The organism is Streptomyces alboflavus, from assembly GCF_000716675.1.
Lineage (GTDB): Bacteria > Actinomycetota > Actinomycetes > Streptomycetales > Streptomycetaceae > Streptomyces > Streptomyces alboflavus.
This window is the reverse complement of sequence record NZ_JNXT01000003.1, coordinates 57,672-115,342: the sequence shown is the minus strand read 5'-3', so window position 1 is coordinate 115,342 and position 57,671 is coordinate 57,672. Positions and strand designations below refer to the sequence as shown.

The following is a 57,671-nucleotide window of genomic DNA, read 5'->3' as shown; positions in this document are numbered from 1 at the left end:
GGAGCGGTTCCGGCAGCTCGTCCGATGGCGGGAGCCCGATGTCGGGGGGCATTTCCCGTCGCTGGAGGTTCCCGATTTCTTCGTCAGGGACCTGCGAGAGGGCTTCGCGGCCGTGCTGGCCGCCCGTCGGTGAACGCGGCCGGGCCCCGGCGCTCGCCCGGCGGACAACATCCCCCGGGCGGCCCCCCGTTCGACACGGGCCTCCGCTCGGCGGCCTTCGCCGTCCAGCCATTCGGCGACGGCCCAGGGGGCGGGGTCGGCCTGCGGTTGTCTCTCCAGGAGGTCCACCGCGTCCGCGGCTTCCTGGAGGCGGCCGACGCGCACCGCGGCCTCGACGAGTTCGGGGTAGACACCCCAGATTCGAGGAGATTTCCGCGCTCTGCGATTCCATGCCGGACTCGGCTGCGGAGAGGGGGTGTGCCGCACCTGGGCCGGGGACTCCTGGACCAAGCGCTGCCTGGTGAGGGACGGCGGTCCGGACGAAGGTCGAGGCATGACAACTCCTGCCACGCATGCGACCGCGACCACCGGTTCCGGCCCCGGCTCCTGGCCCGGCGGCTCCCTCGCCGGACGGGTCGCCGTCATCACCGGCGCCACCAGCGGCATCGGAGCCGCCACCGCCCGCCGTCTCGCCCTCGGCGGCGCCCACGTCGCCCTCATGGGCCGCCGCGAGCACCGGCTCGACGCCCTCGCCGACGAACTGCGCACCGCCGGCCACGGCAAGGCCCTGCCGATCGCCGTGGACCTCACCGACCCCGAGGCCCTCACCCGTGCGGCGACCGCCGTCCGCGCCGAACTCGGCCCCGTGGACCTCGTCGTGGCCAACGCGGGCACGATGCTCGGCGCCCCCTTCGAGACCGCCGACACCGGCGAGTGGGACCGCATGCTCGACGTCAACGTGCGCGGGCTCATCCACACGGGGCGTGCCTTCATCGGTGATCTGACAGCCGCCGCGGAGAACGGCCCCGCCGACCTCGTGCACATCGGCTCGGTCGCCAGTCACATGCTCTACCCCAACTGGTCCGTGTACGGCGCGACCAAGGCGGCGGTCGCCCAGCTCACCCGCAACCTCAGGGCCGAACTCGGGCCGCGCGACGTACGCGTGCACAACATCGAGCCCGCCGTCACCGCCACCGAACTGGGCAGCGACATGAGCGACGACGACATGCGCGCCGCCCTCACGCAGATGCGCGACAGCCTGCGCCCCCTGTCGGCACAGGACATCGCCGAGGCGGTGGCCTTCACCGTCACGGCACCGGCCAACGTGAACATCGCCGACATGGCCGTCGTCTCCGTCCGCTACGGCTGACCCGGCGTCGTGTCTCGGTGGTGCCCCGGTGGAGCGGGGGCACCACCGGGGCGCGGGCTCAGAATCCGCCCGCCCTCTGGACAACGCCGGCACGCGGTGCTGAGATGCCGGAAACCCCCGTTTCCAACGTTGCAAGAGAGTCGGACGCGACCGCCGCCGCGAAGCCGTCCCCCACTCTCCCCCGTCCGCACAGCGCACCGCACGCCCCCACCAGCGAGCACGGACAACACCGGGACGGTAGCCATGACGCAGCTCGGGCGACGGCACTTCCTCCTGCGCTCCGGCGCGATCACCCTGGGCGCGGCCGGCGGGATGAGCGCCGCGCCCGGCGCCCTCGCGCAAGCGGCCCCCTCGCCACGCGCGGGCCTCTACGGCCCGAACGTCGCGCCCCTGGCGCCTACGGCCTTCCAGCGACTCCCCCTGGGCAGCGTCACCGCGCGCGGTTGGTTGCGCGGTCAGCTGGACCTGCTGCTCGGCGGCCTGTTCGGGAGGTACGCGGAGGTCTCGCACTTCCTCGTCTTCGACGAGTCCGGCTGGGTGCACCCGGACAAGGACGGGTGGGAGGAAGTGCCCTACTGGCTGCGGGGATACGTGGACCTCGCCGCCCTGACCGGGGACCGCGCCGCCCTCGCGGCGAGCCGCAGATGGATCGACGCGATCGTCGCGACCCAGGAGCCGGACGGATTCTTCGGGCCCCGAAGGCTGCGCACCCAGCACAAGGGCGGCCCGGACTTCTGGCCGTACCTGCCGCTCCTGCAAGCGCTGCGCTCGCACGAGGAGTTCACCGGGGACGAGCGGATCGTGCCGTTCATGTCGCGCTTCTTGCGGTTCATGAACGCCCAGGGGCCCGACGCGTACAACTCCGGCTGGGTGTCGAAACGTTGGGGCGACGGCCTCGACGTCGCCTTCTGGCTCTACCACCGCACGAGGGAACCCTTCCTCCTGGACCTCGCCGACAAGATGCACACCCATGGCGTCGACTGGTCGGCGGGCGTCGCCGACTGGCACAACGTCAATGTGGCGCAGGGCTTCCGCGAGCCCGCCCAGTACGCGCTGCGCTCCGGCAAGGACGCGCACACCCGGGCCGCGTACCGCAACTATGCCACCGCGATCGGGACGTACGGCCAGTTCCCCGGTGGCGGCTTCGCGGGCGACGAGAACGCCAGGCCCGGCTTCGGCGACCCGCGGCAGGGCTTCGAGACCTGCGGGATCGTCGAGTTCATGGCCAGCCATGAACTGCTCACGCGGATCACCGGCGACCCGGTGTGGGCCGATCTCTGCGAGGAGCTGGCCTTCAACCTGCTGCCCGCCGCGACGGACCCCTCCGGGTCGGGCGTCCACTACGTCACCAGTGCCAACAGCGTCGACCTCGACAACCGTCGCAAGACCCAGGGCCAGTTCCAGAACGGGTTCGCGATGCAGGCGTTCCAGCCCGGCGTCGACCAGTACCGCTGCTGTCCGCACAACTACGGCATGGGCTGGCCCTACTTCACCGAGGAGCTGTGGCTCGCCACCCCGGACCGGGGCCTCGCGGCGGCCATGTACGCGCCGTGCCGGGTGACCGCGAGAGTCGGCGACGGCACCTCCGTCACCGTCACCGAGGACACCGACTACCCCTTCAAGGAGACCGTCACCCTCACCCTGACCCTGGACAGGCCCACGCGCTTCCCGCTGCGCCTGCGCGTACCCGGCTGGTGCGCACGGCCCCACCTCGCCGTCAACGGCAAGCGGCTGCGGGCCCCGGCCGGACCCGCCTTCGCCGAGGTCGAGCGCACCTGGCGCAGCGGCGACCGCGTCACCCTGCGGCTGCCGCAGCGCACCACCGTGCGCACCTGGAAGAGCGGAGCGGTCAGCGTCGACCACGGGCCCCTCACCTACTCGCTGCGCGTCGGCGAGACCTACGAGCGGTACGCGGGTACGGACGACTTCCCGCACCTGGCGGTGCACGCCACCACCCCCTGGAACTACGCGCTCGCGCCCGACCCGGAGCAGGACCTCTCCTTCACCGCCGAGGCGGGGCCGCTGACCGGCGACCCCTTCACGCACGAGGGCACCCCGGTACGGATTCGGGGCCGCGCCCGGCGCCTGAAGGAATGGGTCGCCGACGACGAACACGTGGTGGCCCCGCTCCAGTCCGGCACGGCCCGCGCCGACACCCCGCGGGAGCAGGTGACGCTCGTCCCGATGGGCGCGGCACGCCTGCGCGTCACCGCGTTCCCCACCGCGGCGCCCGACGGCCGCCCCTGGACGCCCGAGCCCGCCTACCACCGGATCGGGAACCGGCACAGCGGCAAGGTCCTGGCCGTCGACGGCATGTCACTGGAGGACGGCGGGCGCGTGGTGCAGTTCGACAACTCCGGCACGGGCGACCACGCGTGGCAGCTCATCGACCGCGGCGCGGGCGGTCTCACCCTGCGCAACGGGCACAGCGGGAAGGTTCTCGGCGTCGAGGGCGCGTCGACCGCCAACAGCGCCCGGTGCGTGCAGGACACCGACGACGGCGCCGCGCATCTGCGCTGGGAGCGGGTCGACCAGGGTGACGGCTGGTTCCTGCTCCGCAACCGCCACAGCGGGAAGGTCCTCGGGGTGGACGGCATGTCGACGTCGAACAGCGCTCAGGTCGTGCAGTACGAGGACAACGGCACGGCGGACCATCTGTGGCGGCTGATCTGACACCGCCCCATGGAGCGTTCCGCGGACCGCCGAGCCGTTGACGCGTCGGCTCACCCCTCCACGTACTGACCGGCGAACTCCCCGCTCGGCGGTATGGGGGTGATGACGTCGACCAGCACCCCCGAGGGGTCGGCCACGATGAAGTGCCGCTGCCCGAAGTCCTCGCTGCGCAACTCCAGGGCGGGGGTGAGTCCTTCGCGGACGACGAGCCGTTCCCACTCCGCGTCGACGTCCTCGACCTCCAGGTTGAGCAGCAGGCCCTGGGCGGGGCGGCGGTAGGCCTCCGGGATGGTCGGGTGGGTGTGGTCGAGGAGGGCCAGCTCGTACGGGGAGTCGCCCGGGCGGCGCAGGCTCACGTACCAGTCGGCCTCGAAGGTGGTCTCGAAGCCGAGCAGCCGGGTGTAGAAGTCCCGGGACTCCGTCAGCCGGGCGGTGCAGATCACGGGATAGAAACCGGTCAGTTTCATGCTCGCCCCTCATTAACATACCGGTGGTATGTGAAAAGTTAGTCGCGTACCATTGGTATGTCAACCGTCGATCGAGTGGAGCGCGATGAACCAGCCGGGCGTCCGGGCGCAGCAGCGGGAGCAGACGAGGCGGGCGTTGCTGCGGGAGAGCAGACAGCTGTTCGCCGCCCAGGGCTACGGCGCGGTGGGTCTGGCGCAGATCGTCGAGGCCGCGGGGGTGACCAAGGGCGCGCTCTACCACCACTTCGACAGCAAGGCCGATCTCTTCGGCGCCGTCCTCGAGGAGGTGCAGCGGGAGGTGGGCCGACGTGTGGCCGCGGCGGCCGAGGCGCACGCCGACCGCTGGGATCAACTGACGGCGGGCTGCCGTGCGTTCCTCGCCGTGACCGCCGAGCCCGACATCCAGCGGATCATGCTCGTGGACGGTCCCGCCGTCCTGGGCTGGAGCGCCTGGCGCGCCCTGGACGAGGCATCGTCGGCCCAGCACCTGGGCGACGCCCTCGCCGCCCTCGTCGCCGAGGGAACGCTCCCCCCGCAGCCCGTGGAACCCCTCACCCACCTCCTGTCCGGCGCCATGAACGAGGCCGCCCTGTGGCTGGCCTCCCCCTCCGGCCCGGCGGACCCGGCCGAGACGTGGGCGGCGCTGGAACGGCTGCTGCGGGCTTTGCGGCACACCGGCTAGGGAACGCTTGGGGATGCCGCGGGACGGGGAGGTGGCGGTGGTCGGGACACGGCGGCTGCGGGTGGCCGGTGCGCTGACGGGGGTGGCCGTCTCGGCGGTGACGTGCGGACTCGCCGTGGTCGCCGCGGTGATCGTGCCCTCGTGGTGGCACCACCCGGTCGTGGTCGCCGTCGCGGTGCTCGTGGTCCTCGGCGCGGCGTTCGCGCTGATCGGGCTGTGCTTCATCCACCTCGATCCGTGGCACTTCGGCGTGGCCGCGATCGTGGAGGGCCTGCTGGCCGTGGGGTTGCTCGCGTTCCTCGACCAGGCCGTGCTCGACGTCTGGGGCGAGCGGCAGGAGACCGTGGTCACCGAGGCCGTTCAGCACGAGCGGAACTCGCCGACGGGGCAGGTCACCGGAACCTGGTGGGAGTGCTCGCTGGCACGCCTCGACGGCACGAGGCTCGAACGGCCCCTCAGCGAGTCGGACTTCCTGCCCCTGGGTGAGGCATGCCCCGCCCACGCCAAGGCGGGTGACCGGATCGTGGTGTACGCGGTCCCTGGTGGGTTCGCCGCGCCGCAGACCAACGCTCCCGTCGGGGGTGTTTGGCTGGTCGTCGCGCTCACCGCTGCCGCGACGGTGGCGGCGGGGACGCTCACGGCCGCCGGAGTGGCGCGCGCGGGCATGCCTACCCGTCGCGGCTCGCCCCGGCGGTGATCGCCTCGCCCGCGTGAATGATCGAGCCGAGCATGGTGTGCGCGGCTTGGAGCTGCTCGATGGAGCTGCCCAGACGCTCGCGTTCGCGCTTGAGGTCCTGGGCCATCTCCTCGCAGGTGGGCGCGAGGATGGCGCCTTCGTCGGCCATGCAGGGCAGTACCTCGCGGATCAGGTCGGTGTTCAGCCCGGCCTCGAGCAGGATCCGGATCCGGCGCACGGTGGCCACATCGGATTCCTCGAACTCGCGGTAGCCGCTGGCCCGTCGCTGCGGACGCAGCAGCCCCTGCTCCTCGTAGTACCGAAGTCCCCTGGTGCTGACGCCCGTACGCCTCGACAGTTCACCGATGAACATGTGACCCCCGGCACAGAAGATTGACTCTGACGTCAACGTCAATGTTTAGCGTAACCGCCATGACAACGCACACCAGCACCCAGCACTCTTCCGCCATCGCCCCGAAGTCCCTGGAGGGCAAGAAGGCCGTCGTCACCGGCGGCACCATCGGCATGGGCCGCGCCATCGTCCAGGCCCTGACCGACCGCGGCGCCGAAGTGCTCTACACCGGACGCAGCGACCGGCGACTCGCCGAGGCCCAGGCGGCGCTCGACACCCCGCTGGCCCACCCGGTGCGCTCCGACGCCACGGACGCCGGCGCCATCGCCGCCCTCGGGGAGCAGGTCGCGGACCGCTTCGGCAAGATCGACTACCTGTTCGTGAATCAGGGCATCGCCGAGTTCCAGACGCTCGAAGAGGTCACCGAGGAGTCGTGGGACCGCATCTTCGACGTGAACACCAAGGGCGCCTTCTTCACCGTGCAGCGGCTTGCGCCGTTGATGTCCGAGGGCGGTGCGATCGTGTTCACCACCGTCTCCAACGACCAGATCTTCCCCGGACTCAGCGCCTACTCCGGGGCGAAGGAGGCCGTCGCCGCCTTCTCCAAGGTGCTCGCCGCCGAACTGCTCCCCCGCAGGATCCGCGTCAACGCCCTCGCCCCCGGCTTCATCCTCACCCCCACCATGGGCGTCGCCGAGCTGACCGAGGAGCAGCGCGCCGAGTTCGTCGAGCAGGGCAACGCCTCCACGCCGATGGGCCGGGGAGGCACCGTGGAGGAAGTCGCCGCCGCCGCGCTGTACCTGGCCGTCGATGCCACCTTCACCACCGGCGTGGAACTGCCCGTGGACGGCGGTTTCGGCCAGGGCATCGGCGCCTGACCGGTCGGCGCACGGCACGGGTCAGGTCGCGGTCCGGGGCGCGGCGGCCTGGCCCTGGTGCCAGACGAAGACCTCCGTGCCCGGCTGCCGCACCGAGAACCGGCCCGACGGGGAAGCGTCCTGGAGCACACGGCGCAGGTCCGCCTCGAAGGCGGGGAGGTGCGGTCCGAACAGGTGCGGGGCCGAGAAAGACATCGAGAACACCTCGGCCACCAGGTCGTCGCAGTCGCGGGTCAGGGGCTCGCCACCCGGGACGACGTGGCGGTCCGGGCCCGTGAATCCGGCGCGGGTGAACACCGTCGCCTCGTCGCCGGGCGTGCCCTGCGGGAGGGTGCCCCGGCCCGCTCGTCTGACCGGGCCGAGGTACTTCCTGACCAGCTCGTCGATCGCGGCGCGCGGCGGCGCCGGGTGGGGCAGGTCCGCCGCGGCGGGAGGTGTCGTCCTCAGGTCCGAGATGTGCAGGAGTACGCCGCCGGGGCGGAGCATGTCCCGTACGGTCGCCGCGACCAGGTCCCGGTCCATCCAGTGGAACGACTGGGCGAAACTGACCGCCGTGAACGTGCCGAGCCCCGCGGGCAGTTCCTCCGCCCGGGCCCGCACCCAACGCGCCTTCCCGGCCACGCCCGCCCGCACCGCCTGCCGCCCGGCCTCGGCGATCATCCCGCCGTCCGGGTCCACGCCCACGACCTCACGGAACAGCCCCACCAGGGTCAGCGCGACCGTGCCCGGGCCGCATCCCACGTCTAGCAGGCGCCCCTGCCCGTCGAGCCGCAGGACATCGCTGAGCGCCTGCGCGAGCCCGGGCGCGTACGGCAGCCGCCCCCGCGCATAGTAGGCAGCCGTCCCCGAGAACAAGGTCTCGTCCCATTCCCAGCCGTCGACCACGCCCGTCCCATCCCTGTCTCCCTGGCGCCCGGCGGACCCTCATACCCACTCGGGCCGCCCGATGATTCCACGGCTCGGGGGATGCGGCACGGTATTTCCCCGCGCGTCGAGCGGGGTGCGGGCTCCGCCGCCTCAGGTGGCTCAGGTGGCCCAGTCACTCCTGAGATGTTGGGCACGGCAGGGCGCGGGGGGACTCAGGGAGCGTCCGGTCGAGCGTCGTGTCCGGTCAGGGCCGGCGGGTGGCCGTGATCAGGAGGTGTGCGGCCTGGGACGCCTGGGCTGCCGGGGTCGGGGTGCCGGTGATCGCTGCTGTCGCCATCGCGCCCTCCGCGAGGAGGAAGACCTGCTCGCCCAGGCTTTCGGGGAGGTCCGCGCGGGCCGCCAGGTCCGTCACGTACTCCTTGAACGCCGTTTTGTGCAGGCGGACTTGGCGGGCGACCGGGTCCGAGGTGGCGCCCAGCTCCCCGTACGCGTTGATCCAGGCGCAGCCGTTGAAGTCGGGGGCGGCGAACCACTCCCCCAGCCAGTCGAAGATCGCCAGGATGCGCCGCTCGGGGTCCTCGTGCCGCTCGACGTGCTCGGCGAGGTCGCGGCGCCAGCGCTCGTCGCGGCGCTCCAGATAGGCCTCGACAAGGCGTTCCTTCGCGGGGAAGAGCTGGTAGAGGCGCTTCAGGGACAGGCCGGACTCGGTGCGGATCCGGTCCATGCCGACGGACTGGATGCCCCGCTGGTAGAAGAGCCGCTCGGCCGCGTCAAGGGCACGTTCGGCAGCGGCGGCTGCGGCGTCTGCGTCTGCGGTGTCCATCGGGCCACGACCTCCCTCGGTTTGTCTCGGAGGCAACTCGACTACCCACGAGAACGATCGTTCTCTACGATAGCCGACCAGGCGGAGAACGAACGTTCTCCACCTCCTGGTCAGCATGGCCGCCAGGGTCAGCTTGAGCACATGAAGGAGTCGACATGACGTCACGCCCTCCGTTCCCCCCGTTCGACGAGGAGACGGCACAGTTGAAGGTCCAGGCCGCCGAGGACGCCTGGAACACCCGCGACCCCGAGCGCGTCGCACTCGCGTACACCGTGGACTCGGTCTGGCGGAACAGGGACCGCTTCCTCGTCGGCCGGGACGAGATCACCGCGTTCCTGCGCGACAAGTGGTCCCGCGAAGGCGAGTACGCGCTGCGCAAGGAGCTGTGGGACTTCCACGGGCCGCGGATCGCCGTGCGTTTCCAGTACGAGTGCCAGACCCTCGACGGCCAGTGGTGGCGCAGCTACGGCAACGAGCTGTGGGAGTTCACGGCGGAAGGGCTCATGGCACGCCGCGAGGCCAGCATCAACGACGTGCCGATCAGCGAGGCGGAGCGGCGCATCTTCGGCCCACGGACGGAGAGCGAGCGACGCCTGCCGCTCCCCGTCCGCTAGTTCACGGGCCACGCGGCCGAGGCGGGGCCGGTGCGCCCGGCCTGCCGGGTGGAGCCAAGGGGTCCGCGGCACCCCGCGGACCCCACGTACCCGGTGGGTCCACCGAAGGGGCGGACCCGCGGGAGGCTCCGGTGGCCGTCACAGCCTGCGACACGGCTCGACCGGGCCGCCGAATCCGTCCGCCCGGCCGCATCTGCCCGACCAGCCGGGCCTGCCCAGCCAGGCCTGCCTGACCCGCCGGACCTGCCGCGTCGTCAGTCCGCGGCGACCTCGGCCTCGATGGCGTGGAACGGCGGGGCCTGCGGCAGCGGTGTGACGGACGTGACCGCGAGTCCGGCGCGGCGGCACACCTCCTCGAACTCCGCGCGGGTGCGCTCCCTGCCGCCGACGTTCACCAGCATGTTCAGGTCGCTCAGGTAGATGCGCCCGGCGGTCTCCGGGTCGACGATCTCGGAGAGGACGGGCTCCACGATCAGGACGCGGCCGCCGGGCGGAAGGGCCGCGCGGCAGTGGCTCAGGATCGTCACCACCTGGTCGTCCGACCAGTCGTGGACGATGCTCTTCATCATGTGCAGGTCGGCGCCCTCGGGCACCGAGCGGAAGAAGTCCCCTGCCACCAGCGAACATCGGTCGGTGAGACCGTCCTTGCTCAGGGTCGCCGGGGCCTGCGCCAGGCCCTCCTCGGTGTCGTAGATGACGCCGGTGACGGCCGGGTGCTCCCGCAGCACGGCGCTGAGCAGCGTGCCGTCACCGCCGCCGATGTCCATGACCGTCTTGAACCGTCCGAAGTCGACGGCGCCCGGCAGTGCCGCGGCTGTCTGCCGGGTGCCCTGGCTCATCGCCGTGTTGAACTCGGCCGACAGGTCGGGGTGTTGCTTCAGATGACCGAAGAAGTCCGTCCCGAAGACCTTGTCGAAGGCGACCTCGCCGGTGCGGACGCTGTCGTCCAGCTGCTCCCAGCCCCGCAGCATCATCGGGTCGGTGAACATCCGGGCGATGGACGCGAGGGAGCCGGGGCGCGCGGGGTCGAGCAGGGCTCCTGCGGGCGTGACGGCGAAGGTGCCCGCGGCGCGTTCCTTCAGCAGGCCCATGCTGGCCAGGGCGCGCAGCAGCCTCGCCATGGACTGCGGGGCCGCGGCCACCTCGGCGGCCACGTCGTCCGCCGTCATCTCCTTGCCGCCGATCAGCTCGACCACGCGGAGCCGCAGGGCCGCGCGCATCGTCTGCGCCGCCACGCCGCCGAAGGCGTACTCGATGACCAAGCGCGCGTCGTCGGGCAGGGCCTGCCGGGCCTCGTCGTTCGTCACTGTGTCTTTCCTTTCGCCAGGTGGGTCGCTGCTGAGCCGGATGAGTCGGGTGCTTGGCCAGGGTGGGTCGGTTGCTTGGCCGGCTGGGTCGGCTGCTTCGCCAGGTGGGTCGGCTGTGTCCCGGGATGTGTGCCGGTGTCGACCCGGTGAGCGGCTCGCGCAGGAGCGTCACCGTCACCGTCGACATCGACATCGACATCGACGTCGACGTCGACGTCGGCGGAGGTGGCCAGCCGTACCAGCGCACCCGGGGTGCACCCGGTGAACTCGCGCACCTCGCGGTGGAGGTGGGACTGGTCGACGTATCCGCACGCCAGCGCGGCCTCGGCGACGTCCGCGCCCGCGCGCAGGCGGCGGGCCGCGCCGTGGAAGCGGACGAGCATCGCCGCGCGTTTGGGGGTGAGGCCGACCTGGGCGGTGAATCTGGCCCACAGCCGCTTGCGGCTCCACCCGCACGCGACCGCCAGGTCGCCGATCCGCACCCGGCCCTGCCGGGCGACGATGGCCGCCCAGCTCGCGGCCACCTCAGCGTCCGCCGTCGGCGCCCGCGCCGCCCGTTCGACGAGGAACCGGTCGACGAGGGCGAACCGCTCCGGCCAGTCCCCGGCGCCGGCGATCCGTTCGCCGAGCCGCCGCCCCGGCGCTCCCCACGGCGCCTCCAGGCCGGTCACGGCCCCCTGGAGGTCGGCGGGCGCGGTGTCCATGAGCGCGTAGGCGGCCAGGGGCGAGAGGCGCAGCTCGACGCAGGAGAACCGCCCGGAGCGGATGCGGGTCGGCCCGGGCACGGGACCGGCGACGAGGCCGGGCAGGGCCGCCCGGCCCGAGCCGCCCTCGATGTGCAGCAGGGCGTCGCCGAAGCCGAGGACGACGGTCACGAACGGCTGCGGGAGCACGCGCATGTCGAGGCGTCCGCCCGGGTGGGAGTGGTACCCGGCCACGTGCACCCCGCGCACCGCGGTTCCGCCGACGGGCAGGACGGTGTCCCAGCCGCCTTCGAGGTCACCGCCGCCTTCGGAGTCGTCGCCGTACATGCCCCCACCCTGGCCGGTTCGCGCCGGCTCGTCTTGGACGAATGTTCCCCGTCCTACGCCGGGACGCGCGGGCTCACCAGCATCCGGATGTCGTCGGCCGCCCAGAGCACGAACCGCTCGACCGGCGTCACCTCGTGGCCCGGCACGGGCCGGAACCGGAAGCGTTTGAGCAGGACGGCGAGGATCAGTTGGGCCTCGACCACGGCCAGGTTCGCGCCCTCGCAGCTGCGCGGGCCGATGCCGAAGGGAATGTGGGCGAGCCGCGGCCGCTTCGCGATCTCCTCGGGCGTGAACCGCCCGGGGTCGAACCGCTCCGGCTCGGGCCAGTGCCCGGGGTTCATGTGGACGGCCCAGAAGGGGTAGAAGACCGTCGCCCCGGCGGGGATCTCGTAGTCGCCGACGACGAGGGCGTCGGTGGTCTCGCGCGCGCCGTAGGGCCCTGGCGGATAGAGCCGCATCGACTCCTTGAGGACCATGTCCAGGTACGTGAGCCGGCGCAGGTCGGCGTAGTCGGGCGCGGCGCGGTCGCCGAGCACGTGGTCCAGTTCGTCGGTGACGCGCGCGGTCACGTCGGGGTGGCGTGCGAGCAGGTGCAGGGTCCAGGAGACGGCCACGCCCGTGGTGTGGTGGGCGGCGAGGAGGGTCACCATGACGGTGTCACGGATCCGCGCGGGCGGTTCGCCGGCCTCGAGGAGCGCCCCGATCAGATCGCTGCGGTCGGCGCGGCTGTCGGAGCGGTGCGCCGCGACCACCTGGTCGACCGTCGTGCGCAGCTGCGCCAGGGCCGCCTCGGCCCGCTCGGCGCGCTCCTCCTGGGTGCCGGGGACCGGGACTTCGTAGAGCCGTCCCAGGTACTCGGTGAGGACGTCCTCGAACGCGGTGATGACGCTGTCGGGGTCGGCGGCGCCGCTGCCCCCGAGGGCGTACGCGCAGATCATCCGCAGGGTCAGGGCGGTGAGGTCCTTCTGGAGTTCGACGGGCTCGCCGTCGGCCCGCGCGGCCCAGTCGTCGGCGAGGTCGGCCGTCAGCTCGGTGAAGGTCGCGAAGTGCCGTTCGTGGGAGGGGCGTCCGGCGAACACCGAGAGCAGGATCCGTCGCCACGGTGTGTGCTGGGCGGCCGGGAGTACCTGGAGGTTGTCGGCCTCGCAGAGCGGGGCGAGGAACTCGAACAGCCGGTCAGGGCGTTCGTTGAGGTGCGCGGTGGCTTCGAGGAGCACGGGGTCGGCGACGGACACGGCCGTCTCCGCGCCGGGCAGCTGGAACCGCACCACGGGGCCGTACTCGGCGTGCAGCCGCAGTTGGTACGCGTGCAGCCCGCCCGCCTCCGTGACGGCGCCCACGCCACCGTCCGGCCGGGGCTCGGGTCCCGGTATTTTCGTCATGCTCATGGCCGGATTTCCTCCTCCTGCAGCCGCCCCACCAGAAAACCTCCACCCCGTGGGCCAGTTCCACTCCATTCGAGCCAATCGAGCCACGGATTACGGCCCCTCCGCCCGCGCGGAGCGGTCGGCGGACTCGGCGTCGCGGGCCGCCCGAAAGCGGGTGATGAGCGCGGTCAGCTGCGGGTTGAAGCCCTCGGCTGCCTCCAGGGCGGCCTCCGGCAGGGGATCGTCGGGGGCGTAGCCGAGGGCGGGCTTTCCGTCGAGGTGTCCGCAGAGGGCGTCGAGATGGTCCAGGAGAGCCGCGTCCCTGGCCTGCTCCGGGGTGAGGGAACGCAGCCACGCGAAGTGTCCGGCCGGGGCGGCGGGGCGGGGCGGCAGGTCCCGGCGCAGGGCTTCGGCGCGTGCGGACAGGGTGTTCCACACCGGCAGTCGCAGGGCCGCGACCAGGTCGCCGGGTGCGGCGCGCGTGGTGGTGGTCATGCGTCCACGTTCGCAGGGGGTACTGACATCGGCGGGGAGGCGGGGCGGGGACTTTGAGGTTGCGGCGGGGGTTGAGGGCCCTGCGGGGCATTCCCCAGTCCCGCCCCTTCCCGAAACCGGGGCTCCGCCCCGGACCCCGTATCGGCGCTTCGCGCCTCGTCCTCAATCGCCGGACGGGCTAAAACGGTGCCGCAGCGGCGACATATCCAGCCCCTCATGGGGTCCCCCCTGCTCCTTAAGAGCTTGGGGGAGATTGAGGAGCGGGGTCTGGGGCGGAGCCCCAGTTCGGGAAGGGGCGGGACTGGGGCGCCCCCGGCGAGCAGCTCGCGGTGAGCACAGCCCGGTGGACGGCCCGGGCGAGCCGTGCGCCCCACAGCGACCTCGGCCCGGCGAAGGCGTGCGTCTCGTCCCCGGCACGCGGCACGCGCGCGGCCACGCACACCGCGTCCGTGGGTGTGCCCGAGCAGTCGTGGGAGGCGTCAAGGAGTGCCTGCACCTTGGCCTCCGTGGCGGTGGCGACGGCGTTCACGAGCGCCGCGTCGGTCAGGGCCACCGGCAGCGCCACGACGATGTTGATCGTGCCGGGCCGCGCCAGGACCAGGGACCCCTCGTCCGGGGCGGCCGCCCAGCCGCGCACCCTGATGCCCGCGGTCACGACGGCCTCGACACCGCCGTCGTCGGCGTGGGCGAAGGCGGACACGTCGGCGGCGGTCATCAGGCCGACGCCGGGCCCTTCGGCTCCCGCCGCGCGCGCGAGTTCCGCGAGGTGCCGCTCCGGGTCGGTGCGCCGATAGCCGTGCGAGACCTGCGCGTTGAGCACCCAGGAGCGCTCCCCGATGCCGCCGCCGAGGACGGCGCTGCTGACCATCCGCCAGCCCGGCCCGGCACGCCACAACAACGCCCGCAGCCGCTCCCCGTCTTCATCCCTCGTACGCGTCTCCGGAGCCAACAGGCCCCTCTCCGGAGAGGGCAGGCCGGATTGCGTCGCGGGACGTCGCGTCGCGGGACTCGGTATGGCGGAGGGCACGGGCGAGGACCTTTGCGGAGAGACTGAGCGGCAGGTGATCGTACGCCGTCAGCGCCCGCTGCCGCGCCCCGCCCGAAGTACCGCCCGATGTACCGCCCTCCCAGGAGTAGCGCCATGAACGCCTCGATCGTGCTGTTCACGTCCGACCTCCGGCTGCACGACCATCCCCCGCTGCGCGCCGCGCTCAACGAGGCGGACGAGGTGGTGCCGCTGTTCGTGCGGGACGACCGCGTCGACGCCGCGGGGTTCGCCGCGCCCAACCGCCTCGCCTTCCTGGCCGACAGCCTGACGGCACTGGACGAGGCCCTGCGCGAGCGCGGCGGGCACCTGGTCGTGCGGTCCGGGGACGTGGTGGAGCAGGTCGGAGCCGTGGTCGCGGAGACGGGCGCCGGGTCGGTGCACATGGCGGCGGGGGCCACAGGCTTCGCGCAGGCCAGGGAGCGGCGGCTGCGGGCCGCCCTCGCGGAGCGCGGCTGTGCCCTCACCGTCCACGACTGTGTGGTGACGGCCGTCGCGCCGGGCGCGGTGACTCCGGCGGGAGGCGACCACTTCGCCGTGTTCACGCCCTATTTCAGGCGCTGGTCGCAGCAGGGTGTGCGGGATGTCGTCGCCGCCCCGCGCACCGTCCGCGTCCCGTCCGGCCTCGCCTCCGAGCGGGTGCCGGCGCGCGCCGACGTACGGGAGGTGTCGCCGGGTGTGCCGCCCGGCGGTGAGGCCGTGGCGCGGGCCGGGCTCACGGCGTGGCTGCGTTCGGCGGTCGCGAGCTACGCGGACGGCCACGACGATCTGGCGGGCGACCTGACCTCACGGCTCTCCCCGCATCTGCACTTCGGCACGCTCTCGGCCGTGGAACTCGTCCACCGCGTGGGGAAGAAGGACGGGCCGGGTCCGGACGCGTTCGTACGCCAGTTGTGCTGGCGGGACTTCCACCACCAGGTGCTCCCGCCACTTCCTGCGCCACCTGGTCGACGGCGACATCGCCGCGAACCAGCTCAACTGGCAGTAGACGGCGGGCACCGGCAACGACACCCGCCCGAACCGCGTCCTCAACCCTGTGCTCCAGGGCAAGCGCCACGACCCGGACGGGACGTACGTACGCCGCTGGGTTCCCGAGCTTGCGGAGCTCGACGGCGCCGCGGTGCACGAGCCGTGGAAGCTCACCGGCCTGGACCGGGCCCGGTTCGACTACCCCGAGCCGGTCGTCGACCTCGCGGAGGGTCTTGCACGCTTCCGGCAGGAACGAGGCCTCGACTGAATCGAGCGCTCTACTTACTCCGGGGTGGTGTCCGGGTCCGGCCCGGGGACCGTGAATGATCGAGGTCATGCTCCTCGAGTCCCTGTCCGTCGCCGCCCTGATCGTCGTCCTGGTGTGCGCAGTGGTCCGTCCCTTCGGGCGGCCGGAGGCGGTGTTCGCCGTGCCCGCCGCCGCACTCGTCGTCGTCACGGGGGCGATCCCGCTGGACGACGTGCGCGACGAGGCGGCCCGGCTCGGGCCGGTGATCGGCTTCCTCGCCGCGGTCCTCGTGCTCGCCAAGCTGTGCGACGACGAGGGGCTGTTCCGGGCGTGCGGCACCTGGACGGCCCGCTGGGCCCGGCATCGGCCGCGGCGGCTGCTCGGCTCGGTGTTCGCCCTCGCGTCGGTCGTGACCGCCGCGCTCAGCCTGGACGCGACGGTGGTCCTGCTGACCCCGGTGGTGTTCGCCACGGCCACCCGCATGGGCACCTCCGCGAGGCCGCACGCCTACGCCTGCGCGCACCTGTCGAACACGGCGTCCCTGCTGCTCCCGGTGTCGAACCTGACGAACCTGCTCGCGTTCACCGCGACGGGCCTGTCGTTCACCCGCTTCGCGCTCCTGATGCTGCTTCCCTGGGTGGCCGCGATCGCCGTCGAGTACGTCGTGTTCCGCCGCTACTTCGCGGCCGACCTGGACGCGCCCACCGCCGACGACGGGGCCGACGAGCGCCCGGAGGTGCCGCTGTTCGCGCTGGTGACCGTCGCCGCGACGCTCGCCGGGTTCGCCGTGGCCTCCGCGGCCGACGTCGATCCGGCCTGGGCGGCGGCGGCCGGCGCCGCCGTGATGGCGGTGCGCGCGCTGGCCCGGCGGCACACCACGCCGACGGCGATCGTCCGCTCCGCGGGCCTGCCGTTCCTGGCGTTCGTCCTGGCCCTCGGGGTCGTCGTCCGTGCCGTCGTCGACAACGGCCTCGGCGACGCGCTCGGCCACGCCCTGCCCGACGGCACGTCCCTGCCCGCGCTCCTCGGCACCGCCGCGCTCGCCGCCGTCCTCGCGAACCTCATCAACAACCTGCCCGCCGTGCTCGCGCTCACCCCGATCGCCGCCGCCTCCGGCCCCGGCGCGGTCCTCGCCGTCCTCATCGGGGTCAACATCGGCCCCAACCTCACCTACGCGGGCTCCCTCGCCACGCTGCTCTGGCGCCGCATCACCCATCACCACGAGCACGACGTCCGGCTCAGGGAGTTCACCGTTCTCGGGCTTCTGACCGTCCCCGCCGCCCTCCTTGTGTCCACCCTCGCGCTGTGGGTGTCGCTTCGGGTGCTCGGCACCTGAGAGGCGCCCGTGCGCCCGGCACGCGCACCGGCCCCGCGAGGACCCGGCGCGTCCTCAGCGCGGGCAGGAGCGGCCGTCGCCCCGGGCCTCACTCGCCGCGGTGATGGCCGCGTCGAGGCGGTCCCTGGTCTCCAGCATGCCGGTGATCTGCTCGTCGATGCGGGCACGTTCGGCGCGCAGCAGTTCCAGGATCTGCGGGGCCACCTCTTCGGTCTCGATGCAGGGCAGCACCTTCACGACGGTTTTGCTCGCGAGCCCGGCCGCGTACAGCTGCTGGATCAGCTGGACGCGCTCGACAGCCGTGTCCGGATAGTGGCGTTGGCCGCTGGGGCTGCGGTTCGCGACCAGCAGGTCCTGCTCCTCGTAGTACCGCAGCGCCCGCACGCTCACGCCGGTCGCAGCCGCGAGTTCACCGATCCGCACAGAACCCCTCCTCCGCTCGCGCGCGCCCACCGGCCGCGCGCCGCCGTCCATTCTTCGTCCCGGCCCGTCGCCGTCAACACTTGCCTCTGACGTCAACGTCAGGTTTTAGCGTAGCCGACGCACCACCCCGCACTCGCCGGTACCACGCGAAGGGCACGACTGTGACCAGCCTGTTCGACAGCTTCACGATCGGGAGCCTGACGCTCCCCAACCGCCTTGTCATGGCCCCCATGACCCGCGCCCGCGCCACCGCCGACGGCATCCCCGGTGAGCTCACGGCGACGTACTACGCGCAGCGCGCCACCGCCGGGCTCCTCGTCACCGAGGGCGTGCAGCCCAGCCTCACGGGCCAGTCCAACCCCCACACCCCGGGCCTGCACACCGACGCGCAGGTCGCCGCCTGGCGGCCGGTGACCGACGCCGTCCACACCAACAGCGGCCGCGTCTTCGCCCAGCTCATGCACGCGGGGCGGGTCGGCCACCCCGACGTCACCGGGCACCACCCCGTCGCGCCCTCCGCCATCGCCCTCGACGCGACCCTGTACACCGGGCCCAAGGGCCGCCAGGCCGCCCCGGTGCCACGCGCCCTCACCACCGCCGAGGTCGGCGGCGAGATACGGGTCTTCGCGGACGCCGCGCGGCGCGCCGTCGACGCGGGCTTCGACGGCGTCGAACTCCACGGCGCCAACGGCTATCTCATCCAGCAGTTCCTGTCCGCCAACACCAACCGCCGCACCGACGCCTACGGCGGATCGGTCACCGGCCGCATCCGCTTCGCCGTCGAGGCGGCCGAGGCGGCGGCCGACGCGATCGGCGCCGACCGGGTGGGGCTGCGCCTGTCCCCCGGCGGCAGCGTCTGGGGCATCGCCGAGGACGACGTGCCCGAGCTGTACGCCGCCCTCATCGCGGCCCTGGCCCCCCTCGGCCTGGCCTATCTGCACGTCCTCACCGGCACCGACGAGGACACCCTCGTCGCGCTCCGCAAGGCGTGGCCGGGCGCCTACATCGTCAACCCCGGCGGCCAGATCGGCCCGCGGGAGGGCGACCGGGCCGCCGGCGAGCACTGGCTCGCCCAGGGCGCCGACCTCATCAGCTACGGCCGTGCCTTCCTCGCCAACCCCGACCTCGTGGAACGCTTCCGCGCGGACCTGCCGCTGCGCACCGCCGACCCCGACACCTGGTACCAGGGCGGCGCAACGGGCTACGCCACGTACACCAGCTACCAGCACTGAGGGCGGCGGGACGGGGGGGGCGTCCGGGCGCGGGCGGCCCCCGTCACTACGCTCACTGCCATGGGCCTCGACATCACCGTGCTGATCGCCGACTCGTCGTGGCTCGGGGAGGTGCCACCCCAGGAGCGGCTGCCGCGGTTGCGCGACGCCTGGTACGCCGACGAGACGGGGCTGTGGGACGTCGGCCCTGAGGCCGCGCGGGCGGTGGAGGGCGGCTGGGAGTGGCTGCGCGGGACCGGTGGTCCGCGCTTCGGGATCTACGACGACCGCTTCCCCGACGTGGTCGAGCACGAACTCGCCGAGGCCCGCGAAGGCCGGTTCCGCTGGGAGCCGTTGACTTTCCACCTCGCGGGCGTCCCCAGCTACCTGGTCGTCGCCGAACTCACCGTCAACCAGGTCCTGCGCGGCACGCTGCCCCGCCCCGCGTACCCGCGGGCGCTGCGCGCGGCCGCCCCGAGGCGGAGGCGCTGCTGCTCCCATGACTGATCACACACAGCATCGGGACGCGTTCCGGGCGTCGGCCTCACGGTTGGTCGCTGCGCGCTATCCGCACGCCCTGGGTGCCCTCCTCGGCGGTTCGGCCGCGCGGGGCCGCGCGACGGCGAGCAGCGACCTGGACGTGGCGGTGCTCCTGCCGGACCGGGAGCACAGCGGCCGGGAGGTGGTCCGGCACGAGGGCCGCGTCGCCGAGCTGTTCCTCAACACCGTCGCGGACCTGCCGGAGTTCTTCGCGTGGGACCGCGCCCGCCGCCGCGGCACCGTGCTCTTCCTCTACGACCGGGGCCTGCCCCTGGCCGACCCGCGCACTGGCCCGGCAGACGCCGGCGTCCGGGCTCACGCCGCTCAGCCCAAAGGAGCGGGAGTACGACCGGTACACACCGACCTGCTACGTGGACGACCTGGACTACATGGTCCACACGGGCGACGCGATCGGCGCCGACCCAGCCACGCCCCGCAGGCAGTTGTCCGTCGCCGACCACGTCCTGCACGAGGCCACGCATCTGCTGAGCGCCCTGCACGGCGCGCCGCGGTGGCGGAGCACGTGCTCGGCCTGCTCGGCGGCCCCTTGCGTGAGGGGTACGGGCACCGTTGGAAGCCCTGACCCGGAGTTCGGTCCGCCTCCGCCCCCGCCCGGAGCGTCAGCGCTGACTCAGCATCGGCAACAGCACCGCCGCCGACCAGCTGAAGTTGGGCGAGTTCAGGGGTGCGCCGGTCAGGGGGTCGTAGTTCTCCATGACGGGGCCGCGGGCCGAGAGGCCCTGGGCCGCGGTCAGGAGGCGGTCGGTGAGGGTGCGGGCCGGTGCCGTGTGGCCGTAGCGTCGCAGGCCCGCCTGGGCGAAGTAGGCCTGGTCGAGCCAGACGGGGCCGCGCCAGTAGCGCTGCGGGGCGAAGTAGGGGGAGCTGCGGGCGACGGTCGGGAAGGGGACGGGGGTGGCGAACTCGCGCGGGTCGGTGAGGCGGTCGCGGACGGCGGCGGCCTGGGCGCGTGAGGCCGTGCCGGTCCACAGCGGGACGGCGCCCTCGATGCCACGGCCGCGCGCGGTGAGCCGCTGGCCGCCGTCGAGGGCGATGTCGTGGAACCAGCCGTCCCCGGGGTCGTACATCCGCGTCCGCACCGCCCGGTGCGTGGCCGCTGCCCGGTCGCGCCAGCGCCGCTCCCCCGCGCGGTCCCCGGTCGCGCGGGCGATGTCGGCGAGGTGGTCCTGGTCGGCGGCGAGATAGGCGTTGAGGTCGACGGACTCCTGGGTGAGGGAGTAGCCGGTGACGGCGCCGGAGGCGTCGCGGTTGGTGACGACGGAGGTGCCGAGGGCGGCGTCGAAGCGCGGCGCGTTGTCCATGCCGCTCTCCCAGGCCGCGGCGAGCCTGCGCTGCTCGGCGCTGTCGTTGGCCGGGTCGACGGTCGCGCCGTACTCGGCGAGCCCGTCGCGGTCGTGGTCGCGGTTGCGGTACCACCAGGCCTGGTACGCGGCCAGCTTCGGGTACATCTCGCGCAGGAAGGCACGGTCGCCGCCGTGTCGGTAGACCTCCCACACGGCCCAGGCGGCCAGCGGGGGTTTGCTGTTGCGCTCGTTCCAGTTGCCGCCGCCGTCGGTCTGGTCGTTGTAGAAGACGGCGTCGGGGATCATGCCGGCGTCCTGCGGCCGGGTCGCCGATGTGGGCCGGATCTGGTGGTCGAACATGGCGCGGATCTGGGACTGGGCGAGCCGAGGGTCGAAGCGCGCGGTGCCGACGGCCTGTTTCCAGGTGTCCCAGGCCCAGATGCCGCCGGTGAACCACTTGTAGGAGATGGAGGGGCTGATGGCGTCGTGCCGGATCCGCCCGGCGGCGGAGCGCCAGTTGGTGACGAGGGTCTGAAGGGACTTCACGGCGAGGCGGCGCCGGTCGGCGGGGACGCCCCGGGTGACGTCGGTGACGTAGCGGCGCCAACGCGCGTCACCGGACCGCGCGTGGGCGGCGGGGTGGGCGAGGACGCGGCGTACCGCTGAGGCTTCGCGGGTCCGTTCGGCGGCGGTGAACGTGTAGCTCTCGGTCCAGTCGAGGCTGCGGGCCGCTCCGGGGGCGAGCGTGAGGGGCGCGGTGAGGTCGCTGCGGTAGGTGTCGCCCGTGACGGTGGTGCGGACGGGCGCGCGGTGGGTGACCTCGAAGCGCTCGGTGCCTGCGGTGAGGTAGTCCCACTTCTCGCGGACCCGGGCGAAGCCGACGGCGACACCGCGGGCGGTGGCGGCCAGGGCGGGCGCGTCGCGCTGCGGCGGCGCGTCGGGGCGCAGCAGGGTGCCGGTCCAGGCCGCGCCGAGGGTGCGCGGCGTCCGGCCGGTGTTGTGGATCCTGGCCCGGACGAGAGCGGTCCTGTCGGTGGCGAAGCGCAGGTCCAGGGTGAGGCGCAGGCCGTCGAGGCGGTAGGTCTGGCGCAGCGCCCCGGGCAGTGAGGTGAGGCGGGGTGCGCCGCCCGCGCCGAGATCGAGGGCTTTGCCCGCTTCGGTGAGCCGGATCCGGCTGAAGGACTTGCTCAGCCACCAGGGGTACTCCTGGGCGATGTGCAGCGGCCCGGTGAACCCTCCGTACGTGGCCGGGTCGTCGGCCTTCGGCAGGGCGTAGGCGTGCCAGGCGCCGCGGTCGGCGAAGACGTTGACCGGATTGAACTCGCCGGGCTGCGCGGCGGTCGGGACGCCTCGCAGGTCGAGGACGTTCGCGTACGAGGAGAGGGTGCCCGTGGCGCGGGGGTCCGGCGCCGGGGTGGCGTCCCGTGCGGGGTCCTGCCGTGCCGCGTGCGCCGGCGGCGGCCCGTGGTCCGGTCGCGCCGCGTCGGCGGCGGGGGCGAGGCCGAGGGCCAGAGTGGCGGCGAGGGCTGCGGCGGTCAGGGCGCGCGGGCGGGAACGCAACGTGCGGGTCTCCGAACTCTGGTGGGCAGGGGCGGGCGGACGGCCGGGGCGGGTGGGCCCGGCGTCGCCTCCGCGCGGCGACCGCACGGAGGCGACGGGACTGGCTTCATGCTGATCGGCTGTGCGCCGGTTCGGTGGTGCTCAGCCGTGCGGGGAAGGCGGCACAGCGGTCAGACGCCCGCGATGCTCTGGATCCAGGAGCGGTACGCCGTCACGTTCGTGTACGCGGTCGTGGTCTGGCGGTCGCTGGTGGACGCCACGCCCACCTGGAGGCCGTTGGCCATCATCGGACCGCCCGAGTCGCCGCCCGCGGTGATGCCGTTGCCGCGCCGGGCGCAGATCGCCTGGCCCTGGAAGTAGTCGCGGCAGCCGCCGGTCACGACGACGTTGGCGACCTTCAGGAGCTGCGACTGGCAGTTGATCTCCTGGCCGCACTGGGAGGTGGCGCCCCAGCCGTACACCTGCACGGTCTGGTTCACCTGCACGGAGCCCGGGCTGCCGAGGCGCGCGTAGGTGCCCGCCACGGAGCGGTCGAGCTTGACCAGGGAGAGGTCGGAGCCGGCGTGGTTGTGGACGCTGACGCCGTTGGCCGTGGTGCCGCCCGAGGTCTGGTCGAGGCTGCCGATGCGGAACGACAGGCCGCCGCCGCTGACACAGTGCTTCGCGGTGAGGATCCAGGTCGGGGCGATGATCGTGGCGCTGCAGGTCTGCCGGCCGTTGGAGAACAGGCGGGCCGCCCAGGGCGCGTTGCTGGCGTAGCCGCCGCCGATGATGGGCTGGGCGGAGGTGCCGGACGCCACGGTGGGCGCGCCCGCGGACGGGGCCGTCTGCGCCACGGCCGTGGGGGCGAGCCCCAGGACGGCGAGGGCGGCGGCCGCGAGCGCGGGGACGAGTCTGGATATTCGCACGTTCGTCTCCATTGTGTGGGGGATGAAGCGTCCTGTGATGAGGACGCGACCGCATAGGTATGCGGGTGGAGCGCACACGCGGAAGGCGGGTTTCCCCTGGCGCGTGCATGCCATGCTCGGCTGGGGTGAATGTGGCAGAGGAGTCACGGAGGCCGCAAGAGGTTGACCGCCGAAATTCCTTCGCCATAGCGGCCCCTAGGGCTACTTGGGATCTGTTTCGCAGTTCACTGTTGCGACTTGACCTTCCATCACCTGCCCGGACGGGCGCGGCGCGAAGGGAACCCGGAAGCCCGCGCGCGGGGCCGGGGGCCGACTGCGTGAGCTTGCGTCAGCCCGCATGCCCAAACGGGGCATCTTGGTCTGGACCATTCTGTACGCAGGTGCGGCGGCCCTGACAACCGCCTTTTGCGACAAGTCCCTTGGGGCTCGGCACTACAGGTCCCCGCCTTCAACAAGTCAAGGAACTCTGGTCACTTCCCTTGACGCGAGGTGCACCTGGATGTCCCGTCCAAGGTCGTCTCGTACCCCTGAGCACGTATCCGAGCAAGCGAAGGGGCTGGACGGATTCCCCGTCCAGCCCCCCCTCGTTCGATCCTGTCTAGCCGACGGCCACGGCGCCGCGCAGCGCCTCACGCACCGTCGCGATCACCTCCGCCGCGCGCGGGCTGAGGTAGAAGTGACCGCCGCGGAACACCTGGAGGTGGAACGCGCCGGTGGTGTGGGCGCGCCACTGCTCGGCCTCCGGGAGGGTCGTCTTCGGGTCGTCGTCGCCCGTCAGAACGGTGATCGGGCAGGCGACGGTCGTGTCCACGGGGCCGTACGTCTCGATGGCCCGGTAGTCGCTGCGGAGGGCGGGGAGCACCATCCGCAGCAGTTCCTCGTCGCCGAGGACCTGGGCGTCGGTGCCGCTCATGGCCTTCATCTCGGCCACGATCCCGTCGTCGTCCCGCTGGTGGACGTTCTCCTCGCGCACCGTCGACGGCGCGCGCCTGCCGGAGGCGAACAGGAGCGCGGGCTTGTGGCCGCGGGCCTCCAGCCTGCGCGCGACCTCGAACGCGAGGACCGCGCCCATGCTGTGCCCGAAGAACACCACCGGCCGGTCGAACAGCGGCTCCAGGACCGGGGCGATCCGGTCGGCGAGCACACCGATGTCGTCCACGTTCGGCTCGTGCCGCCGGTCCTGGCGGCCGGGGTACTGCAGGGCGCTCACGTCACAGCCGTCGGCGAGCGCGGCCGAGACGGGGAAGTAGAAGCTCGCCGATCCGCCCGCGTGCGGGAAGCACACGAGGCGCACCGGTGCGTCCGCTGCGGGGTGGAACCGGCGGAGCCAGAGGTCGCTGCCGTCGGCAACTGTCATGTTCTTCGTCCATTCTGCTGTCGTTGTCGTACGGGAGAGGTGTTCTCGCCCCGGTCTAGCGGGAGTTGGCGGCCGGGCCCTCCTCCAGCCAGGCTCGCACGGCGAGCGCGGTGGAGTCCGAGCGGTCCTCCATGAGCGTGAAGTGGTCGCCGGGGACGTAGGCGTCCTCGTGCGGGAACGGCCAGTCGGGCTGCCAGTCGTCCTCGGTCTCCATGGCCTCCGACTCCCCCGGCGGGAAGGTCGCGTGCACGTACAGCGTGGGGATCTCGACCGGCTCGGGCTCCCAGTCGCTGAACACCCGCAAGTAGCCGCCCTGCCCGGTCAGTTGCGCGCCGTTCATCATCGCGAACGCCTCGGTGGTGGTGCCGCGGGCCTGCAGCGCCGCGTACAGCCGGTCCTCGAAGGAGTTCGTCGCCGTGTACGTGTCCACGAGCACCGCCGCCACCGGGGCGTGGCCCTGCCGTTCGAGCAGCGCGGCGACGGCGTTGACCATCCAGCCGCCCGACGAGTATCCGGCGAGCACGAACGGCCGGTCACCGGCCGCCCTGCGGACGGCCTCAGCCTGGTGGCGTACGACCGCGTCCCGCGTCGCGGGCAGCAACTCACCCGCGCCGAAGCCGGGGTTGGGCAGCACGGTCACGTCCCGCTCGCCCGCGAAGACGGGGGCGAACCGGGCGTAGTAGTGCGGCCCCGAGGGCGCCATCGTCGGCGGGAAGCACAGCAGCGGGATGCCGGGGCCCTTCGCCAGGGTGACCGGCGGCAGCGCGGGCTGGTCCGCCGGCTCCTCGAACACCTGCCGCAGCCGGGCGGCGGCGTTCACCATCTCCCACGCCTCGTCCTCCAGGCCGAGGTCGTACGCCTGCCGGTACAGGCCCGTGAGGGAGTCCTCAAGGCCCGACGAGGCCGGGGCGGCGGGGGCGTCGCCGACCACCGAGGCGAGTTCGCGCCGCAGGTATCCGGCGAGTGCCGGTCCGGTCGGCTGGTCGAAGACGACGGTGGTGGGCAGGCGAAGGCCGGTCACGGCCGCGAGCTGGTTGCGCAGTTGCAGCGCGGTCAGGGAGTCCAGGCCGAGCTGGGTGAGGGTGCCGGAGACGTCGAGGCCCTCCGGCGCATAGCCGAGGACGGCCGCCACCTGGTCCCGGACGAGGCGCAGCAGTTCGCCCTCCTGCTCCTCCTCCGTGAGCCCGGCGAGGCGCCGCGTCAGCGGCTCCTCGTCCACGGCGGCCGCCTTGGCGGCACGCGGGCGCACGAGGCCGCGCAGCAGCTGCGGCACGGCGTCGGGGCCGCCGCGCAGGGCGCCGTCGTCGAGCCGCATCGGCACGACGACGGCCTCGTCGGCGGCGCAGCCGAGGTCGAACAGGGCGAGGCCCTGCTCCTCGGTGAGGCCCGCGACTGCGGAGCGGGACATCCGTGCGACGCCGCTGTCCGCGAGGTGCCCGGTCATCGCGCTCGCCGTCTCCCACAGGCCCCACGCCAGGGAGGTGGCGGGCAGGCCCTGGGCGCGCCGGTGCTGGGCGAGCGCGTCGAGGAACGCGTTGGCCGCCGCGTAGTTGCCCTGGCCGGGGCCGCCGAGGATGCCCGACACCGAGGAGAAGAGGACGAACGCCGACAGGCCGAGGTCGCGGGTCAGGTCGTGCAGGTGCCAGGCCGCGTCGACCTTGGGCCGGAACACGCCGTCGATCTGGTCGGGCGTCAGGGAGCCGATGGTGGCGTCGTCGAGGACGCCCGCGGAGTGCACCACGCCGGTCAGCGGGTGGTCCAGGGACACCGCGGCGAGCAGGTCCGCGAGCGCGCCGGGGTCGGTGACGTCGCAGGCGGCGAGGGTGACGTGCGCGCCGAGGCCGGTCAGTTCCGCGTGCAGTTCGTCGGCGCCGGGCGCCGCGGCGCCGCGGCGGCTGACGAGGACCAGGTGGCGCACGCCGTGCTCGGTCACCAGGCGCCGGGTGACGAGGCCGCCGATCATGCCGGTGGCGCCGGTCACCAGGACGGTGCCGCCGGGCGCGAACGCGAGCGGGGCCTCCGTCCCGGACGGCCGCGAGCGGGCGAGCCGCGGCACCAGCGCAGCACCGGCGCGCACCGCGGCCTGCGGCTCGGCGCCGGTGAGGACGGCGGGCAGCGCGGCCCAGGACGCGTCGTGCCCGTCCACGTCGACCAGCGCGAACCGGTCGGGGGTCTCGGACTGCGCCGACCGGAGCAGACCCCACACCGCCGCGGCGGCGACGTCGGGCACGTCCTCGTCGGGTCCGGTCGCCACGGCCCCGCTGGTCACGAAGACCAGGCGGGAGTCGAGGAACCGGTCGTCGGCCAGCCACTCCTGGGCCAGGCGCAGCGCGCGCAGGGCGGCGGCGCGGGCGCCGGAGACCGGCTCCGCGTCGTCCTGCGCGAACGGGACGACGACCACCTCCGGCACCCCGGCCCCGGCGAGGGCCGCCAGGTCGGCGTGCTCCTCGACGGTGACGCCGGACGCCGCGAGGCCCGCACCGGCCTTCAGGTCGTCCGGGCCGACGACGGCGAGCGCGCGGGCGGGAGCGTGGGTGGCCGCACGGGTCGGTGCGGCCACCCACTCCAGCCGGAACAGCGCGTCGCGGTGGCGCGCACCCCATTGTTCCGCGGCGATCGGCCGCAGGACGAGGGATGCGACCGTCGCCAGGGGGTGCCCCTGGGCGTCGGTCAGTTCCAGGGAGACGGCGTCGGTACCGGCCGGGGTGAGCCGGACGCGCGCCGCTGTGGCACCGGTCGTGTGCCGACGGATCCCGCTCCAGGAGAACGGGAGCCGGGGCCGACCGGCGTCTTCGACGAGGCCGCCGAGCATGCAGGCGTGCAGCGCGGCGTCGAAGAGCGCCGGGTGCAGCCCGAAGGACGCGGCGTCCCCGTGCTGGTCTTCGTCGAGCTCGATCTCGGCGTACACGGCATCCGTGCCGCGCCACGCCGACTTCAGGCCCTGGAAGGCGGGGCCGTAGAAGAGCCCGGTCTGTTCCAGGCCTTCGTAGAGGCCGTCGAGGTCGACGGGTTCGGCGTCGGCGGGCAGCCAGTCGGCGGCCGGGGCCGGGTCGGGGGTGGCTCCGGCGGCTCCGGCGGCTCCAGCGGCTCCAGCGGTGAGGAAGCCCGTGGCGTGCCGGATCCAGTCGGTGCCGGTGGCCGGGTCGTCGGGGCAGGAGTCGATGCTCAGCGTCCGGCGGCCGGAGCCGTCGTCGCCGCCGACGGTCACGCGCAGCCGGGCGCCGCCGCGTTCGGGCAGCACCAGCGGTGCGGCGAGGGCCAGTTCCTCCACCTCGTCCAGGCCGAGCCTGCCGCCCGCGGCGAGGGCGACCTCGACGAAGGCCGTACCCGGAAGGAGGGTCGTGCGCCCGACGGCGTGGTCGGCGAGCCACGGGTGGGTGTCCGTGCCGAGCCTGCCGGTGCACACCAGGCCCTGTCCGTCGGCGAGTTCCACGACGGCGCCGAGCAGCGGGTGGTCCGCGCCCGCGAGGCCGAGCCCGCCGGCCGCCTCGTCGAGCCGCAGATCGCGGGGGGCGTCCAGCCAGTAGGACGTGTGCTGGAAGGCGTACGTGGGCAGGTCGACGCGCCGCACGCCGCGACCGGCGAAGAACGCCTCCCAGTCCACGCGCACCCCGCGCGTGCTCAGCTCCCCCACCGCGGAGACCAGCGTGGCGTCCTCCGCGCGATCGCCGCGGAGCACCGGCACGAACGCCGCGTCGGGCGCGGACTCCAGGCCCAGTGCCGACAGCGTCCTGCCCGGGCCGACCTCGACGAACGTGGTCACGCCTTGGGCGACGAGGGTGTCGACGGCGGCGCCGAAGCGCACGGCCTCGCGGACGTGGCGCACCCAGTAGTCCGGCGAGGCCAGCTCCTCGGCGGTCGCCTTCGCGCCGGTCAGCGTGGACACGATCGGGATCGCGGGCGCCTCGTACGACACGCCTTCCAGGACGGCGCGGAAGTCGTCCAGCATCGGGTCCATCAGGGGCGAGTGGAACGCGTGGCTCACCTTGAGCCGGGTGACCTTGCGGCCCGCCTCACGCCACTTCTCCCCGACCTCCTCAACGTCGGCGGCAGCACCGGAGATGACCACGGAGTGAGAGCCATTAACCGCCGCTATACCCACCGTCTCCGGCAAGCCCTCATCAGTGACCTCGGCCTCGGACGCCTGAATCGCGACCATCGCACCACCGGACGGCAACGCCTGCATCAACGCGCCACGCGCCGACACCACCTTCACGGCATCCGCCAGCGACCAGACACCAGCCACGTGGGCCGCCGCCAGCTCACCGATCGAGTGACCCGCAAGCACGTCAGGCCGCACACCCCACGACTCCAGCAACCTGAACAGCGCCACCTCAACCGCGAACAGCGCGGGCTGCGTCACCCCCGTCTCGTTCAGCGCATCGACATCCGCACCGAACAGCACGTCCGTTACAGCCGGGTCGCACTCACCAAGGACCTCCTCCAACGCCTCCGCGAACACCGGGAAACGAGCCGCCAGTTCACGCCCCATGCCGAGCCGCTGCGAACCCTGACCTGAGAACAGGAAGCCCACACCGCCCACGGCGACGGACCCCGTGTGCAGGCCGGGGAACGGGCGCTCCTCCGCCAGCGCGGCGAGCCCGTCGAGGAGCGCCGCACGGTCCTCCGCCACGACGGCGGCCCGGCGGTCGAGGGCCGACCGCGTCGTCACCAGTGAGTAGGCGACATCCGTCACCCCGGCCCGCGGCTCGTCCGCGAGGTGCTCCCGCAGCCGGAGCGCCTGCGCCCGCAACGCCTGGTCGCTCTGGGCCGAGAGGATCACCGGCACCGGACCGTCCGGTGCGGCGGCGGGAGCGGGCGCCTCGGGCTCCGGGGCCTGTTCGATGATGGTGTGCGCGTTGGTGCCGCTCACGCCGAACGACGACACGCCCGCGCGGCGCGGGCGACCGGTCTCCGGCCACGACCGGGGCTGCGTCAGGACCTCGACCGCGCCCGCGGTCCAGTCGACGTGGGGCGAGAGCTGGTCGACGTGGAGGGTGCGGGGCAGTTCGGCGTGGCGCAGCGCCATCACCATCTTGATCACTCCGGCGACACCGGCGGCGGCCTGGGAGTGGCCGATGTTCGACTTCAGCGAGCCGAGCCACAGCGGTTCACCGGCCCGGTCCTGGCCGTAGGTGGCGAGGAGCGCCTGGGCCTCGATCGGGTCGCCGAGTGAGGTGCCGGTGCCGTGCGCCTCGACGGCGTCCACGTCGGACGTGGACAGGCCCGCGTGGGCGAGTGCCTGGCGGATGACGCGTTCCTGGGAGGGGCCGTTCGGGGCGGTGAGGCCGTTGGACGCGCCGTCCTGGTTCACGGCCGAACCCCGTACGACCGCGAGGACCTTGTGGCCGTTGCGGCGGGCGTCGGAGAGCCGTTCGAGGACGAGCATGCCGACGCCCTCGCCCAGTCCTGTGCCGTCCGCGGCGGCGGAGAACGCCTTGCAGCGACTGTCCGGTGCCAGGCCGCGCTGGCGGCTGAACTCGATGAAGGCCCCCGGGCTCGCCATCACGGTCACGCCGCCCGCGAGGGCAAGATCGCACTCGCCGGAGCGCAGGGCCTGCGCGGCCAGGTGCATGGCCACCAGCGACGACGAGCAGGCCGTGTCCACGCTCACGGCGGGCCCTTCGAGGCCGAACGTGTACGAGAGGCGGCCGGAGGCGACGCTGCCGGAGCTGCCGAACCCGAGCTGACCTTCGAGGCCTTCCGGGGACCGGGTGAGGCGGGCGGCGTAGTCGTTGTACATCACGCCCGCGAACACGCCCGTCGTGCTGCCGCGCAGCGACCTCGGTTCGATGCCGGCCCGCTCGAACGCCTCCCAGGAGGTCTCAAGGAGCAGGCGCTGCTGCGGGTCGACCGCCAGGGCCTCGCGCGGCGACATGCCGAAGAAGGCCGGGTCGAACTCGGCGGCGTCGTGCAGGAAGCCGCCCGTGCGGACGGTGCTGGTGCCGGTGTTGTCGGGGTCCGGGTCGTAGAGCGACTCCACGTCCCAGCCCCGGTTGTCGGGGAAGTCGGAGATCACGTCGCGGCCGTCGGCGACCAGGCGCCACAGGTCCTCGGGCGAGTTGACGCCGCCGGGGTAGCGGCAGCTCATGCCGATGATCGCGATCGGCTCGTCGTCGGCGACGGCGCTGCGGACGACCGCCGCGCCCGCGTCCTGGTCGCCGAGCAGCCGGGAGCGCAGGCGGCCCGCGAGCGCGAGGGGCGTCGGGTAGTCGAAGACGAGGGTCGCGGGCAGGCGCAGTCCGGTGGCGGCGTCGAGCCGGTTGCGCAGTTCGACGGCGGTGAGCGAGTCGAATCCGAGGTCGCCGAAGGACCGCTCCGGCTCCACCTCGGCGGCGGAGGCGTGGCCGAGCACGGCGGCGACGGCGGTGCGGACGACGTCGAGGAGCGCCGGGAGGCGTTCGTTGTCCGGCAGGTCCGCGATGCGTGCCGCGAGGCCCCCTTCGGCCTTGGCGGCCTCGGGGCGGGCCGTGCGGACGAGGGCGCGCAGCAGCGGCGGGACGGTGTCGGGACGTGCGCGCAGCGGGGCCAGGTCGAGGCGCACGGGGACGGCCACGGGTACCGGCAGCGTGAGGGCGGCGTCGAAGAGGCGCAGGCCCTCGTCGGCGGACAGCGCGGTGGCGCCGGCCCGGGCGAGGCGGCCGCGGTCGGTCTCGGCCAGCTCTTCGGTCATGCCGCTCGCGTCCGCCCACAGGCCCCACGCGAGTGAGGTGGCGGGCAGGCCCTGGGCGTGGCGGTGCTGGGCGAGGGCGTCGAGGTAGGCGTTGGCCGCGGCATAGTTGGCCTGGCCGGGGTTGCCGAACGTCCGGTCGGCCACGTCGCAGGCGACGGCGGCGACTTCGGCGCCGAGGCCCACCAACTCGTCGTACAGCTCACCGACGTGACCACGCCTGCTCGCAAGGACCAGTCGTCGTACGCCATGGCGTCGCACCAGGTGCCGCGCCACCAACCCGCCGAGCGTGCCGCTCGCACCGGTCACGAGCACCGCACCGGCATCGGCACCAGCGCCGAAGGACGGGGCCTCCGACCCCTCGGGGCGAGCCCGAACGAGCCTCGGGGCGAGGAGTTCACCGGCGCGCAGCGCCAGTTGGGGTTCGCCGGTAGCGACCGCGGTGGGCAGCGCGTGGGCGGAGGCTGCGAGCAGGTCGACGTCGACGAGGGCGAAGCGGCCGGGGTGTTCGGCCTGGGCCGTGCGCACGAGGCCCCACACGGGGGCGTTGGCCAGGTCGGGGGCGTCCTCGTCGGGCCCTGCGGCCACCGCGCCGCCGGTGACGAACACCAGCCGCGCCGAGGCGAACCGGTCGTCGGCGAGCCATTCCTGCACCAGGGCGAGGGCCCAGTGCGCGGCCTCCCCGGGGTTCGCGGCCGGGGGCACGGGGGCGAACACGAGGTCCGGCACGTCCTCCTCGGCCAGCGTGGCGAGGTCCGGGTGGGCGTCAACCGGCTCGGTGAACTCCGCCTGGGCGAAGCCGCGTCCGAGGACGGCCCAGCTCACCGGGGTCGCGGCGGGCCGCACACGCGTCCAGTCGACGCGGAACAGCGAGTCGAGTCGGCCGCCGGTGAGGCCGTCCGTCGACAGCGGCCGCAGGGACAGGGCCTCGACCGAGGCGACGGGGGCGCCCGTGGCGTCGGTGAGGTCGATGGCGACACCCGCGGTGCCCGCCGGGGAAAGCCGCCCGCGCAGCGCGGTCGCGCCGCCGCTGTGCAGCCGCACGCCGCTCCAGGAGTACGGCAGGTGCAGCCGCTCGGTGTCCGCGACGAAGGTGCCGAGCCCGATGGCGTGCAGCGCGGAGTCGAGGAGCGCGGGGTGCAGCCCGAAGGAGCCCGCGGCGTCCTGCTCGGGCAGCTCCACCTCGACGAACACCTCGTCGTCCCGGCGCCAGGCGGCGCGCAGGCCGCGGAACGCGGGGCCGTAGCCGAGCCCCGCCGCGGCGAGGTCGTCGTAGCGGCCTTCGAGGTCGACGCGTTCGGCCCCCGCGGGCGGCCAGGCCTCCCCGGACGACGGGACGCCGGACGCCGGGGCGGCCTCGCCCGCGGTGAGCGTGCCGAAGGCGTGCCGCGTCCACGGCTCGCTGTCCGGCTCGTCGTCGGGCGCGTCGTCGGCCCGGGAGTGGACGCCGACCGCGCGGCGCCCGGACTCGTCCGGTGCCCCGACGGACACCTGGAGCCGCACCGCGCCGTCCTCCGGCAGGACCAGGGGCGCCGCCAGCGTCAGCTCCTCGACGTGGTCGAGGCCGACCTGGTCGCCCGCCCTGATCGCCAGTTCCACGAAGGCGGCGCCCGGCACGAGGACGACGCCGCCGACGGTGTGGTCGGCGAGCCAGGGGTGGGTGGCGAGGGAGAGCCTGCCGGTGAGCAGGGCGCCCTCCTCGTCGGCGAGGGTGACGGCGGCGCCGAGGAGCGGGTGGTCGGCGGGGCGGAGGCCCACCGAGGCGACGTCGCCGGAGTGCGTGCCCGCGTCCAGCCAGTAGCGGGCGCGCTGGAACGGGTAGGTGGGCAGGTCGGTCCTGCGGGCGCCGCGGCCCGCGAACACCGCCTGCCAGTCGACGGTGACGCCCCGCACGTGCAGGGCGGCGACCGCCGAGGTGAGCGTGGCGCCCTCGGGCCGGTTCGCGCGGGACGCGGCCACGAGCAGCGCGCCCTCGTCGGCGCAGTCGCGGCCGGCCGCGGCGAGGACGGCGTCGGGGCCGAGCTCAAGGAAGTGCGTGACGCCGTGCCCCGTCAGGGTCCGCACGCCGTCGAGGAACCGCACGGCCTCGCGGACGTGGCGCACCCAGTGCTCGGGGTCGCGCGCCTGCTCCGGGGTGAGGACGGCGCCGGTGAGGGTGGACACGACGGGGATGGTCGGCGTGCCGTAGTCGACGGTGCGGGCGACGGCGCGGAAGTCCGCGAGGACGGCGTCGACGTGCGGGGAGTGGAAGGCGTGGCTGACCTTCAGGTAGCGGGTCTTGCCGCCGCGCTCCCGCCAGGCGGCGTCGATCGCGGCGACCGCGTCGGCGTCGCCCGCGACAACCGTGGACTCGGGTCCGTTGACCGCGGCGACGTCCACGGTGCCGCCGTGCTCGGCGACCAGCGCGCGGACGGTGTCCTCGTCGGCGCGCAGCGACAGCATCACCCCGCCCTCGGGCAGCGCGCCCATCAGCCTGCCGCGGGCGGCGACCAGCTTGCAGGCGTCGGCGAGGGAGAACACGCCCGAGACGTGGGCGGCCGCCAGTTCCCCGATGGAGTGCCCGGCGAGGAACTGCGGGGCGAGGCCCCACTGGGTGACGAGGCGGAACAGGGCCACCTCGATCGCGAACAGCGCGGGCTGCGTGTACGTGGTCTGGTCGAGCAGGTCGGCGGTCTCGCTGCCGGGCTCGGCGAACAGCACGTCCCGCAGCGGCCGGTCCAGATGCGGGTCCAGGCCCGCGCAGACCTCGTCGAGGGCCTTCGCGAACACGGGGAACTCCCCGTACAGCTCGCGGCCCATGCCTACGCGCTGGCTGCCCTGCCCGCTGAACAGGAACGCGAGCTTGCCGCGCGTGCCGACCGTGCCGCGCACCAGGTGCGGCGCCTCGCCGTCGGCGGCGAGGGCTTCGAGGCCGCGCAGCAACTCGGCGCGGTCGGTGCCGACGACGGCGGCCCGGTGTTCGAGGGCGGTCCTGGTCACGGCGAGGGAGTAGCCGACGTCGACCGCCGGTACGTCCGTGCCGTCCAGGTGGGTGAGGAGGGCGGCGGCGCGCTCGCGCAGCGCGGCGGGGTCGTTGCCGGACAGGACCCACGGCAGGGCGTCGGCGCGGACCGGGTCGACGGGTGCCTCGGCAGGTTCGTCGTCGGGGTCCTGGTCCGGGGCCTGTTCGAGGACGACGTGGGCGTTGGTGCCGCTGATGCCGAACGACGACACGGCCGTGCGGCGCGGCTGTCCGGTCTCGGGCCAGGGCCGTGCCTCGGTGAGGAGTTCCACGGCTCCCGCCGACCAGTCGACGTGCCGGGAGCGCTCGCCGACGTGCAGGGTCGGCGGGAGTACGCCGTGCCGCATCGCCATGACGGACTTGATGACTCCGGCGACACCGGCGGCGGCCTGGGTGTGGCCGATGTTGGACTTCACCGAGCCGAGCCACAGCGGTTCGCCGCCGCGCTCCTTGCCGTACGTGGCGAGCAGGGCCTGTGCCTCGATGGGGTCGCCGAGGGTGGTGCCGGTGCCGTGCGCCTCGACCGCGTCGACCTGGGCGGCGGTGAGTCCGGCGCTGTCGAGGGCCTGGCGGATGACGCGCTGCTGGGAGGGGCCGTTGGGCGCGGTGAGGCCGTTGGACGCGCCGTCCTGGTTCACCGCCGAGCCGCGGACGACGCCCAGGACCCGGTGGCCGTTGCGGCGGGCGTCGGAGAGGCGCTCCAGGAGCAGCATGCCGGCGCCCTCGCCCCAGCCGGTGCCGTCGGCGCTCTCGGAGAACGACTTGCACCGGCCGTCGGCGGCGAGGCCGCGCTGCTGGCTGAAGCCGATGAAGGTGTCCGGCGTCGCCATCACGGTGACGCCGCCCGCGAGGGCGAGCCCGCACTCGCCCGACCGCAGTGCCTGGGCCGCCAGGTGCATGGTGACGAGCGAGGACGAGCAGGCGGTGTCCACCGTGACGGCGGGCCCCTCGAGCGCGAACGTGTACGACACGCGCCCGGAGGCGACGCTGCCGAAGCTGCCGGTGCCGAGGAAGCCGGCCACTTCCTCCGGCACCGACCGCAGCCGGGACGCGTAGTCGTGGTACATCACCCCGGCGAACACGCCGGTCCTGCTGCCGCGCAGTGTGGCCGCGTCGATCCCGGCGCGCTCGAAGGCCTCCCACGACGTCTCCAGGAGCAGGCGCTGCTGCGGGTCCATGGCGAGGGCCTCGCGCGGCGATATCCCGAAGAGGCCGGGGTCGAACTCGGCGGCGTCGTGCAGGAATCCGCCTTCCCTGCGGAACTCCCGGCTGGGGTCCTCGGGGTCGGTCAGTTCGACGTCGCCCCAGCCCCGGTCGGCGGGGAACGCCGTCACGCCGTCCCGGCCGTTCGCGACGAGCTCCCACAGGTCCTCGGGCGAGCGCACGCCACCGGGGTAGCGGCAGCTCATGCCGATGATCGCGATCGGCTCCTGCTCGCCCTCCTCGACCTCGCGCAGCCGCCGACTCGTCTCGCGCAGGTCGGCGGTGACCCGCTTCAAATAGTGGCGGAGCTTCTCTTCGTTGTTCATGCGGTCTCTACTCCAGGAAACGTTCGAGCAAGTGGGGTGGCCGGGCGGGTCAGGAGATGCCGAACTCCTTGCCGAGCAGTTCGAAGACCTCGTCGTCCGTCGCGTCGTCGAGGTCGTCGGACGCCGCCGCTTCGACGTCGGCACGGCTGTCGCGCCACGCGGCGAGGAGCGCCGTCAGGCGGGCGCCGACCTGGTCGTCCTCGTCGTCGCCGGGCTTGACCGCGGCGAGGCTCGCCTCGATGCGGTTCAGTTCGGCGAGCAGCGGCGCCACCGCGCCGGGCTCCTCGATGACGAGCCCCTCCTCGAGCAGTTCGACCAGGTCGAGCGGGGTCGGGTAGTCGAAGATGAGGGTGGCGGGCAGCCGGAGCCCCGTGGCCGCGCCGAGCCGGTTGCGCAGCTCGACCGCGGTGAGCGAGTCGAAGCCCAGCTCCGTGAAGGCGCGCCGTTCGTCCACTTCCGCCGCGCCGGTCAGTGCGAGGACGGCGGCGACGTGGGCGCACACGAGGTCCACCAGGGCCGACGGACGCTCGGACGCGGGCAGCGCCGCGAGCCGCTCCCGGAGCGCGGCGGCCGGGTCGAGCCCGGTCTCCGCGGCCCTGCGGGTCGTCGTGCGCACGAGTCCGCCGAACACCGGGGGCACGTGCGGGAGTTCACGTACGGCACGCAGGTCGAGCCGCATCGGTACGACGACCGGGTCCGCCCCGAGGGCCACCGCGTCGAACAGCTCCAGGCCTTCCTCGGGGGTGAGGCCCGCGGTGCCGGCGTCGGCCATCCGGGCGCCCATGCCGTCCCCGCCGGACCACAGGCCCCACGCGAGTGAGGTCGCGGGCAGGCCCTGGGCGCGCCGGTGCTGGGCGAGCGCGTCGAGGAAGGCGTTGGCCGCCGCGTAGTTGCCCTGGCCGGGGTTGCCCAGGGTGCCCGCGGCGGACGAGAACAGCACGAACGCCGTCAGGTCCAGGTCGCCGGTCGGCCACGTCGCAGGCGACGGCGGCGACTTCGGCGCCGAGGCCCACCAACTCGTCGTACAGCTCACCGACGTGACCACGCCTGCTCGCAAGGACGAGCCGTCGTACGCCATGGCGTCGCACCAGGTGCCGCGCCACCAACCCGCCGAGCATGCCGCTCGCACCGGTCACGAGGACCGCACCGGTGCCGAAGGACGAAGCCTCCTCCTCTGTATCGGCGGGCCTGACCCGTGCGAGCCTCGGCACGAACGACTCGCCGCCGCGCACCGCAAGCTCGGGTTCGGACCTGGTGAGGGCGGGCTTCCAGCCGTTCTCGTCGTCGACGTCGACGAGCACGACGCGGTCGGGGTGCTCCGACTGCGCCGTACGCACCAGACCCCAGACGGCGGCCGCGGCCAGGTCCGGCACGTCCTCGTCCGCTCCGACGGCCACGGCGCCCCTCGTCACGAGGACCAGGCGCGAGGTCTCGCACCGCTCGTCGGCCAGCCAGCCCTGCACCAGCTCCAGGACGGCCAGGACCCCGGGGCGTACCGCGGCCGCGTCATCGGTCGCGTCGGACTCGGCGCACCGCACCACGACGTTGTCGGGCAGCAACTCGCCCGCGTCCAGCTCCGACCGTACGGCGGCCCAGTCCGCGAACTCCGCCACCGAGCCGACGCTCCCGCCGGAGGAAGCCGTGGCGGCTGTCCAGTCGAGGCGGAACAGCGACTCCCAGCCGCGCCGGGTCAGCGCGGCCGTGACCGGACGCAGGACGAGCGAGTCGATCGAGACGACCGGAGCGCCCGCTCCGTCCGTGACGGTCAGCGCCACGCCGTCGGTGCCCGCGGGCGCCAGCCGGACGCGCACCGCGGTCGCGCCGGAGGCGTGCAGCCGCGCGCCCGACCACGAGAACGGCAGCCTGCCGGGATCGTCTCCCCCGCCCATCAGGCCGATGGCATGGAGCGACGCGTCCAGGAGGGCCGGGTGCAGGCCGAATCCGCCTGCGTCGACGCCGTCCGGCAGGGCGACCTCGGCGAAGACCTCCTCACCCTTGCGCCAAGCGGCGCGCAAGCCTTGGAACACCGGGCCGTAGCCGAACCCGCCATCAGCCATGCGGTCGTAGAGCCCGTCCAGGTCCACGGCCTCCGCCCCGGCAGGAGGCCAGACACCGGCATCGACCATAGGCGTCTCCGCGCCGCCCGTGAGGGCGCCGCTCGCGTGCCGGACCCACACATCGCCGTCGTCCTCACGAGCGTGGACGGTCACAGGACGCCGACCGGACTCGTCCGGCGCACCGACCCGCACCTGCACCCGTACGCCACCACGCTCGGGCACCACCAACGGCGCCTCCAGCGTCAACTCCTCCACCACATCGCACCCGACCTGATCACCGGCACGCACCGCCAGTTCGAGGAAGGCCGTGCCGGGCAGCAGGACCGAACCCTGGATCGCGTGATCGGCCAGCCACGGGTGGGTTCCCCTGGAGAGGCGGCCCGTGAACAGGACGGTGTCCTCGTCCGCAGGCGCGACCGCGGCGCCGAGCAGCGGGTGGTCGGCGGAGCCGAGGCCGAGCCCGGTGGCGTCGGTGGCGGGCCGCAGGCTCGTGTCGGGCCAGAACCGCTGGTACTGGAAGGCGTACGTCGGCAGGTCGACGGTGTAGCCGCTGCCCGCGTAGTAGGCGTCCCAGTCGACGCGCACGCCGCGTACGTCCAGCTCGGCGAGCGCGGTCATGACCGCGTTGTCCTCCGGCCGGTCGCCGCGCAGGACGGGCACGAAGGCCGCGTCCGGCAGGGACTCCTGTCCGAGCGCGGACAGTACGCCACCGGGTCCGATCTCGACGAGGACGTCCGCGCCCATGTCGACCACGGCGTCGGCGAAGCGCACGGACTCGCGCACGTGCCGCACCCAGTAGTCCGCCGATCCCAACTCCGCGCCGGAGACCGGCTTGCCGGTCAGCGTGGACACGATCGGGATCGTGGGCGTCTCGTACGACACGCTGTCGAGGACCGTGCGGAAGTCGTCGAGCATCGGGTCCATGAGCGGGGAGTGGAACGCGTGGCTGACCTTCAGGCGGGTCGCCTTGCGGCCCTCCGCACGCCAGTGCTCCGCGATCGTGTCGACGTCGGCGGCCACACCGGACTCGTTCAGCGCCTCGGCATCCGCACCGAACAACACCTCCCGCACCCGCGGGTCGAACTCCGCGAGCACAGCCTCCAGCGCCTCCGCGAACACCGGGAAACGAGCCGCCAGTTCACGACCCATGCCAAGGCGCTGCGCCCCCTGCCCCGAGAACAGGAAGCCGACCCGGCGCTCGTAGGCGACACCGCGTACGACCGCGTTGGTGAGCCGTCCCTCGACGGCATCGGTGAGTCCGGCGAGGAGGTCGGCGGAGTCGCGGCCGACGACGGCGAGCCGGTGTTCGAACCCGGCTCGCGAGGTCGCGAGGGCGCGGGCGACGTCCGCCGGGGCGAGGTCGGGCCGCGCGGTCAGGTGGTCGCGCAGCCGGACCGCCTGGTCGTGCAGCGCGCTCTCGGTGCGGCCGGAGACCAGCCAGGGGCCGAGCGGTGCGGCCTCGGCGGTCTGCGGCTCGTCGGCGTCCGGCGCGGACTCGATGATGACGTGCGCGTTGGTGCCGCTGAAGCCGAAGGACGACACGCCGGCCCGGCGGGGCCGGTCGGCGTGCGGCCAGGGCCGTGCCTCGGTGAGGAGTTCCACGGCGCCCGCGGACCAGTCGATGTGCGGTGAGGGCTCGCCGACGTGCAGGGTCTTCGGCAGCAGTCCGTGCCGCATCGCCATGACCGTCTTGATGACGCCGCCGACTCCGGCGGCGGCCTGGGTGTGGCCGATGTTGGACTTCAGGGAACCCAGCCACAGCGGGTCACCGGCGCGGTCCCGCCCGTAGGTGGCGAGCAGGGCCTGGGCCTCGATGGGGTCGCCGAGGGTGGTGCCGGTGCCGTGCGCCTCGACCGCGTCGACGTCGGACGCGGCCAGACCCGCGCTCGCCAGTGCCTGCCGGATCACCCGCTGCTGCGAGGGGCCGTTGGGCGCGGTGAGGCCGTTGGACGCGCCGTCCTGGTTGACCGCAGAGCCGCGGACCACCGCGAGCACCTGGTGACCATTGCGGCGTGCGTCCGAGAGGCGTTCCAGGACGAGCATGCCGACGCCTTCGCCCCAGCCGGTGCCGTTGGCGTCCGTGGAGAACGAGCGGCAGCGGCCGTCCGGCGAGAGGCCCTGCTGGCGGGTGAAGTCGATGAAGGCGGACGGAGTCGCCATCACGGTGACACCGCCCGCGAGCGCGAGATCGCACTCGCCGGAGCGCAGCGCCTGAGCGGCCAGGTGCAGGGCGACCAGGGACGACGAGCAGGCCGTGTCCACGGTCATCGCGGGCCCTTCCATCCCGAACACGTACGACACGCGGCCGGACGCGACGCTGCCCGCGTTGCCCGTGCCGAGGAAGCTCTCGACGCTCTCGGGCACGCCGTGCAGCTGGGAGGCGTAGTCGTGGTACATGACGCCCGCGAACACGCCGGTCGCGGTGCCGCGCACCGACTTGGGGTCGATGCCCGCCCGCTCGAAGGCCTCCCAGGAGGTCTCGAGGAGCAGGCGCTGCTGCGGGTCCATGGCGAGGGCCTCGCGCGGCGATATCCCGAAGAAGCCCGGGTCGAACTGGTCCGCGTCGTGCAGGAAGCCGCCCTCACGGGTGTAGGAGCTGCCGGCCCGCTCGCCCGCGGGGTCGTACAGGGACTCCATGTCCCAGCCGCGGCCGGTCGGGAACGGCGTGATGCCCTCGGCCTCGTCGACGAGCAGGCGCCACAGGTCCTCCGGGGTGGTGACCCCGCCGGGGTAGCGGCAGCTCATGCCGACGATCGCGATCGGCTCGTCGGTCGCGGCCGCGACGGCGACCGTGCCGGTGGCCGGTGCGGCGACGGGCGCCCCGGCGAGTTCGACGCCGACGAACGCGGCGATCGCCGCGGGAGTCGGGTAGTCGAAGATCAGTGTGGCGGGCAGCCGGAGGCCCGTGGCGGTGCCGAGCCGGTTGCGCAGGTCGACGGCGGTCAGCGAGTCGAAGCCCAGCTCCGTGAACGCCTGTCCTGCCGCGACCTCCTCCGGTCCGGCGTGGCCGAGCACCACGGCGGCCTGGGTGCGGACGAGGTCCAGGAGCACCCGCTCGCGCTCGTCCTCGGCCAGGGGCGCGAGCCGGTCGCGGAGCGCGGCGGCCGGGTCGGTGCCGCTTCCCGCCGCCCTGCGGGTCGTCGTGCGCACGAGTCCGCTGAACACCGGGGGCACGTGCGGGAGTTCGCGTACGGCACGCAGGTCGAGCCGCATCGGTACGACGACGGGCTCGGTGCCGGAGACCGCGGCGTCGAACAGCGCGACGCCCTCGTCCGCGGACAGGCCGGTCGCGGCGGACTGTGCCACGCGGGCGCCCATGCCGTCGGCCCACAGGCCCCACGCGAGTGAGGTCGCGGGCAGGCCCTGGGCGTGCCGCTGCCGGGCCAGGGCGTCGAGGAACGCGTTGGCCGCGGAGTAGTTGCCCTGCCCGGGCCCGCCCAGCGTGCCCGCCACGGACGAGAACAGCACGAACGCCGTCAGGTCCAGGTCGCGGGTCAGCTCGTGCAGGTGCCGGGCCGCGTCGACCTTGGGCCGGAACACGGTGTCGATCTGCTCCGGGGTGAGCGAGCCGATGGTGCCGTCGGCGAGGACACCGGCGGTGTGCACGACGGCCGTCACGGGGTGCTCGGCCAGGAGCGCCGCGAGGGCTTCCCGGTCGGAGACGTCGCAGGCCGCGTACGTCACTTCGGCGCCCTGTGCGACGAGTTCGGTACGCAGTTCCTCGGCGCCCTCGGCCGCGATGCCACGCCTGCTGGCGAGGACGAGGCGGCCGACTCCGTGACCGGCGACGAGGTGCCGGGCGACGAGGCCGCCCAGGGCACCGGACGCGCCCGTCACCAGGACCGAGCTGTCCGGCCCGAACGCCGGGTCCGTGCCGGGCTCCGGCCGCACCCGCGCGAGGCGGGCCACGTACGCCTGCCCGTCCCGTACGGCGATCTGGGGCTCGCCGGTGGTCAGCACCGGCTTCCAGGCGCTGTCGTCCGCGGTGTCCGCGTCGACGAGCACGATGCGGCCGGGGTTCTCCGCCTGTGCCGTACGCACCAGGCCCCAGACGGCGGCCGCGGCCAGGTCCGGCACGTCCTCGTCCGCTCCGACGGCCACGGCGCCCTTGGTCACGAGGACCAGGCGCGAGGTCGCGCAGCGGTCGTCGGCGAGCCAGTCCCGCACCAACTCCAGGACGGCCAGGACGTGTTCACGTACCGCAGCCACGTCGTCGGACTCGGCGCACCGCACCACGACGGTGTCCGGCAGCGTCTCCGCCGCGTCCAGCTCCGACCGTACGGCGGCCCAGTCCGCGAACTCCGCCACCGAGCCGGGGTTCCCGGCCGGTGCCGGGGCGGGCAGCCAGTCCAGGTGGAACAGCGACTCCCGGCCCTGCCGGGACAGTGCGGCCGTGACAGGACGCAGGACGAGCGAGTCGATCGAGACGACCGCAGCGCCCGCTCCGTCCGTGACGGTCAGCGCCACACCGTCGGCCCCCGCGGGCGCCAGCCGGACGCGCACCGCGGTGGCGCCGGAGGCGTGCAGCCGCACACCCGACCACGAGAACGGCAACTTCCCAGGACCGTCCGCCGCACCCATCAGGCCGATCGCGTGCAGCGACGCGTCCAACAGGGCCGGATGCAGGCCGAATCCGTCCACACCCACGTCGTCCGGCAGAGCGACCTCGGCGAAGACCTCCTCACCCTTGCGCCAAGCAGCCCGCAGACCCTGGAACACCGGCCCGTAGCCGAACCCGCCATCGGACATCCGGTCATAGAGCCCGTCCAGGTCCACGACCTCCGCCCCGGCAGGCGGCCAGACACCGGCATCGACGATCGGCATCTCCGCGCCACCCGTCAAGGCACCGCTCGCGTGCCGGACCCACACTTCACCGTCGTCCTCACGAGCGTGGACGGTCACAGGACGCCGACCGGACTCGTCCGGCGCACCGACCCGCACCTGCACCCGCACGCCGCCACGCTCAGGCACCACCAACGGCGCCTCCAGCGTCAACTCCTCCACCACATCGCACCCGACCTGATCACCGGCATGCACCGCCAGCTCCAGGAACGCCGTACCCGGCAGCAGAATCGAGCCCTGGATCGCGTGATCGGCCAGCCAGGGGTGGGTCTCCACCGACAGCCTGCCGGTGAAGAACTGCCCGTCCGAGTCGGGAGTGTCGACGATCGCGCTGAGCAGCGGGTGGTCGGCCGCGCCGAGACCCGCCGCGTCGAGGTCGCCCGCGGAGACTCCGGCGTCGAGCCAGTAGCGCTTCCGCTGGAACGCGTACGTCGGCAGGTCCACGCGCCGCGCGCCCCGGCCGGCGAAGAACGCCTCCCAGTCCACCCGCACACCGTGCGTGGACAGTTGGGCCACGGCAGTCGTCAGCGCGGTCTCCTCCGGACCGTCGCCCCGCAGCGCGGGTACGAAGGCCGCGTCCGCCGCGCACTCCTGGCCCAGCGCCGAGAGGACGCCACCGGGCCCGACCTCGACGAAGGTGACCATGCCCTGGGCCACGAGCGTGTCGACGGCGTCGGCGAAGCGCACGGCCTCGCGCACGTGCCGCACCCAGTACTCGGGCGAGGCCAGCTCCTCGGCCGTCGCGTTCGTACCGGTCAGCGTCGACACGATCGGGATCGCGGGCGCCTCGTACGACACGCCTTCCAGGACCGTGCGGAAGTCGTCCAGCATCGGGTCCATCAGCGGCGAGTGGAACGCGTGGCTCACCTTGAGACGGGTCGCCTTGCGCCCAGCCTCGCGCCAACGCTCCGCGATCGCGTCGACGTCAGCGGCCACACCGGAGACGCGCAGCCAGCTCACCGATCGAGTGGCCCGCAAGCACGTCGGGCCGCACACCCCACGACTCAAGGAGACGGAACAACGCCACCTCGACCGCGAACAGCGCAGGCTGCGTCACCCCCGTCTCGTTCAGCGCATCAACATCCGCACCGAACAGCACGTCCGTTACAGCCGGGTCGCACTCACCAAGGACCGCCTCCAGCGCCTCCGCGAACACCGGGAAACGGGCGGCCAGTTCACGCCCCATGCCGAGCCGCTGCGACCCCTGGCCCGAGAACAGGAAGCCCACACCGCCCACGGCGACGGACCCCGTGTGCAGGCCGGGGAACGGGCGCTCCTCCGCCAGCGCAGCGAGCCCGTCGAGGAGCGCCGCGCGGTCCTCCGCCACGACGGCGGCGCGGTGGTCGAAGGCGGACCGGGTCACGGCCAGCGAGTAGGCGACGTCCAGGACGCCGGTCCCGGGCTCGCCCGCGACGTGGTCCCGGAGTCGCCGTGCCTGCTCGCGCAGTGCCTCCGCGTTCTTGGCCGAGAGGAGCCACGGCACGGCGCCGTCTGCCGGTGCCGGGACGTGGTCGTCGCTCGGGACCTGCTCGATGATGGTGTGCGCGTTGGTGCCGCTCACACCGAACGACGACACGCCGGCGCGGCGCGGGCGGCCGGTCTCCGGCCACGAACGGGCCTGCGTCAGCAGCTCGACGTCACCGGCGGACCAGTCCACCTGTGAGGTGGGCTCACCGACGTGGAGGGTCGGCGGCAGCACGCCGTGCCGCATCGCCATGACCATCTTGATGATGCCGGAGACACCGGCGGCGGCCTGGGTGTGCCCGATGTTCGACTTGATCGAGCCGAGCCACAGCGGTTCACCGGCGCGGTCCTGGCCGTAGGTGGCGAGGAGTGCCTGGGCCTCGATCGGGTCGCCGAGCGTCGTACCCGTGCCGTGTGCCTCGACCGCGTCCACGTCGGACGTGGACAGGCCCGCGCTCGCCAGCGACTGCCGGATGACGCGCTGCTGGGAGGGGCCGTTGGGGGCGGTGAGGCCGTTGGACGCGCCGTCCTGGTTCACGGCCGAACCCCGCACGACCGCAAGGACCTTGTGACCGTTGCGGCGGGCGTCCGACAGCCGCTCCACCAGCAGCATGCCGACGCCCTCGCCCCAGCCCGTGCCGTCCGCGCTGTCGGAGAACGACTTGCAGCGGCCGTCGGCGGCGAGGCCGCGTTGACGGCTGAAGTCCACGAACGTGCCCGCGGTGGCCATTACCGCGACACCGCCCGCGAGCGCGAGATCGCACTCTCCCGACCGCAGCGCCTGCACCGCCATGTGCAGCGCGACGAGCGACGAGGAGCACGCGGTGTCGACGGTGACCGCGGGGCCTTCGAGGCCCATCATGTAGGCGACGCGGCCGGACGCGACACTGCCGGACGCGCCGGTGCCCAGATAGCCCTCGACGTCCTCCGGCACGGAACGCAGCCGCGCCGCGTAGTCGTGGTACATCAGGCCCGCGTACACACCGGTGGCGCTGCCCCGCACCGACTCCGGGGCGATCCCGGCCCGCTCGAACGCCTCCCAGGACGCTTCGAGGAGCAGGCGCTGCTGCGGGTCCATGGCGAGGGCCTCGCGGGGCGAGATGCCGAAGAAGCCCGGGTCGAACTCGTCGGCGTCGTAGAGGAAGCCGCCTTCGCGGGCGTACGAGGTGCCGATGTGGTCCGGGTCCGGGTGGTAGAGCCGTGCCAGGTCCCAGCCGCGGTTGTCGGGGAAGTCGCCGATGGCGTCGGTGCCGTCGTGGACGAGCTGCCACAGGTCCTCGGGCGAGTTGACGCCGCCCGGGTAGCGGCAGCTCATGCCGACGATCGCGATCGGCTCGTCGGTGATCGCGGCCACCGTGCGGGTGGTCGCCGTGGCGACCGGGGAGCCCGCGAGTTCGGAGCCGAGGAAGGCGGCGACCGCCGCGGGGGTCGGGTGGTCGAAGACCAGGGTCGCGGGCAGGCGCAGTTCGGTGACCGCGTTGAGGTTGTTCCGCAGTTCGACGGCGCTGAGTGAGTCGAAGCCCACTTCGCGGAAGGCGCGGTCGGGTGCGACGGCGTGCGCCGAGCTGTGGCCGAGGACCATGGCCACGTGCTCCTGGACGAGGGTCAGGAGGGTCTTCTCCCGCTCCGCGTCGGTCAGGCCCACCAGGGACTCGGCCAGCGCCGAACCCGCGACGGCGGCACGCTCGACGGTCCTGCGCACGGCGGTGCGCACCAGGCCGCGCAGGACGACCGCCACGGGGTGGGAGCGTGCCTGCCGGTGCAGGGCGGGCAGGTCGAGCGGGACCGGCGCGAGGACGGCGCGGCCTGTGGTGCCCGCCGCGTCGAACAGAGCGAGCCCCTGGGCCGTGCGCAGCGGGATCAGGCCGCCCCTGCTCATCCGCTTCACGTCGGCCTCGTCGAGCTGTCCGCTCATGCCGCTGGCCTCGGCCCACAGGCCCCAGGCCAGGGAGGTCGCGGGCAGCCCGGCCGCGCGGCGGTGCTGCGCGAGGGCGTCGAGGAAGGTGTTCGCGGCCGCGTAGTTGCCCTGCCCCGGGCCGCCGAACACGCCGGAGGCGGAGGAGAACAGGACGAACGCCGACAGGTCCAGGTCGCGGGTCAGCTCGTGCAGGTGCCAGGCCGCGTCGGCCTTGGGCCGGAACACGGTGTCGATGCGGTCCGGGGTGAGCGAGCCGATCGTGGCGTCGTCGAGGACACCGGCGGTGTGGACGACGGCGGTCACGGGGTGCTCGGCCAGGAGCGCCGCGAGGGCGTCGCGGTCGGAGACGTCGCAGGCCGCGTACGTCACTTCGGCGCCCAGCGCTACCAGTTCGTCGCGCAGGTCCTCGGCGCCCTCGGCAGCGATGCCACGCCTGCTGACCAGGAGCAGGTTGCGAACGTCTCGCTCGGCGACCAAGTGCCGGGCGACGAGGCCGCCCAGTGTGCCGGTGGCGCCGGTGACCAGCACCGCACCGGAGCCGAAGCCCGGGTCGTCCACGGCGGAGCGCGCGGCCCTGGCCAGGCGCGGCACGCTGGCACGACCGGCGCGCAGGGCGAGTTGGGTCTCGCCGGTGGCGAGTGCGGCGGGCAGCGCGTCGAGCGAGGCCGCCTCCTCGTCGAGGTCGACCAGGACGATCCGGTCGGGGTTCTCCGACTGGGCCGTGCGCACCAGGCCCCACACGGCGGCGTGCGCGAGGTGCCGTACGTCCTCGTCGTCCGTGGTGGCGACCGCGCCCTTGGTCACGACGACCAGGCGGGCCGCGTCGAAGCTCTCGTCCGTCAGCCACGTCTGGACCAGGTCGAGGGCCCAGTGTGCCGCCTCGTGCGCCGAGGCCACGGGGTCGGACGCGGACGGGTCCGGGCTCGACACGACCACGTAGTCGGGCAGTTCCGCCGACGGCGTGAGCGAGTCGGTCCACTCGGTCGTCGGGACGTCGCCGTCGGTCAGCGGTACGGGCGACCAGTCCACGCCGAACAGCGCGTCGCTGAGTTCGTCACCGGCCAGCTGTTCCTGCGAGACGGGCCGGATCACCAGCGAGTCGACCGTGGCCACCGGGGCGCCCGCCCCGTCCGCGATCGCCAGCGCCACCCGGTCGGGTCCGGAGGAGGTCAGGCGCACCCGCAGCAGTTCCGCGCCGGAGGCGTGCAGCCGCACCCCCGACCACGCGAACGGCAGCCGGCCGACCCCGTCGGCCTCACCGGACAGGCTGATGGCGTGCAGGGCCGCGTCGAGCAGCGCCGGGTGCAGCCCGAACCCTTCGGCCTTCACGCCGTCGGGCAGCGCGACCTCGGCGTACACCTCGCCGCCGTCGCGCCAGGCGGCCTTCAGGCCCTGGAACACCGGCCCGTAGCCGAAGCCGCCCTGGACCATGTGGTCGTAGAAGCCGCCCAGGTCGACGGCCTCGGCGCCGGTCGGCGGCCACTCGGTCAGGGCGGCGCCGCCGCGGGCCCGGCCACCGGCCTGGAGCACACCGATGGCGTGCCGGGTCCACGGCCGGCCGTCGTCGGTGTCGCCCGCGCTGGAGTGGAGCGTCAGCTCCCGCCTGCCGGACTCGTCCTCGGCGCCGACCCACACCTGGACCCGCACCGTGCCGTTCTCGGGCACCACAAGGGGCGCCTCCAGCGTCAGTTCCTCGACCACGTCGCAGCCGACCTGGTCACCGGCGCGGATCGCCAGCTCCAGGAACGCCGTACCGGGCAGCAGGATCGAGCCGAGCACGGCGTGATCGGCCAGCCACGGGTGCGTGCGCACGGACAGGCGGCCGGTGAGCAGCACGCCGTCGGTGCCGCCGAGGACGACCGTCGCACCCAGCAGCGGGTGGTCGGCGGCGCCGAGCCCGGCCGCCGTCACGTCGCCCATCGCGGGCATCACGTGGGGCCAGTAGCGCTGGTGCTGGAAGGCGTACGTCGGCAGGTCCACGCGGCGCGGGCCCCGGCCGTCGAAGAAGGGCCGCCAGTCCACCTGCACGCCGCACACGTGCAGGTGGCCGACGGCGGTCGTGGCCGCGGCGTCCTCGGGGCGGTCGCCGCGCAGCATCGGTACGAAGACCGCGTCCGGGGCGGACTCCTGGCCCAGGGCGGACAGTGCGCCGCCGGGGCCGACCTCGACGAACGTCGTCACGCCCTCGTCCACACCGTCTCCGGCAAGCCCTCATCAGTGACCCCGGCCTCGGACGCCTGGATCGCGACCATCGCGCCACCGGTCGGGAGCGCCTGCATGAGCGCGCCCCGCGCCGACACGACCTTGACCGCATCAGCCAGGGACCAGACCCCGGCCACGTGGGCCGCAGCCAGCTCACCGATCGAGTGCCCCGCAAGAACGTCGGGCCGCACACCCCACGACTCAAGGAGCCGGAACAACGCCACCTCGACCGCGAACAGCGCGGGCTGCGTCACCCCGGTCTCGTTCAGGACGTCGGCGTCCTCGCCGAACAGCACCTCACGTACCGACGGGTCGAACGCCGCGAGGACCTCGTCCAGGGCTTCGGCGAACACCGGGAAGCGAGCCGCCAGTTCACGCCCCATGCCGAGCCGCTGCGCCCCCTGCCCCGAGAACAGGAAACCGACCTGTCCCGGTTCACCGGCGACGCCCGTGACCGCCGCACCGGTCATCCGGCCGTCTGCCACGGCTGCCAGCGCGGCCAGGAACTCGTCCCGCTCGCCGCCGACGACCACCGCGCGGTGCTCAAGGACCGCCCGCGACGACACCAGGGCGTGGCCCACGTCCGCGACGGTCAGCTCGGGGTCGTCGGTGACGAAGGACCTGAGGCGGGCGGCCTGCTCTCGGAGTGCCTCGGGGGTCTGGGCCGACAGGGTCCACGGCACGAGACCGTCGCGCACCGGCTCCGGCGCGTCCTCCGGAGCGTTCTCCGGCTCGGCCGCCGGGGCCTGCTCGATGATCGTGTGGGCGTTGGTGCCGCTGACGCCGAACGAGGACACGCCTGCGCGCCAGGGCCTGCCGGTCTGCGGCCAGGGCCGCGACTCGGTCAGCAGTTCCACCGCGCCCGCGGACCAGTCCACGTGCGACGAGGGGTCGGTGACGTGCAGGGTCTCGGGCAGGACTCCCTGCCGCAGCGCCATCACCATCTTGATCACACCGGCCACACCGGCGGCGGCCTGCGTGTGCCCGATGTTCGACTTGACCGAGCCGAGCCACAGGGGCTCACCGGTGCGGTCCCGCCCGTAGGTGGCGAGCAGGGCCTGGGCCTCGATCGGGTCGCCGAGGGTCGTGCCGGTGCCGTGGGCCTCCACGGCGTCCACGTCGGACGGGGCGAGGCCCGCGCTCGCGAGGGCCTGGCGGATGACCCGCTGCTGGGAGGGGCCGTTGGGTGCCGTCAGACCGTTCGACGCGCCGTCCTGGTTGATCGCGGAGCCCCGCACCACCGCCAGGATCTGGCGTCCGTTGCGCTGGGCGTCCGACAGGCGCTCGACGAGCAGCATGCCGACGCCCTCGCCCCAGCCGGTGCCGTCGGCGCTGTCGGAGAAGGCCTTGCAGCGGCCGTCGTCGGCCAGGCCGCGCTGGCGGCTGAAGTCGATGAACACGCCGGGTGTCGACATCACGGTGACGCCGCCGACCAGGGCCGTCGAGCACTCCCCTGAGCGCAGTGCCTGCACCGCCATGTGCAGGGCGACCAGCGACGACGAGCAGGCCGTGTCGACGGTGACGGCGGGGCCCTCGAGGCCGAACGTGTAGGACAGACGGCCGGAGATGACACTCGCGGCACTGCCGGTGCCCATGTACCCCTCGACCTCACGCATGCTGTCCGGCGCGGCCATCAGGAGCGTCGGGTAGTCCTGGCCGTTGGTGCCGATGAACACGCCGGACCGGCTGCCGCGCACGGAGTGCGGGTCGATGCCCGCCCGCTCGTACACCTCCCAGGTGGTCTCCAGGAGGAGGCGCTGCTGCGGGTCCATGGCCATGGCCTCGCGCGGCGAGATCCCGAAGAACGCCGGGTCGAACTCGGCGACGCGGTCGAGGAAGGCACCCTTGTCGGTGTACGACGTGCCGGGGCTCGCCAGCTCCGGGTCGTAGAGCGCGTCCACGTCCCAGCCGCGGTCGGTGGGGAACTCCACGACGGCGTCGGTGCCGCCGGCGAGGAGCCGCCACAGGTCCTCCGGCGAGTTCACACCGCCGGGGAAGCGGCAGCTCATGCCGACGATGGCGATGGCCTCGTCGACGGCGACCGTGGTGTGCGTGGTCGCCGCCTCGACGGGTGCGCCCACGAGTTCGGTGTCGAGGAACGCGGCGAGGGCGGCGGGCGTCGGGTAGTCGTAGATCAGCGTCGCGGGCAGGCGCAGTTCGGTGACCGCGGTGAGGTTGTTGCGGAGTTCGACGGCGCTGAGCGAGTCGAAGCCGAGTTCCTTGAAGGCGCGGTCGGGTGCGACGGCCTGCGCCGAGCCGTGGCCGAGGACCACGGCGACGTGGCTCTGCACCAGTTCGACGAGTGCCTTCTCGCGGTCGGCGGCGGTCATGCCCGCCAGCGACTGCGCCCAACTCGACCGGGCCGTGGCACCGGCCTCGGCGGTCCGGCGCGCGGTGGTGCGCACCAGGCCGCGCAGGACGGGCGCCACGGGGTGGGAGCGCGCCTGCCGGTTGAGCGCGGGCAGGTCGAGCGGGACAGGCGCGAGCAGGGCGCGGCCGGTCGATGCCGCCGCGTCGAACAGGGCGAGCCCGTCGGCCGTACGGAGCGGGAGCAGGCCGCCGCGGCCCATCCGCTTCACGTCGGCGTCGTCGAGCGCGCCGGTCATGCCGCTGGCCTCGGCCCACAGGCCCCACGCGAGGGACGTGGCGGGCAGTCCGGCGTCGTGGCGGTGCTGCGCGAGCGCGTCGAGGAAGGTGTTGGCGGCGGCGTAGTTGCCCTGGCCGGGGGCGCCGAGGATGCCCGCCACCGAGGAGAACAGGACGAACGCGGACAGGTCCAGGTCGCGGGTCAGCTCGTGCAGGTTCCACGCGGCGTCGACCTTCGGCCGGAACACCGTGTCCACGCGCTCCGGCGTCAACGAGCCGATCACGCCGTCGTCGAGGACACCGGCGGTGTGCACGACGGCGGAGACCTCGTGCGCGGAAAGGAGCGCCGCGACGGCGTCGCGGTCGGCCACGTCGCAGGCCACCAGGGCGACTTCGGCGCCGAGCGCGACCAGTTCGGCCCGCAGTTCCTCGGCGCCTTCGGCCGCGGCACCGCGCCTGCTGACCAGGAGCAGGTTCCGTACGCCCCGCTCCGCGGCCAGATGCCGTGCGACCTGGGCGCCCAGGGTGCCCGTTGCGCCGGTGACGAGGACCGCGCCCGAGCCGAAGCCGGGGTCGTCGGCGGCGGACCGCTGGACCCTGGCGAGCCGCGGCACCCGGAGGTCGCCGGAGCGCACCGCCAACTGCGTCTCGCCGATGGCCAGTCCGGACGCCAGCGCGTCCAGGGAGGCCGCGTCGTCGTCGAGGTCGACGAGGACGAACCGGTCCGGGTTCTCCAGCTGGGCGGACCGCACCATGCCCCACACCGCCGCCTGCGCGACGTCCCGCACCTGCTCGTCGGCCGACGCGGCGACCGCGCCCCTGGTCACGACGGCCAGGCGGGCCGCGTCGAACCGCTCGTCCGCGAGCCACGTCTGGACCAGATCGAGGGCCCAGTGCGCCGCCTGGTGCGCCGAGGCCGCCGGGTCGGACCCGGACGTGACGGGGCACGACACGACCACGTAGCCCGACCGCGGCTCCGTGAGGGCCGCCAGGTCGGTGAACTCGGTCGTCGGTGCCGCGTCGCCGGACGGCGCGACGGTCACCCAGTCGACGCCGAACAGCGCGTCGTCGCGGTCCTCTCCGGCGACCTCGTCCGGCGTGACCGGGCGCAGTTCGAGGGCGTCCACGGTCGCGACCGGAGCACCCGCCCCGTCCGCGACCGCCAGCGAGAACCCGTCCCCGCCCGTGGGCGCGAGGCGCACCCGCAGCACCGTGGCGCCCGAGGCGTGCAGCCGCACGCCCGACCACGCGAACGGCACCTGTCCTGCCTCGTCGGCGCCGCCGGACAGACCGATGGCGTGCAGCGCGGCGTCGAGGAGCGCGGGATGCAGGCCGAAGCCGTCCGCGCCCGCCTCCTCGGGCAGTACGACCTCGGCGAACACCTCGTCGCCGCGCCGCCACACGGCCCGCAGGCCCTGGAACACCGGCCCGTAGCCGAGGCCGGCGTCGGCCGCCCGGTCGTAGAACCCGGCCAGGTCGACGACCTTGGCGCTCGCGGGCGGCCACTCCACCAGGGAGGTGGCGTCGCTCCGTTGGGCCGCGCGCAGCACACCGGTGGCGTGCCGGGTCCACGGCCGGTCGTCGTCGGTGTCGCCCGTGCTGGAGTACAGGGTCAGCTCACGGCTGCCCGACTCGTCCTCGGCGCCGACCCACACCTGTACGCGGACAGCGCCGTGCTCGGGCACCACGAGGGGTGCCTCCAGCGTCAGTTCGTCGACGAGGTCGCACCCGACCTGGTCGCCGGCGCGGACCGCCAGCTCCAGGAACGCCGTGCCGGGCAGCAGGACCGAGCCGTGGACCACGTAGTCGGCAAGCCACGGGTGGGTCTGGACGGACAGGCGGCCGGTGAGCAGCACGCCGTCGGTGCCGCCCACGGTGACGGCCGCGCCGAGCAGCGGGTGGTCGGCGGCGCCGAGTCCGGCGGCCGTCACGTCGCCGACGGCGGGCCGCGCGTCGAGCCAGTGGCGCTGGTGCTGGAAGGCGTACGTCGGCAGGTCGACGCGGCGCGCGCCTCGACCGGCGAAGAACGCCTCCCAGGCGACCTGGACGCCGCGCACGTGCAGTTGTCCGGCGGCGGTCGTGGCGGCGGCGTCCTCGGGGCGGTCGCCGCGCAGCATCGGTACGAAGACACGGCGTCGGCGAAGCGCACGGCCTCGCGGACGTGGCGCACCCAGTAGTCCGGGGAGGCCAGTTCCGCGGCGGTCGCCTTGGCCGCAGCCAGCTCACCGATCGAGTGGCCCGCAAGCACGTCGGGCCGCACACCCCACGACTCAAGGAGACGGAACAACGCCACCTCGACCGCGAACAGCGCGGGCTGCGTCGTCCCCGTCTCGTTCAGGGCGTCGGCGTCCTCGCCGAACAGCACCTCACGTACCGACGGGTCGAACGCCGCGAGGACCTCATCCAGGGCTTCGGCGAACACCGGGAAACGAGAGGCGAGTTCACGCCCCATGCCGAGCCGCTGCGACCCCTGACCCGAGAACAGGAAACCGACCTGTCCCGGTTCACCGACGACCCCCGTGACCGCCGCACCGGTCACCTCTCCGGCGGCCACCGCCGCCAGCGCCTCCAGGAGCTCCGTCCGCTCGGCGGCCACGACCACCGCGCGGTGCTCCAGCATCGCGCGGGACGTCGCGAGGGAGTAGCCGACGTCGGCGACCGGCTGGTCGGCGACCGCGGCAAGGAGGCGTTCGGCCTGTTCCCGCAGGGCGTCCGCGTCACGTGCCGAGACGACCCACGGCACCACGCCGCCGCGCACCGGCTCGGGCGCGTCCTGCGCCGCTTCCTCCGGCTCGGCCACCGGGGCCTGTTCGACGATGACGTGCGCGTTCGTACCGCTGACGCCGAACGACGACACGCCCGCGCGCCACGGCCTGCCGGTCTCCGGCCACGGCCGCGCCTCGGTCAGCAGCTCCACCGCGCCCGCCGACCAGTCCACGTGCGAGGACGGCTTGTCGACGTGCAGGGTCTTCGGCAGCGTGCCGTGCCGCATCGCCAGGACCATCTTCATCACACCGGCGACACCGGAAACGGCCTGGGTGTGGCCGATGTTCGACTTCAGGGCGCCCAGCCACAGCGGCCGGTCGGCCGCCCTGTTCTGGCCGTACGTGGCGAGCAGCGCCTGGGCCTCGATCGGGTCGCCCAGGGTCGTGCCGGTGCCGTGCGCCTCGACGGCGTCGACGTCGGAGGGCACGAGGCCCGAGTGGGCCAGGGCCTGGCGGATGACGCGCTGCTGGGAAGGGCCGTTGGGGGCGGTGAGGCCGTTGGAGGCGCCGTCCTGGTTGACCGCGGAGCCGCGGATCACGCCGAGGACGGGGTGGCCGTTGCGCTGGGCGTCCGAGAGGCGCTCCAGGAGCAGCAGGCCCGCGCCCTCGCCCCAGCCGGTGCCGTCGGCGGCGTCGGCGAAGGGCTTGCAGCGGCCGTTCTCGGCGAGGCCGCGCTGGCGGCTGAACTCGACGAAGGTGTCCGGCGTCGACATCACGGTGACGCCGCCCGCGAGGGCGAGCCCGCACTCGCTGTGCCGCAGCGCGTGCACGGCGAGGTGCAGGGCGACCAGGGAGGACGAGCAGGCGGTGTCGATGGTGAGGGCGGGGCCCTCTAAGCCGAGGACGTAGGAGATGCGGCCGGAGACGACGCTGGCCGCGTTGCCGGTGAGGAAGTAGCCCTCGTAGCCGTCGGGCACGCCGCCCTTGGCCAGGCGGGCCAGGTAGCCCTGGCCGTTGGTGCCGATGAAGACACCGGTCCTGCTGCCGCGCGTCGAGTGCGGGTCGATGCCCGCGCGCTCGAACGCCTCCCAGGACGTCTCCAGGAGCAGTCGCTGCTGGGGGTCCATCGCCGCGGCCTCGCGCGGCGAGATCCCGAAGAACGCCGGGTCGAACTGGTCGGCGTCGTGCAGGAAGGCGCCCTCGCGCGTGTAGCTGGTGCCCTGCCGCTCGGGGTCCTGGTCGTAGAGCGCGTCCAGGTCCCAGCCGCGGTTGGTGGGGAATCCGGAGACGGCGTCCCTGCCGTCCGCCAGGAGCTGCCACAGGTCCTCGGGCGAGTTGACTCCGCCCGGGAACCGGCAGCTCATGGCGACTATCGCGATCGGCTCGACCTCGCGCTCCTCGGCCTCGCGGAGCTTGCCACGCGCCTCTTGGAGGTCCACCGTGGCTCGCCGGAGGTAGTCGAGGTACTTCTCCTCGTTCGACATGTGTTGCGACCTTTCAAGCGAGTTCAACGGTTCAGGAACCGAGTTGTTCGTCAAGGAGTGCGAGAAGTTCGTCCGCAGAGGCGGTGCGTGCGTCGGGTCCGGACTTGGCGGGTTCGGTGGCGGTGTGCGCCTCGTCCCACCGGGCCAGGAGCGCGCGGAGGCGGTCGCCCACGGCGGTGGTCTGCTCGGGGTCCGGTGTCAGGACGGACAGCGCGGCCTCGAGCCGGTCCAGTTCTGCGTCGATGGTGGGCTCGCCCATGCCGAGCATCTCTTCCAGCACGTGGGCGGCGAGCGCCGACGGGGTGGGATGGTCGAAGACGAGCGTCGAGGGCAGGCTCAGCCCGGTGGCCGTGTTGAAGACGTTGCGGAACTCGACGGCGGTGAGCGAGTCGAAGCCCAGGTCCTTGAACGCCCGGCCGGGTTCGACGGCCGTGGTGCTGTCGTAGCCGAGGACGGCGGCGACCTGCTCCCGCACCAGGTCGAGGACCACGCGCTCGCGGTCCTGCGCGGGCAGGGCGGCGAGCTCGGCCGACAGGTCGAGCGGCGCCGCCGCCTCGGCGGGGGCCGGGGCCCGGCGCGCGGCGGGCAGCTCCCGCAGCAGCGTCGCGGGGAGCGTGGGCGCGTACACGTCCCAGTCGATGTCCGCCACCACGAGGACCGTCGGGTCGTCCTGGCGCAGGGCCCGGTCGAGGGCCGCGACGGCCAGTTCGGGCTCGAACGGGGCGGTGCCCTTGCTGCGCAGGATGTCGGCGAGCTGCTCGCCGACCATGCCGCCGCCGCCCCACGGCCCCCACGCCACCGAGGTGGCGGCGCGGCCCTCGGCCACGCGCCGTTCGGCGAAGGCGTCGAGGAAGGCGTTGGCGGCCGCGTAGCTGCCCTGGGCCACCGCGCCGAACGTGCCGGAGATCGAGGAGAACATCACGAACGCCGACAGGTCGAGGTCCCGGGTCAGCTCGTCCAGGTTGACCGCGGCGTCGACCTTCGGCCGCAGCACGGTGGCGAGCCGCTCCGGGGTGAGCGCGGTGAGGACGCCGTCGTCCAGGACCCCTGCCGTGTGCATGACGGCGGTGAGCGGGAACTCCTCCGGCACCGACGCGAGGAGCCCCGCCAGGGCGTCCCGGTCGGCGACGTCGCAGGCGGCGATCGTCACCTGGGCGCCGAGCGCGGTCAGTTCGGCGCGCAGTTCCTCCGCGCCGTCGGCGTCAGGTCCGCGCCTGCTGGTGAGCAGCAGGTGTTCGGCGCCCTTCGCGACGAGCCACCTGGCGACGTGCGCGCCGATGCCGCCGGTGCCGCCAGTGACGAGGACGGTGCCGGTGGGGTCCCAGTCGCCGAGGTGTCCCACGGGTGCCTGCACGAGCCTGCGGGCGAACACACCGCCGGACCTGATGGCGACCTGGTCCTCGTCCCGGGTGCCGGACAGGATGCCGGCGAGGCGGGCGGCGGCGCGGTCGTCCAGGGAGTCGGGCAGGTCGACGAGGCCGCCCCAGCGCTCGGGCTGTTCGCGCCCGACGACGCGGCCCATGCCCCAGACCATGGCCTGTTCGGGGCTGACGGCCGTGTCGGAGCGGCCGACCATGACGCCGCCGCGCGTGGCGTGCCACAGCGGCGCGACGAGTTCGGCGTCGCCGAGTGCCTGGACGAGGGCGAGCGTCGCGTACACGCCGCCCGACGGCAGTTCGGGATCGAGGGCGAACAGCGACAGGACGCCCGCGACGGGTTCGTCGACGGCGAGCCGCGCCGTGAGCGCGTCCCGGTCCACTGCTTCGCCCGCCCGGATCGGCACCACGCGCGCGCCGTGCCTGCTCAGCGCGGCGGCGACGGATTCCTCACCGGCGCCGTCCCGGCTCACCACGAGCCAGGTGCCCTTGAGGGCGGCGACGGGCTCGGGCACCGGCAGCCAGCTGACGCGGTAGCGCCAGCCGTCGATCTCGGAGTTCTCGGACTGTGCCTGCCGCCACGAGGCGAGGCGGGGCAGGACCGTGCCGATCGGGTCGTCGAGGGACACGTCGAGTTCGTCCGCGAGGTCGCCGAGGTCGCCGTCGGCGACGGCCGCCCAGAACTGGGCGTCGACGGTTCCGCTGCTGTCGTCGCCCGTGGGCGCGGCGGCCATGTTCGGCCAGATCCGCCCGCGCCGGAAGGCGTAGGTGGGCAGGTCCACGTGCCGTCCTTCGGGCACCAGCTGGTGCCAGTCGAAGGGCAGGCCCGCCACGTAGGCCTCGGCGACGGAGGCGAGGAACCGGCCGATGTCACCGTCGTCGCGGCGCAGGGTGCCCACGACGACGGCCCGGGTGTCGGCCGCGTCCAGCGTCTCGCGTACCCCGAAGGTCAGCACGGGGTGCGGGCTGCACTCGACGAACGCGCCGACGCCGTGATCGATCAGGCCGCGGGTGGCCTCCTCGAAGCGCACGGTGTGCCGCAGGTTCTGGTACCAGTAGTCCGCGCCCACCTCGGTGCCGGTCAGCCACTCCCCGGTGACCGTGGACAGCATCGGTACGCGCGCGGGCAGGGCTTCCACTCCGGCGAGCACGGCCGCCAGTTCGTCCTGGAGGCGCTCGACATGCGCCGAGTGGGAGGCGTAGTCGACGGGGATGCGCCGGGCGCGGGTGCCGTCGGCGGCGCCGGCCTCGACCAGCTCGTCCAGGGCGTCCGCGTCACCCGACACGACCACCGAGCCGGGGCCGTTGACCGCGGCGATCGAGATCCGTCCGTGCCACTTCTCGATGTACGCGCGGGCCTCGTCGACCGTCGCCGCGAGCGACACCATGCCGCCCTGAC

Annotated in this window: 28 protein-coding genes and 5 pseudogenes (2 of these 33 cut by a window edge); 12 read left to right on the top strand and 21 right to left on the bottom strand. The window is 73.7% G+C overall.

Annotated elements, in window-relative coordinates; all coding sequences use genetic code 11:
- The 3 genes from OO63_RS03290 to OO63_RS03280 form a co-directional block, all read left to right on the top strand.
- A protein-coding gene (locus OO63_RS03290; RefSeq protein WP_030356366.1) for an epoxide hydrolase family protein crosses the window boundary here: on the top strand, positions 1 to 133 show its 3' portion. It extends 1,040 nt beyond the left edge of the window; only the last 133 of its 1,173 coding nucleotides appear in the window; its start codon lies off the left edge, out of view; its stop codon occupies positions 131 to 133.
- 360 nt (positions 134 to 493) lie between these two features.
- Positions 494 to 1,309 (top strand): SDR family oxidoreductase, encoded by an 816-nt coding sequence (locus tag OO63_RS03285; RefSeq protein WP_030356365.1) that lies wholly within the window; start codon positions 494 to 496, stop codon positions 1,307 to 1,309.
- A gap of 243 nt (positions 1,310 to 1,552) precedes the next feature.
- A complete protein-coding gene (locus OO63_RS03280; RefSeq protein ID WP_030356364.1) occupies positions 1,553 to 3,982 on the top strand; it encodes a beta-L-arabinofuranosidase domain-containing protein in 2,430 nt (809 codons plus the stop codon).
- 50 nt (positions 3,983 to 4,032) lie between these two features.
- Here OO63_RS03280 and OO63_RS03275 read toward each other — a convergent pair whose 3' ends face one another.
- Positions 4,033 to 4,449: a VOC family protein gene (locus tag OO63_RS03275; RefSeq protein ID WP_030356363.1), complete on the bottom strand. Its 417-nt coding sequence runs from the start codon at positions 4,447 to 4,449 to the stop codon at positions 4,033 to 4,035.
- An 85-nt stretch (positions 4,450 to 4,534) separates the two neighbouring features.
- Here OO63_RS03275 and OO63_RS03270 point away from each other — a divergent pair, with 85 nt between their 5' ends.
- The gene (locus tag OO63_RS03270; RefSeq protein ID WP_030356362.1) at positions 4,535 to 5,131 is read left to right on the top strand and encodes a TetR/AcrR family transcriptional regulator; all 597 of its coding nucleotides are present in this window, start codon (positions 4,535 to 4,537) and stop codon (positions 5,129 to 5,131) included.
- A 13-nt stretch (positions 5,132 to 5,144) separates the two neighbouring features.
- Positions 5,145 to 5,828, top strand: coding sequence for a hypothetical protein (locus OO63_RS03265; protein ID WP_030356361.1), 684 nt, complete (start codon positions 5,145 to 5,147; stop codon positions 5,826 to 5,828).
- Here the strand turns inward: OO63_RS03265 and OO63_RS03260 are convergent.
- A complete protein-coding gene (locus tag OO63_RS03260; protein ID WP_030356360.1) occupies positions 5,800 to 6,180 on the bottom strand; it encodes a MerR family transcriptional regulator in 381 nt (126 codons plus the stop codon). The genes OO63_RS03265 and OO63_RS03260 overlap by 29 nt on opposite strands.
- A gap of 59 nt (positions 6,181 to 6,239) precedes the next feature.
- Between OO63_RS03260 and OO63_RS03255 the strand changes: the two genes are divergently transcribed.
- Positions 6,240 to 7,037 carry an SDR family NAD(P)-dependent oxidoreductase gene (locus OO63_RS03255; RefSeq protein ID WP_051810495.1) on the top strand — a complete coding sequence of 266 codons (798 nt, stop codon included), beginning with the start codon at positions 6,240 to 6,242 and terminating at the stop codon, positions 7,035 to 7,037.
- A gap of 21 nt (positions 7,038 to 7,058) precedes the next feature.
- On the opposite strand, the gene OO63_RS03250 is transcribed toward OO63_RS03255, so the two are convergent.
- Together OO63_RS03250 and OO63_RS03245 are read right to left on the bottom strand one after the other, a co-directional pair.
- Positions 7,059 to 7,922, bottom strand: coding sequence for a class I SAM-dependent methyltransferase (locus OO63_RS03250; RefSeq protein ID WP_030356358.1), 864 nt, complete (start codon positions 7,920 to 7,922; stop codon positions 7,059 to 7,061).
- Positions 7,923 to 8,148: 226 nt separating this feature from the next.
- Positions 8,149 to 8,727, bottom strand: a complete 579-nt coding sequence (locus tag OO63_RS03245) for a TetR/AcrR family transcriptional regulator (RefSeq protein ID WP_030356357.1) — start codon at positions 8,725 to 8,727, stop codon at positions 8,149 to 8,151.
- A 155-nt stretch (positions 8,728 to 8,882) separates the two neighbouring features.
- Between OO63_RS03245 and OO63_RS03240 the strand changes: the two genes are divergently transcribed.
- Positions 8,883 to 9,341, top strand: coding sequence for a nuclear transport factor 2 family protein (locus tag OO63_RS03240; RefSeq protein ID WP_030356356.1), 459 nt, complete (start codon positions 8,883 to 8,885; stop codon positions 9,339 to 9,341).
- Positions 9,342 to 9,595: 254 nt separating this feature from the next.
- Here the strand turns inward: OO63_RS03240 and OO63_RS03235 are convergent, their stop codons facing one another.
- From OO63_RS03235 to OO63_RS03215, 5 genes are all read right to left on the bottom strand, one after another.
- Entirely contained in the window at positions 9,596 to 10,648 is a 1,053-nt protein-coding gene (locus OO63_RS03235) for a methyltransferase (RefSeq protein WP_051810494.1), read from the bottom strand.
- Entirely contained in the window at positions 10,645 to 11,679 is a 1,035-nt protein-coding gene (locus OO63_RS03230) for a helix-turn-helix domain-containing protein (protein WP_063750353.1), read from the bottom strand. Before OO63_RS03230 ends, OO63_RS03235 begins: the two co-directional genes overlap by 4 nt.
- Before the next feature lie 53 nt (positions 11,680 to 11,732).
- A complete protein-coding gene (locus OO63_RS03225; RefSeq protein ID WP_033263763.1) occupies positions 11,733 to 13,067 on the bottom strand; it encodes a cytochrome P450 in 1,335 nt (444 codons plus the stop codon).
- Positions 13,068 to 13,157: 90 nt separating this feature from the next.
- Positions 13,158 to 13,541, bottom strand: a complete 384-nt coding sequence (locus tag OO63_RS03220; RefSeq protein WP_051810493.1) for a hypothetical protein — start codon at positions 13,539 to 13,541, stop codon at positions 13,158 to 13,160.
- Positions 13,542 to 13,776: 235 nt separating this feature from the next.
- Positions 13,777 to 14,514, bottom strand: a complete 738-nt coding sequence (locus tag OO63_RS03215) for an adenosylcobinamide amidohydrolase (RefSeq protein ID WP_078618921.1) — start codon at positions 14,512 to 14,514, stop codon at positions 13,777 to 13,779.
- 168 nt (positions 14,515 to 14,682) lie between these two features.
- Between OO63_RS03215 and OO63_RS41240 the strand changes: the two are divergent.
- Positions 14,683 to 15,823 (top strand): annotated as a pseudogene (locus tag OO63_RS41240) (cryptochrome/photolyase family protein).
- 67 nt (positions 15,824 to 15,890) lie between these two features.
- Positions 15,891 to 17,138 (top strand): SLC13 family permease, encoded by a 1,248-nt coding sequence (locus OO63_RS03205; RefSeq protein WP_033263779.1) that lies wholly within the window; start codon positions 15,891 to 15,893, stop codon positions 17,136 to 17,138.
- 54 nt (positions 17,139 to 17,192) lie between these two features.
- Here the strand turns inward: OO63_RS03205 and OO63_RS03200 are convergent, their stop codons facing one another.
- A complete protein-coding gene (locus tag OO63_RS03200; RefSeq protein ID WP_030356349.1) occupies positions 17,193 to 17,561 on the bottom strand; it encodes a MerR family transcriptional regulator in 369 nt (122 codons plus the stop codon).
- A 161-nt stretch (positions 17,562 to 17,722) separates the two neighbouring features.
- Here OO63_RS03200 and OO63_RS03195 point away from each other — a divergent pair, with 161 nt between their 5' ends.
- From OO63_RS03195 to OO63_RS43095, 3 genes and pseudogenes are all read left to right on the top strand, one after another.
- Positions 17,723 to 18,793 (top strand): oxidoreductase, encoded by a 1,071-nt coding sequence (locus OO63_RS03195; RefSeq protein ID WP_030356348.1) that lies wholly within the window; start codon positions 17,723 to 17,725, stop codon positions 18,791 to 18,793.
- Between the two features lie 60 nt (positions 18,794 to 18,853).
- A pseudogene (locus tag OO63_RS47695) lies at positions 18,854 to 19,249 on the top strand (hypothetical protein); the annotation flags it as partial.
- A 22-nt stretch (positions 19,250 to 19,271) separates the two neighbouring features.
- Positions 19,272 to 19,895 carry a nucleotidyltransferase domain-containing protein gene (locus tag OO63_RS43095; RefSeq protein ID WP_234310981.1) on the top strand — a complete coding sequence of 208 codons (624 nt, stop codon included), beginning with the start codon at positions 19,272 to 19,274 and terminating at the stop codon, positions 19,893 to 19,895.
- A 37-nt stretch (positions 19,896 to 19,932) separates the two neighbouring features.
- Here OO63_RS43095 and OO63_RS03180 read toward each other — a convergent pair whose 3' ends face one another.
- From OO63_RS03180 to OO63_RS03155, 11 genes and pseudogenes are all read right to left on the bottom strand, one after another.
- Positions 19,933 to 22,173 (bottom strand): MGH1-like glycoside hydrolase domain-containing protein, encoded by a 2,241-nt coding sequence (locus tag OO63_RS03180; RefSeq protein ID WP_234310979.1) that lies wholly within the window; start codon positions 22,171 to 22,173, stop codon positions 19,933 to 19,935.
- A 170-nt stretch (positions 22,174 to 22,343) separates the two neighbouring features.
- Positions 22,344 to 23,081, bottom strand: a complete 738-nt coding sequence (locus OO63_RS03175; protein WP_030356344.1) for a S1 family peptidase — start codon at positions 23,079 to 23,081, stop codon at positions 22,344 to 22,346.
- Between the two features lie 598 nt (positions 23,082 to 23,679).
- A complete protein-coding gene (locus tag OO63_RS03170; protein WP_030356343.1) occupies positions 23,680 to 24,438 on the bottom strand; it encodes a thioesterase II family protein in 759 nt (252 codons plus the stop codon).
- Positions 24,439 to 24,493: 55 nt separating this feature from the next.
- Positions 24,494 to 35,638 (bottom strand): type I polyketide synthase, encoded by an 11,145-nt coding sequence (locus OO63_RS03165; RefSeq protein WP_033263762.1) that lies wholly within the window; start codon positions 35,636 to 35,638, stop codon positions 24,494 to 24,496.
- A gap of 49 nt (positions 35,639 to 35,687) precedes the next feature.
- A complete protein-coding gene (locus OO63_RS46560; RefSeq protein WP_248782202.1) occupies positions 35,688 to 36,410 on the bottom strand; it encodes an acyl carrier protein in 723 nt (240 codons plus the stop codon).
- An 84-nt stretch (positions 36,411 to 36,494) separates the two neighbouring features.
- Positions 36,495 to 36,716 (bottom strand): annotated as a pseudogene (locus tag OO63_RS46555) (KR domain-containing protein); the annotation flags it as partial.
- Positions 36,658 to 43,473, bottom strand: a pseudogene (locus tag OO63_RS47515) (SDR family NAD(P)-dependent oxidoreductase); the annotation flags it as partial. The pseudogenes OO63_RS46555 and OO63_RS47515, both read right to left, overlap by 59 nt.
- Positions 43,463 to 48,112 carry a type I polyketide synthase gene (locus OO63_RS47690; protein WP_051810492.1) on the bottom strand — a complete coding sequence of 1,550 codons (4,650 nt, stop codon included), beginning with the start codon at positions 48,110 to 48,112 and terminating at the stop codon, positions 43,463 to 43,465. The pseudogene OO63_RS47515 and the gene OO63_RS47690, both read right to left, overlap by 11 nt.
- Positions 48,097 to 52,824 carry a type I polyketide synthase gene (locus OO63_RS47685; RefSeq protein WP_063750352.1) on the bottom strand — a complete coding sequence of 1,576 codons (4,728 nt, stop codon included), beginning with the start codon at positions 52,822 to 52,824 and terminating at the stop codon, positions 48,097 to 48,099. Before OO63_RS47685 ends, OO63_RS47690 begins: the two co-directional genes overlap by 16 nt.
- Positions 52,825 to 52,916: 92 nt before the next feature.
- A pseudogene (locus OO63_RS47680) lies at positions 52,917 to 54,890 on the bottom strand (type I polyketide synthase); the annotation flags it as partial.
- A 37-nt stretch (positions 54,891 to 54,927) separates the two neighbouring features.
- Positions 54,928 to 57,671 carry the end of a type I polyketide synthase gene (locus OO63_RS03155; RefSeq protein ID WP_051810491.1) on the bottom strand. 16,651 nt of this gene lie beyond the right edge of the window, so the window shows 2,744 of its 19,395 coding nt (coding positions 16,652–19,395); its start codon lies beyond the right edge, outside the window; it ends in the stop codon at positions 54,928 to 54,930.

What these genes read in the sequence shown, in the direction of transcription:
- OO63_RS03285 (WP_030356365.1), top strand. Translation starts at nt 494, where the DNA reads ATGACAACTCCTGCCACGCATGCGACCGCGACCACCGGTTCCGGCCCC.
- OO63_RS03280 (WP_030356364.1), top strand. Translation starts at nt 1,553, where the DNA reads ATGACGCAGCTCGGGCGACGGCACTTCCTCCTGCGCTCCGGCGCGATC.
- OO63_RS03275 (WP_030356363.1), bottom strand. Translation starts at nt 4,449, where the DNA reads ATGAAACTGACCGGTTTCTATCCCGTGATCTGCACCGCCCGGCTGACG.
- OO63_RS03270 (WP_030356362.1), top strand. Translation starts at nt 4,535, where the DNA reads ATGAACCAGCCGGGCGTCCGGGCGCAGCAGCGGGAGCAGACGAGGCGG.
- OO63_RS03265 (WP_030356361.1), top strand. Translation starts at nt 5,145, where the DNA reads ATGCCGCGGGACGGGGAGGTGGCGGTGGTCGGGACACGGCGGCTGCGG.
- OO63_RS03260 (WP_030356360.1), bottom strand. Translation starts at nt 6,180, where the DNA reads ATGTTCATCGGTGAACTGTCGAGGCGTACGGGCGTCAGCACCAGGGGA.
- OO63_RS03255 (WP_051810495.1), top strand. Translation starts at nt 6,240, where the DNA reads ATGACAACGCACACCAGCACCCAGCACTCTTCCGCCATCGCCCCGAAG.
- OO63_RS03245 (WP_030356357.1), bottom strand. Translation starts at nt 8,727, where the DNA reads ATGGACACCGCAGACGCAGACGCCGCAGCCGCCGCTGCCGAACGTGCC.
- OO63_RS03240 (WP_030356356.1), top strand. Translation starts at nt 8,883, where the DNA reads ATGACGTCACGCCCTCCGTTCCCCCCGTTCGACGAGGAGACGGCACAG.
- OO63_RS03230 (WP_063750353.1), bottom strand. Translation starts at nt 11,679, where the DNA reads ATGTACGGCGACGACTCCGAAGGCGGCGGTGACCTCGAAGGCGGCTGG.
- OO63_RS03225 (WP_033263763.1), bottom strand. Translation starts at nt 13,067, where the DNA reads ATGAGCATGACGAAAATACCGGGACCCGAGCCCCGGCCGGACGGTGGC.
- OO63_RS03220 (WP_051810493.1), bottom strand. Translation starts at nt 13,541, where the DNA reads ATGACCACCACCACGCGCGCCGCACCCGGCGACCTGGTCGCGGCCCTG.
- OO63_RS03205 (WP_033263779.1), top strand. Translation starts at nt 15,891, where the DNA reads ATGCTCCTCGAGTCCCTGTCCGTCGCCGCCCTGATCGTCGTCCTGGTG.
- OO63_RS43095 (WP_234310981.1), top strand. Translation starts at nt 19,272, where the DNA reads ATGACTGATCACACACAGCATCGGGACGCGTTCCGGGCGTCGGCCTCA.
- OO63_RS03170 (WP_030356343.1), bottom strand. Translation starts at nt 24,438, where the DNA reads ATGACAGTTGCCGACGGCAGCGACCTCTGGCTCCGCCGGTTCCACCCC.
- OO63_RS03165 (WP_033263762.1), bottom strand. Translation starts at nt 35,638, where the DNA reads ATGAACAACGAAGAGAAGCTCCGCCACTATTTGAAGCGGGTCACCGCC.
- OO63_RS46560 (WP_248782202.1), bottom strand. Translation starts at nt 36,410, where the DNA reads ATGGCCGACGCCGGCACCGCGGGCCTCACCCCCGAGGAAGGCCTGGAG.
- OO63_RS47685 (WP_063750352.1), bottom strand. Translation starts at nt 52,824, where the DNA reads ATGCTGCGCGGCGACCGCCCCGAGGACGCCGCCGCCACGACCGCCGCC.